Source organism: Streptomyces sp. NPDC087859, assembly GCF_044742595.1.
Taxonomy (GTDB): Bacteria; Actinomycetota; Actinomycetes; order Streptomycetales; family Streptomycetaceae; genus Streptomyces; species Streptomyces canus_F.
In genome coordinates this window covers 1-56651 of sequence record NZ_JBIUUU010000036.1, presented here as the reverse complement: position 1 = coordinate 56651, position 56651 = coordinate 1, and the positions used below count along the sequence as shown (strand labels likewise).

General features: G+C 70.3%; 48 protein-coding genes, 2 tRNA genes and 1 pseudogene (1 of these 51 running past the window's edge). 30 read left to right on the top strand and 21 right to left on the bottom strand.

Annotated features, from left to right (window positions below):
• On the bottom strand, positions 1-251 hold the start of the coding sequence (locus ACIOHP_RS48830; protein WP_361478328.1) for a folylpolyglutamate synthase/dihydrofolate synthase family protein. It extends 1234 nt beyond the left edge of the window; 251 of the gene's 1485 nt are visible here — the first part of the coding sequence; its start codon is at positions 249-251; the stop codon falls past the left edge of the window.
• A 170-nt stretch (positions 252-421) separates the two neighbouring features.
• Positions 422-3046, bottom strand: a complete 2625-nt coding sequence (locus ACIOHP_RS48825) for a valine--tRNA ligase (RefSeq protein ID WP_401898163.1) — start codon at positions 3044-3046, stop codon at positions 422-424.
• A gap of 136 nt (positions 3047-3182) precedes the next feature.
• Here ACIOHP_RS48825 and ACIOHP_RS48820 point away from each other — a divergent pair, with 136 nt between their 5' ends.
• Together ACIOHP_RS48820 and ACIOHP_RS48815 are read left to right on the top strand one after the other, a co-directional pair.
• Positions 3183-4106, top strand: a complete 924-nt coding sequence (locus ACIOHP_RS48820; protein ID WP_401898161.1) for a hypothetical protein — start codon at positions 3183-3185, stop codon at positions 4104-4106.
• A gap of 166 nt (positions 4107-4272) precedes the next feature.
• The gene (locus tag ACIOHP_RS48815; RefSeq protein ID WP_401898158.1) at positions 4273-4668 is read left to right on the top strand and encodes a hypothetical protein; all 396 of its coding nucleotides are present in this window, start codon (positions 4273-4275) and stop codon (positions 4666-4668) included.
• Between the two features lie 81 nt (positions 4669-4749).
• Here the strand turns inward: ACIOHP_RS48815 and clpX are convergent, their stop codons facing one another.
• The 5 genes from clpX to ACIOHP_RS48790 form a co-directional block, all read right to left on the bottom strand.
• A complete protein-coding gene (gene clpX / locus ACIOHP_RS48810) occupies positions 4750-6039 on the bottom strand; it encodes an ATP-dependent Clp protease ATP-binding subunit ClpX (protein WP_307030666.1) in 1290 nt (429 codons plus the stop codon).
• 178 nt (positions 6040-6217) lie between these two features.
• The gene (locus ACIOHP_RS48805; RefSeq protein WP_361540809.1) at positions 6218-6898 is read right to left on the bottom strand and encodes an ATP-dependent Clp protease proteolytic subunit; all 681 of its coding nucleotides are present in this window, start codon (positions 6896-6898) and stop codon (positions 6218-6220) included.
• 51 nt (positions 6899-6949) lie between these two features.
• The gene (locus tag ACIOHP_RS48800; RefSeq protein WP_327722488.1) at positions 6950-7555 is read right to left on the bottom strand and encodes an ATP-dependent Clp protease proteolytic subunit; all 606 of its coding nucleotides are present in this window, start codon (positions 7553-7555) and stop codon (positions 6950-6952) included.
• A 363-nt stretch (positions 7556-7918) separates the two neighbouring features.
• Complete coding sequence (gene tig, locus ACIOHP_RS48795) at positions 7919-9319, bottom strand: trigger factor (RefSeq protein WP_361540812.1); 1401 nt, start codon at positions 9317-9319, stop codon at positions 7919-7921.
• Positions 9320-9511: 192 nt separating this feature from the next.
• A tRNA-Pro gene (locus ACIOHP_RS48790) sits at positions 9512-9588 on the bottom strand.
• A gap of 130 nt (positions 9589-9718) precedes the next feature.
• On the opposite strand from ACIOHP_RS48790, the gene ACIOHP_RS48785 reads away from it, so the two are divergent.
• Positions 9719-9789, top strand: a tRNA-Gly gene (locus ACIOHP_RS48785).
• 53 nt (positions 9790-9842) lie between these two features.
• Here ACIOHP_RS48785 and ACIOHP_RS48780 read toward each other — a convergent pair.
• Positions 9843-12005, bottom strand: a complete 2163-nt coding sequence (locus ACIOHP_RS48780; protein WP_401898155.1) for a PQQ-binding-like beta-propeller repeat protein — start codon at positions 12003-12005, stop codon at positions 9843-9845.
• A gap of 75 nt (positions 12006-12080) precedes the next feature.
• Positions 12081-12275: a hypothetical protein gene (locus ACIOHP_RS48775; protein ID WP_030044846.1), complete on the bottom strand. Its 195-nt coding sequence runs from the start codon at positions 12273-12275 to the stop codon at positions 12081-12083.
• 583 nt (positions 12276-12858) lie between these two features.
• On the opposite strand from ACIOHP_RS48775, the gene ACIOHP_RS48770 reads away from it, so the two are divergent.
• Complete coding sequence (locus ACIOHP_RS48770; RefSeq protein WP_401898153.1) at positions 12859-13971, top strand: acyltransferase family protein; 1113 nt, start codon at positions 12859-12861, stop codon at positions 13969-13971.
• Positions 13972-13988: 17 nt separating this feature from the next.
• Here the strand turns inward: ACIOHP_RS48770 and ACIOHP_RS48765 are convergent, their stop codons facing one another.
• From ACIOHP_RS48765 to ACIOHP_RS48750, 4 genes are all read right to left on the bottom strand, one after another.
• On the bottom strand, positions 13989-14444 hold the full coding sequence (locus ACIOHP_RS48765; RefSeq protein ID WP_401898151.1) for an HD domain-containing protein: 456 nt from the start codon (positions 14442-14444) through the stop codon (positions 13989-13991).
• Positions 14441-16870 carry an ABC transporter permease gene (locus ACIOHP_RS48760; RefSeq protein ID WP_401898148.1) on the bottom strand — a complete coding sequence of 810 codons (2430 nt, stop codon included), beginning with the start codon at positions 16868-16870 and terminating at the stop codon, positions 14441-14443. The genes ACIOHP_RS48765 and ACIOHP_RS48760 overlap by 4 nt, the downstream gene beginning before the upstream one ends.
• Positions 16870-17622: an ABC transporter ATP-binding protein gene (locus tag ACIOHP_RS48755; protein WP_361478356.1), complete on the bottom strand. Its 753-nt coding sequence runs from the start codon at positions 17620-17622 to the stop codon at positions 16870-16872. The genes ACIOHP_RS48760 and ACIOHP_RS48755 overlap by 1 nt, the downstream gene beginning before the upstream one ends.
• 123 nt (positions 17623-17745) lie before the next feature.
• Positions 17746-18927 (bottom strand): PP2C family protein-serine/threonine phosphatase, encoded by a 1182-nt coding sequence (locus ACIOHP_RS48750; RefSeq protein ID WP_361540827.1) that lies wholly within the window; start codon positions 18925-18927, stop codon positions 17746-17748.
• 162 nt (positions 18928-19089) lie between these two features.
• Between ACIOHP_RS48750 and ACIOHP_RS48745 the strand changes: the two genes are divergently transcribed.
• Positions 19090-20331, top strand: a complete 1242-nt coding sequence (locus tag ACIOHP_RS48745) for a GNAT family N-acetyltransferase (protein WP_401898146.1) — start codon at positions 19090-19092, stop codon at positions 20329-20331.
• Between the two features lie 7 nt (positions 20332-20338).
• Here ACIOHP_RS48745 and ACIOHP_RS48740 read toward each other — a convergent pair whose 3' ends face one another.
• Together ACIOHP_RS48740 and ACIOHP_RS48735 are read right to left on the bottom strand one after the other, a co-directional pair.
• Positions 20339-21148 carry a DNA-formamidopyrimidine glycosylase family protein gene (locus tag ACIOHP_RS48740; protein WP_361540833.1) on the bottom strand — a complete coding sequence of 270 codons (810 nt, stop codon included), beginning with the start codon at positions 21146-21148 and terminating at the stop codon, positions 20339-20341.
• Between the two features lie 531 nt (positions 21149-21679).
• Positions 21680-22165: a ribose-5-phosphate isomerase gene (locus tag ACIOHP_RS48735; protein WP_307030645.1), complete on the bottom strand. Its 486-nt coding sequence runs from the start codon at positions 22163-22165 to the stop codon at positions 21680-21682.
• 205 nt (positions 22166-22370) lie between these two features.
• On the opposite strand from ACIOHP_RS48735, the gene ACIOHP_RS48730 reads away from it, so the two are divergent.
• Positions 22371-23837, top strand: coding sequence for an amino acid permease (locus tag ACIOHP_RS48730; protein ID WP_361540839.1), 1467 nt, complete (start codon positions 22371-22373; stop codon positions 23835-23837).
• Between the two features lie 63 nt (positions 23838-23900).
• Here the strand turns inward: ACIOHP_RS48730 and ACIOHP_RS48725 are convergent, their stop codons facing one another.
• Entirely contained in the window at positions 23901-26627 is a 2727-nt protein-coding gene (locus ACIOHP_RS48725; RefSeq protein ID WP_401898191.1) for a protein kinase, read from the bottom strand.
• Positions 26628-26868: 241 nt separating this feature from the next.
• Between ACIOHP_RS48725 and ACIOHP_RS48720 the strand changes: the two genes are divergently transcribed.
• Positions 26869-27582, top strand: coding sequence for an LPXTG cell wall anchor domain-containing protein (locus ACIOHP_RS48720; protein WP_401898143.1), 714 nt, complete (start codon positions 26869-26871; stop codon positions 27580-27582).
• Positions 27583-27632: 50 nt separating this feature from the next.
• Positions 27633-28925 carry an FAD-binding oxidoreductase gene (locus tag ACIOHP_RS48715; RefSeq protein WP_401898141.1) on the top strand — a complete coding sequence of 431 codons (1293 nt, stop codon included), beginning with the start codon at positions 27633-27635 and terminating at the stop codon, positions 28923-28925.
• On the opposite strand, the gene ACIOHP_RS48710 is transcribed toward ACIOHP_RS48715, so the two are convergent.
• A complete protein-coding gene (locus ACIOHP_RS48710; RefSeq protein ID WP_046259603.1) occupies positions 28915-29493 on the bottom strand; it encodes a biotin transporter BioY in 579 nt (192 codons plus the stop codon). The genes ACIOHP_RS48715 and ACIOHP_RS48710 overlap by 11 nt on opposite strands.
• A 271-nt stretch (positions 29494-29764) precedes the next feature.
• On the opposite strand from ACIOHP_RS48710, the gene ACIOHP_RS48705 reads away from it, so the two are divergent.
• The 9 genes from ACIOHP_RS48705 to ACIOHP_RS48665 all read left to right on the top strand — a co-directional run bounded on the left by ACIOHP_RS48705 (position 29765) and on the right by ACIOHP_RS48665 (position 38573).
• Positions 29765-29851: a putative leader peptide gene (locus ACIOHP_RS48705; protein ID WP_353694792.1), complete on the top strand. Its 87-nt coding sequence runs from the start codon at positions 29765-29767 to the stop codon at positions 29849-29851.
• 58 nt (positions 29852-29909) lie between these two features.
• On the top strand, positions 29910-31109 hold the full coding sequence (locus ACIOHP_RS48700) for an ROK family protein (protein WP_401898140.1): 1200 nt from the start codon (positions 29910-29912) through the stop codon (positions 31107-31109).
• A gap of 180 nt (positions 31110-31289) precedes the next feature.
• A complete protein-coding gene (locus tag ACIOHP_RS48695) occupies positions 31290-32357 on the top strand; it encodes an ABC transporter substrate-binding protein (protein ID WP_361540854.1) in 1068 nt (355 codons plus the stop codon).
• Entirely contained in the window at positions 32354-33205 is an 852-nt protein-coding gene (locus ACIOHP_RS48690) for an ABC transporter permease (protein ID WP_401898138.1), read from the top strand. The genes ACIOHP_RS48695 and ACIOHP_RS48690 overlap by 4 nt, the downstream gene beginning before the upstream one ends.
• Positions 33181-33906: an ABC transporter ATP-binding protein gene (locus ACIOHP_RS48685; protein ID WP_361540860.1), complete on the top strand. Its 726-nt coding sequence runs from the start codon at positions 33181-33183 to the stop codon at positions 33904-33906. The genes ACIOHP_RS48690 and ACIOHP_RS48685 overlap by 25 nt, the downstream gene beginning before the upstream one ends.
• Positions 33907-34088: 182 nt before the next feature.
• Positions 34089-35420 carry an LLM class flavin-dependent oxidoreductase gene (locus ACIOHP_RS48680; protein ID WP_401898136.1) on the top strand — a complete coding sequence of 444 codons (1332 nt, stop codon included), beginning with the start codon at positions 34089-34091 and terminating at the stop codon, positions 35418-35420.
• Between the two features lie 11 nt (positions 35421-35431).
• Positions 35432-36322, top strand: a complete 891-nt coding sequence (locus ACIOHP_RS48675; RefSeq protein WP_401898134.1) for a TauD/TfdA dioxygenase family protein — start codon at positions 35432-35434, stop codon at positions 36320-36322.
• Positions 36323-36434: 112 nt separating this feature from the next.
• Positions 36435-37817 carry an amino acid permease gene (locus tag ACIOHP_RS48670; protein WP_401898132.1) on the top strand — a complete coding sequence of 461 codons (1383 nt, stop codon included), beginning with the start codon at positions 36435-36437 and terminating at the stop codon, positions 37815-37817.
• Positions 37818-37931: 114 nt separating this feature from the next.
• Positions 37932-38573: a superoxide dismutase gene (locus tag ACIOHP_RS48665; RefSeq protein WP_401898130.1), complete on the top strand. Its 642-nt coding sequence runs from the start codon at positions 37932-37934 to the stop codon at positions 38571-38573.
• Between the two features lie 115 nt (positions 38574-38688).
• On the opposite strand, the gene ACIOHP_RS48660 is transcribed toward ACIOHP_RS48665, so the two are convergent.
• The 3 genes from ACIOHP_RS48660 to ACIOHP_RS48650 are packed head-to-tail and all read right to left on the bottom strand — an operon-like array spanning position 38689 to position 41531.
• The gene (locus ACIOHP_RS48660) at positions 38689-39465 is read right to left on the bottom strand and encodes an SAM-dependent methyltransferase (RefSeq protein WP_401898127.1); all 777 of its coding nucleotides are present in this window, start codon (positions 39463-39465) and stop codon (positions 38689-38691) included.
• Between the two features lie 12 nt (positions 39466-39477).
• Positions 39478-40101, bottom strand: a complete 624-nt coding sequence (locus ACIOHP_RS48655; RefSeq protein ID WP_401898125.1) for a histidine phosphatase family protein — start codon at positions 40099-40101, stop codon at positions 39478-39480.
• Complete coding sequence (locus ACIOHP_RS48650) at positions 40098-41531, bottom strand: FGGY-family carbohydrate kinase (RefSeq protein WP_401898188.1); 1434 nt, start codon at positions 41529-41531, stop codon at positions 40098-40100. Before ACIOHP_RS48650 ends, ACIOHP_RS48655 begins: the two co-directional genes overlap by 4 nt.
• 164 nt (positions 41532-41695) lie before the next feature.
• Between ACIOHP_RS48650 and ACIOHP_RS48645 the strand changes: the two genes are divergently transcribed.
• From ACIOHP_RS48645 to ACIOHP_RS48595, 11 genes are all read left to right on the top strand, one after another.
• Positions 41696-43117 (top strand): ABC transporter substrate-binding protein, encoded by a 1422-nt coding sequence (locus ACIOHP_RS48645; protein WP_401898124.1) that lies wholly within the window; start codon positions 41696-41698, stop codon positions 43115-43117.
• A 2-nt stretch (positions 43118-43119) separates the two neighbouring features.
• Positions 43120-44001: a carbohydrate ABC transporter permease gene (locus ACIOHP_RS48640; RefSeq protein ID WP_401898122.1), complete on the top strand. Its 882-nt coding sequence runs from the start codon at positions 43120-43122 to the stop codon at positions 43999-44001.
• Complete coding sequence (locus ACIOHP_RS48635; protein WP_401898119.1) at positions 43998-44828, top strand: carbohydrate ABC transporter permease; 831 nt, start codon at positions 43998-44000, stop codon at positions 44826-44828. The genes ACIOHP_RS48640 and ACIOHP_RS48635 overlap by 4 nt, the downstream gene beginning before the upstream one ends.
• On the top strand, positions 44825-45910 hold the full coding sequence (locus tag ACIOHP_RS48630) for an ABC transporter ATP-binding protein (protein ID WP_401898118.1): 1086 nt from the start codon (positions 44825-44827) through the stop codon (positions 45908-45910). The genes ACIOHP_RS48635 and ACIOHP_RS48630 overlap by 4 nt, the downstream gene beginning before the upstream one ends.
• The gene (locus tag ACIOHP_RS48625; protein WP_361478410.1) at positions 45907-46743 is read left to right on the top strand and encodes a DeoR/GlpR family DNA-binding transcription regulator; all 837 of its coding nucleotides are present in this window, start codon (positions 45907-45909) and stop codon (positions 46741-46743) included. The genes ACIOHP_RS48630 and ACIOHP_RS48625 overlap by 4 nt, the downstream gene beginning before the upstream one ends.
• A complete protein-coding gene (locus ACIOHP_RS48620; protein WP_401898116.1) occupies positions 46721-47794 on the top strand; it encodes an ABC transporter ATP-binding protein in 1074 nt (357 codons plus the stop codon). Before ACIOHP_RS48625 ends, ACIOHP_RS48620 begins: the two co-directional genes overlap by 23 nt.
• Positions 47791-48822 carry a 2-hydroxyacid dehydrogenase gene (locus tag ACIOHP_RS48615; protein ID WP_401898115.1) on the top strand — a complete coding sequence of 344 codons (1032 nt, stop codon included), beginning with the start codon at positions 47791-47793 and terminating at the stop codon, positions 48820-48822. Before ACIOHP_RS48620 ends, ACIOHP_RS48615 begins: the two co-directional genes overlap by 4 nt.
• 17 nt (positions 48823-48839) lie before the next feature.
• Positions 48840-50267, top strand: coding sequence for an FGGY family carbohydrate kinase (locus tag ACIOHP_RS48610; protein ID WP_401898113.1), 1428 nt, complete (start codon positions 48840-48842; stop codon positions 50265-50267).
• 26 nt (positions 50268-50293) lie between these two features.
• Complete coding sequence (locus ACIOHP_RS48605) at positions 50294-51340, top strand: glycerophosphodiester phosphodiesterase family protein (protein WP_401898112.1); 1047 nt, start codon at positions 50294-50296, stop codon at positions 51338-51340.
• Positions 51340-51570 carry a hypothetical protein gene (locus ACIOHP_RS48600; protein ID WP_361540906.1) on the top strand — a complete coding sequence of 77 codons (231 nt, stop codon included), beginning with the start codon at positions 51340-51342 and terminating at the stop codon, positions 51568-51570. The genes ACIOHP_RS48605 and ACIOHP_RS48600 overlap by 1 nt, the downstream gene beginning before the upstream one ends.
• Before the next feature lie 68 nt (positions 51571-51638).
• Complete coding sequence (locus tag ACIOHP_RS48595) at positions 51639-51860, top strand: hypothetical protein (RefSeq protein WP_401898109.1); 222 nt, start codon at positions 51639-51641, stop codon at positions 51858-51860.
• 9 nt (positions 51861-51869) lie between these two features.
• Here the strand turns inward: ACIOHP_RS48595 and ACIOHP_RS48590 are convergent, their stop codons facing one another.
• A complete protein-coding gene (locus tag ACIOHP_RS48590) occupies positions 51870-52526 on the bottom strand; it encodes a DsbA family protein (protein ID WP_361540912.1) in 657 nt (218 codons plus the stop codon).
• Between the two features lie 159 nt (positions 52527-52685).
• Between ACIOHP_RS48590 and pepN the strand changes: the two genes are divergently transcribed.
• On the top strand, positions 52686-55259 hold the full coding sequence (gene pepN, locus ACIOHP_RS48585) for an aminopeptidase N (RefSeq protein ID WP_401898106.1): 2574 nt from the start codon (positions 52686-52688) through the stop codon (positions 55257-55259).
• Between the two features lie 234 nt (positions 55260-55493).
• A pseudogene (locus ACIOHP_RS48580) lies at positions 55494-56525 on the top strand (hypothetical protein); the annotation flags it as partial.
• Positions 56526-56651: the final 126 nt, after the last annotated feature.

Below are 56651 nucleotides of genomic sequence, written 5' to 3'. Positions count from 1 at the left end.
ACGTCCATGAGCGCGGCGATACGGCTGACGGAGGGCTCGAGCTTGGTCTCGCCCCAGCGCGTGGCGAGTTCCGCCTCGACCTCGCGCAGCGCCTTGTCGACCTCGGGGTCCTGGGGGCGCGTCGGCACGTCTGCCTCCGGCGGGCCTCCCTGGGTGCGCAGGGTGCGGCTGCCGGCCTCGATGACCGCGAGGTCGGGGTCGCGGTCTGTCTCGGCGTCGATGATCTCGTCGAAGGGGTCGCTGTCACTCACGGGGCCAGTCTACGGAGGGGGCGGTAGAGAGTGCCTATGGAGTGGGGTGGCTGGTCGTTGACGGCGGCTGCGGTCCGTATGTGGCCGGTCGCGCGGTTCCCCGCGCCCCTGGGTAGCTGAAGGCGCCCGGAGCTCGAAAGCTCCGGGCGCCTTCATCGACGTACAACCGCTCAGGCCTGCGGCAGCCTGTCCAGCTGGGACTGGATGCGGGCGATGTCCTCGTCGGCCTTCGCCAGGCGGCCGCGGATCTTGTCCACCACGTTGTCCGGGGCCTTGGCCAGGAACGCCTCGTTGCCGAGCTTGGCGGTGGCCTGGGCCTTTTCCTTCTCGGCGGCCGCGAGGTCCTTGGCGAGGCGCTTGCGCTCCGCCGCGACGTCGATGGTGCCGGAGAGGTCGAGGGCGACCTCGGCGCCGGAGACCGGGAGGGTCGCCGTGGCCGTGAAGGCGTCGCCCTCGGGCTGGAGGCGCAGCAGCTGACGGATGGCGGCCTCGTGGGGCGCCAGGGCCGTGCCGTCGAGGGTCAGGCGGGCCGGGACGCGCTGGCCGGGCTGGAGGCCCTGGTCGGCGCGGAAGCGGCGGACCTCGGTGATGACGGACTGGAGGGTCTCGATCTCCTTCTCGGCGGCCGTGTCACGGAAGCCGCTGTCCTTGGGCCAGTCCGCGATGACGACCGACTCGCCGCCCGTGAGGGTGGTCCAGAGGGTCTCCGTGACGAACGGGACCACCGGGTGCAGCAGCCTGAGGGTGACGTCGAGGACCTCGCCCAGGACGCGCTTGCTGACCTCGGCCGGCTCGCCGCCCGCCTGGAACGTCGTCTTGGAGAGCTCGACGTACCAGTCGAAGACCTCGTCCCACGCGAAGTGGAAGAGGGCGTCGGAGAGCTTCGCGAACTGGTAGTCCTCGTAGAGCGCGTCGACTTCGGCGACGACGGAGTTGAGGCGGGAGAGGATCCAGCGGTCCGTCGCCGACATCGCCGACTCGTCCGGCAGGGGCCCGTCCACCGTCGCGCCGTTCATCAGCGCGAAGCGCGTGGCGTTCCAGATCTTGTTGGCGAAGTTGCGGGAGCCCTGGACCCAGTCCTCGCCGATCGGGACGTCGACGCCGGGGTTGGCGCCGCGGGCGAGGGTGAAGCGCAGGGCGTCGCTGCCGTACTTGTCCATCCAGTCCAGCGGGTTGACCGCGTTGCCGAAGGACTTCGACATCTTCTTGCCGAACTGGTCGCGGACCATGCCGTGCAGGGCGATGGTGTGGAACGGCGGGGTGCCGTCCATCGCGTACAGGCCGAACATCATCATCCGGGCGACCCAGAAGAAGAGGATGTCGTAGCCGGTGACCAGGACGGAGTTCGGGTAGAACTTCGCGAGCGACTCGGTCTGTTCGGGCCAGCCGAGGGTCGAGAAGGGCCACAGGCCGGAGGAGAACCAGGTGTCGAGGACGTCGGTGTCCTGACGCCAGCCGTCACCGGTGGGGGCCTCGTCGTCGGGGCCGACGCAGACGACCTCACCGTCCGGGCCGTACCAGACCGGGATGCGGTGGCCCCACCACAACTGCCGTGAGATGCACCAGTCGTGGAGGTTGTCGACCCAGTCGAAGTACCGCTTCTCCATCTCCTGCGGGTGGATCTTGACACGGCCGTCACGGACCGCGTCACCGGCGGCCTTCGCGAGCGGGCCGACCTTGACCCACCACTGCATGGACAGACGCGGCTCGATGGTGGTCTTGCAGCGCGAGCAGTGGCCGACGGAGTGGACGTAGGGCCGCTTCTCGGCGACGATCCGGCCCTCGGCGCGCAGGGCGGCGACGATGGCGGAACGGGCCTCCAGGCGGTCCTGGCCCTGGAAGGGGCCGTGGGCCGTGATCACGGCGTGCTCGTCCATGATCGTGATGGCCGGCAGGTCGTGGCGCTGGCCGATCTCGAAGTCGTTCGGGTCGTGGGCCGGGGTGACCTTGACCGCGCCGGTGCCGAACTCGGGGTCGACGTGGGTGTCGGCGACGACGGGGATGGAGCGCTCGGTGAGCGGCAGCTTGATGAGCTTGCCGACCAGGTGCTTGTACCGCTCGTCGTCCGGGTGAACGGCGACGGCCGTGTCACCGAGCATGGTCTCGGCGCGGGTGGTGGCGACGACGAGCGTCTCGTCCCCCTCGCCGTACTTGATGGAGACGAGCTCGCCGTCGTCGTCCTGGTACTCGACCTCGATGTCGGAGATCGCCGTCAGACAGCGCGGACACCAGTTGATGATGCGCTCGGCGCGGTAGATCAGCTCGTCGTCGTAGAGCCGCTTGAAGATGGTCTGGACGGCCTGGGAGAGACCCTCGTCCATGGTGAAACGCTCGCGGGACCAGGCGACGCCGTCGCCGAGGCGACGCATCTGCCCGGAGATCTGCCCGCCGGACTCGCCCTTCCACTGCCAGACCCGCTCGACGAAGGCCTCACGGCCGAGGTCGTGCCGGGACTTGCCTTCCTTCCCCAGCTCACGCTCGACGACGTTCTGGGTGGCGATGCCGGCGTGGTCCATGCCGGGCTGCCACAGCGTCTCGAAGCCCTGCATGCGCTTGCGGCGCGTGAGGGCGTCGATGAGCGTGTGCTCGAAGGCGTGCCCGAGGTGCAGGCTGCCGGTGACGTTCGGCGGCGGGATGACGATGGTGTACGGCGGCTTGTCGCTCTTCTCGTCCGCCTCGAAGTAACCCCGCTCCACCCAGCGCTCGTACAGCGGGCCCTCTACGTCGGCCGGCGCGTACTGGGTCGGCAGTTCGGTGTCGGGCGCTGATGGCTGCTGCTGAGCGTTCTCGGTCACGGGGTCAGTTTAGGGGTGTCGCGGGCGTGTCCCGAAACGGCTTTGTTCTGTAACGGTGAGGCCCCCGATGCAATGCATCGCCGGTGCCTGCGCCAGGATGTTCGGAACGCATAAGCATCTGGAGGGGAACCCAGTAATGAGTCACAACCAGCCGGGCCCGTACGGCGGGCAGCCCCAGCAGCCCGGTCCGTACGGTCAGCCGGGCCCGTACGGCCAGCAGCCGCCGCAGGCCCCCCAGCCCGGCTACGGCTACCCCCAGCAGCCCGCTCAGCCCCAGCAGCCGGGGTACGGCTACCCGCAGCAGCAGGGCGGCGTCCCGCCGCAGACCCCGCCGTACGGTCAGCAGCCGTACGGCCAGCAGCCCTACACGACCCCGATGCCGCCGGTGCCGGGCGGGGGCGGCAAGAAGAAGGTCGGCATCATCATCGGCGCGGTGGCGGTCGTGGCCGCGATCGCCGTGGGCGCGGCCTTCGCCCTCGGCGGCGGGGGCGGCGGCGGGTCGGACATCGCGGACGACGGGACGTTCAAGCTGACGGCGCCGGCGACGGTCATCGGCGGCGAGTACAAGAAGGGCGACGACGCCGAGTCCGACACACTGACCGAGAGCGACATCAAGGACGCGGAGTCGTGGGGCGTCAAGGACCCCAAGGACGTCAGCGCGGGCTACTCCGCGGGGACGGACGCCGCACCGAAGCAGGTGATGTTCGCGGGCGTGTACGGCACCATCGAAGACCCCGAGAAGGTCGTCGACGCGATGTTCGCCAACATGAAGAAGGAAGCCGCGAAGGACAAGGACTCCGGCCAGAAGCTCGTGGGCTCTCCCACCGAGCAGACGCCCTCCGGCTTCAAGAACGGCGTCATGAAGTGCCAGGAGATCGAGTCCAGCGAATCCGGCATGACCGTGAAGATGCCCTTCTGCATCTGGGGTGACCACAGCACGGTCGCCTACGTGCTCTCGTACGACGTGGCCGGCTTGATCGCGGGCAAGAGCAAGACGATGGCGGAGGCGGCCGAACTGACCGCCAAGCTCCGCGACGACGTGCGCGTACCGCTCAAGTAGCGCAATCAAGCTTGCGTGATCTGTAACACATCAGACCATTACTGATCACACGGAGTTTGCTCGTGCGTCAACCTGCTGACGTCTCTCCGAGTCTGAGCAGGAAGGCGCCATGCGCAGAAAACTGACCCTAGGTCTTGTCACGGGTCTCGCAGCTCTCGCTGTCCCGATGGCGGCCACCCCAGCGGCGGCCGCCGAGTACTCCAACTCGTGCAACGTTGTGCGAGCGACGTCGGGCGGCGGTCTCGCAAATGTCGCCTACGCCCACGTCGACGCCGACTGGAGCACCAGGTACAAGATGGATCCTGTGGTGCTGCTGGCCCGCGACAACGAGGCGGACGGCCATCATGTGGCCGTCCGGCTGGTCACCTGGCAGGCCGACGGGGAAGTCAAGTACTGGACCTGGCGTCACTACTACGGAGGCAACGGGGGCCAGGACTACTGGACCACGAGCGCCAGCGACAGCCAGGGCATCAAGTACGCGGCAGTCCAAGGCGGGTTGTTCGAGGGCGACAGTCTGCTGCAGTCGTGCTTCAGCTCGAAAACGGCGAATCCTGTCTGGTAGATCCGCGACAACTCGCCCTCGGCAGTAGAAAAAGAGGGGCGGCCCGGTGGATGCCACCGGGCCGCCCCTCTCGCGTCTGAGCTACGCCGTCTTCGCCTCTCCCGGTCCCCGTCCGTTGCGTGCGTCGCGCGGGATGAGGGTCGGGTTGACGTTGGAGTGGACGACATCCGCCGTGATGACGACGCGGGCCACGTCCTTGCGGGACGGGATCTCGTACATGACGCCCTGGAGGACTTCCTCCATGATGGCGCGCAGGCCTCGCGCGCCGGTCTGGCGGAGGATCGCCTGGTCGGCGATGGCTTCCAGCGCCTCGCGCTCGAAGTCCAGCTCCACACCGTCGAGTTCGAAGAGGCGCTGGTACTGCTTGACCAGGGCGTTGCGGGGCTCGACCAGGATCTGGAGCAGGGCCTCGCGGTCCAGGTTGTGGACCGAGGTGATCACCGGAAGGCGGCCGATGAACTCGGGGATCATGCCGAACTTGACCAGGTCCTCGGGCATGACGTCCTCGAACTGGTCCTTGGCCTCCAGCTCGCGCTTCGAGCGGATCGTCGCGCCGAAGCCGATGCCCTTGGCGCCGGCACGGGACTCGATGAGCTTCTCCAGGCCCGCGAAGGCACCGCCCACGATGAACAGGACGTTCGTCGTGTCGATCTGGATGAACTCCTGGTGCGGGTGCTTGCGGCCGCCCTGGGGCGGGACCGAGGCCGTCGTGCCCTCGAGGATCTTGAGCAGCGCCTGCTGGACGCCCTCGCCGCTCACGTCCCGGGTGATCGAGGGGTTTTCACTCTTCCTCGCGACCTTGTCGATCTCATCGATGTAGATGATCCCGGTCTCGGCCTTCTTGACGTCGTAGTCCGCCGCCTGAATGAGCTTCAGGAGGATGTTCTCGACGTCCTCGCCGACGTACCCCGCCTCCGTGAGCGCCGTGGCGTCGGCGATCGCGAACGGGACGTTCAGCATGCGGGCGAGGGTCTGGGCCAGCAGCGTCTTGCCGGAGCCCGTCGGGCCCAGCAGGAGGATGTTGGACTTCGCCAACTCGATCGCGTCGTCACGGCCGCTGCCGCCGCCGTTCTCGCCGGCCTGGACGCGCTTGTAGTGGTTGTATACCGCCACGGAGAGCGCCTTCTTGGCCTGCTCCTGGCCCACCACATAGCCCTCGAGGAACTCGTAGATCTCACGAGGCTTGGGGAGTTCCTCCCAGCGCACCTCGCTCGTCTCCGCGAGCTCTTCCTCGATGATCTCGTTGCAGAGATCGATGCACTCGTCGCAGATGTACACACCAGGCCCTGCGATGAGCTTCTTGACCTGCTTCTGGCTCTTGCCGCAGAACGAGCACTTGAGCAGATCGCCGCCGTCACCGATGCGTGCCACGGTGTGCTTCCCCTTCGCCTGGGAGACGCCTAGGTCCAGCGGCTCCTGGTGCTGCCTTATTCCGACGGTACCTTGCCGGGCCCCCCGTTCGGGCCCCCCTTGGCGCGGTTCACTTTGACGTGCAGCGTGTCAAAGCACACGAACCGGACCAAGGGGCGGCAGACAATACAGCCTCCGACTAGCGGACGGCTGCGTTGTTCATCTTCCGAGTGGAGATGATCTGGTCGATCAGACCGTAGGAGAGTGCCTCCTCGGCCGTCAGGATCTTGTCGCGCTCGATGTCCTCGCGGATCTTCTCGATCGGCGTGGTCGAGTGCTTGGCCAGCATCTCCTCCAGCTGCGCGCGCATCCGGAGGATTTCGTTGGCGGCGATCTCCAGGTCGGAGACCTGACCGCGACCGGTCTCGCTGTAGGGCTGGTGGATCAGCACACGGGCGTTCGGCAGCGCCATGCGCTTGCCCGGCGTACCGGCGGCCAGCAGGATGGCCGCGGCGGAGGCCGCCTGACCCATGCAGACCGTCTGGACGTCCGGCTTCACGAACTGCATCGTGTCGTAGATCGCCGTCAGCGCGGTGAAGGAGCCGCCGGGGCTGTTGATGTAGACCGAGATGTCACGGTCCGGGTCCATCGACTCCAGGCACAGCAGCTGCGCCATGACGTCGTTGGCGGAGGCGTCGTCGATCTGGACGCCGAGGAAGATCACGCGCTCCTCGAACAGCTTCGCGTACGGGTCGTACTCACGGACGCCCTGCGAGGTGCGCTCGACGAAGCGCGGGATGACGTAGCGGGACTCCGCGGAGGGGCCCGTGTACTCGGCGCGCGTGCGGTCGTACAGGCCGCTGCCGGGGTAGTCGTTCACTTTCTGTCTCCTAGAGGCTGAGGCGGTCGGCTGGGGGCTTGCAAAGGGGCCTCAGGCCCCGGTGCCGCCGCCGCCCGGCATGTTGGCGGCCGTGGTGATGACCTCGTCGATGAGGCCGTACTCCTTGGCCTCCTCGGCGTCGAACCAGCGGTCGCGGTCGGAGGCGCGGGTGATCTCCTCGAACGACTGACCGGTGTGCTGGGAGGTCAGCTCCGCCATGCGCTTCTTGGTGTGCAGCAGCCGCTCGGCGTGGATCTTGATGTCCGAGGCCGAGCCGGCGAGGCCGGCGGACGGCTGGTGGATCAGGATCTCGGCGTTCGGCAGCGCGAAGCGCTTGCCGGGGGTGCCGGCGCTGAGCAGGAACTGGCCCATGGAGGCGGCGAGGCCCATGGCGATCGTCACCACGTCGTTCTTGATGTACTGCATGGTGTCGTAGATCGCCATGCCGGCCGTGATCGAACCGCCCGGGCTGTTGATGTAGAGGTAGATGTCCTTGTCCGGGTCCGCGGCAAGGAGCAGCAGCTGTGCGGTGATCTTGTTCGCGATGTCGTCGTCGACCGGCTGGCCGAGGAAGATGATCCGCTCGCCAAGCAGCCGGTTGTAGACCTGGTCGCCGAGGCCACCACCGATGGAAGGCTCGCCGGCGGCGGAGGGCATCAGATTCGTCACGTATCCACCTGCTCGTCTTACGACGGCGCCGGGCCGTCTTCACGTGTTCCCTGCGTGTTCCCTGCGGGGCTGGAGCCGCTCGGGACTCCACTCCCCTCGTATTCATGGACCCTAACGCGCTGGTCCCTTCAGGGAATCCCGCAAAGGGGGCTGTTCGCCGGGGGCGTAGCGCGGGGTCCCTCCGGCGGGTGGGCCGCCGCCTGCTCGCCGTGGCTGTGCCGCGCGTGGGCGGCCGCGGGTCGTACGGGGCTTGTCGTGCGGTTCCCCGCACCCCCGGGGTAGGAAAACGGGCCCCGGGTCATGAGTGACCCGGAGCCCGCCCTACAGCCTGCTCGGCGCCGTGGGCGTCGATCAGCCCTCGGTCTTCTCCGCGTCGGCGTCCGTGGCGTCCGCCTCCGTGGCCTCGGCGGCGACGTCGGCGGCCGTCTCGACCTCGTCCTCGTCGTCCAGGTCGATGACCTCGCCGTTGGTGTCCTTCACCGTGGCGGCCTCGACCACGACGGCCAGGGCCTTGCCGCGGGCGACCTCGCCGACCAGGAGCGGAACCTGGCCGCCCTCGACGACCGCCTGGGCGAACTGGTCGGGGGACATGCCCGAGGAAGCGGCGCGACGCATGAGGTGCTCGGTGAGCTCCTCCTGGTTGACGTTCAGCTTCTCGCGCTTGACCAGCTCGTCGAGGACGAACTGGGTCTTGATGCCCTTGACCGCGGCGTCCTTGGTCTCGGTCTCGAACTCCTCGACCGTCTTGCCCTGGATCTCGAGGTACTTCTCGAGGTCGAGGCCCATCTGGCCGAGCTGGTGGTGCTCGAGGTTGTGCTTACGGGTGTTGACCTCGTCCTCGAGCAGCTTCTCGGGGACGGGGACCTCGACCAGCTCGAGCAGCTTCTCCAGGACGCGCTCCTGGGCCTGCGTGGCCTGGTCGTACTGCTTCATGTTCTCGAGGCGCTTGCGGCTGTCGGCCCTGAGCTCCTCGAGGGTGTCGAACTCGGAGGCGAGCTGCGCGAACTCGTCGTCCAGCTCGGGCAGTTCGCGGGCGGCGACCTGGGTGACCTTGACGGTGACCTCGGACTCCTTGCCGGCCGCGGAGCCGCCCTTGAGCTCGGAGGTGAAGGTGGCCTCGCCACCGGCCTCCAGGCCCTTCACGGCGTCGTCGATGCCCTCGAGGAGCTCGCCGGAGCCGATGGTGTAGGAGACACCGCTGGCGATGCCGTCCTCGAGCACCTCTCCGTCGACCTTGGCCTCCAGGTCGATCGTGACGACGTCCCCGTCCTCGGCGGCGCGCTCGACCGGGGAGGTGGAGGCGAAGCGCTCACGGAGCTGCTCCACCGACTTCTCGATGTCCTCGTCGCTCACCTCGACGGCGTCGACCTCGACCTCGATGGAGGAGAAGTCCTCGGGGAGCTCCAGGGACGGGCGGATGTCGACCTCGGCGGTGAAGTTCAGCGTGTCGCCGTCCTTCAGCTCGGTGATGTCGACCTCGGGCTGGCCCAGGACATCCAGCTCCGCCTCGTTGACCGCTTCGGTGTAGAACTTCGGAAGCGCGTCGTTGACGGCCTCCTCCAGCACTGCACCACGACCGAACCGCTGGTCGATGACACGGGCCGGGATCTTGCCCTTACGGAAGCCCTTCACCGTGACCTGCTGGTTGATCTTCTTGTACGCCGCGTCGAGGCTGTCCTTGAGCTCCTCGAAGGGCACCTCGACAGTGAGCCGAACCCGAGTCGGGTTCAGGGTCTCCACGGCGCTCTTCACGGTTCGGTCTCCTTGTGGCTGACTTCTTGGATTCTGCCGGGGCCAGAACGGCTCCGGCGGATTAGCCGCCCTGAGGACCATCAGACGAGAGACACACGGGCGCGCAGCTTGCATAGTAACCGCAGCGGCTACACGTCCCAAAAGGCGATCAAGCCAGGTGATCGCGAAGATGGCCGCCAATGGCCGGTCACATGGTCGGGGTGGCGGGATTTGAACCCACGGCCTTCCGCTCCCAAAGCGGACGCGCTACCAAGCTGCGCCACACCCCGTCTGGTGCGACACGTAGGGTACATGCCCGCAGGCAGTGGGGCCGCCGCATTTACGGGGTGTGCGGCGAGGGGTCTCGACCCGCTACGATGCCTTCTGTGCCGCGGTCATCTGACCTGCGGCGCGTCCTGTGCGGGCGTAGCTCAATGGTAGAGCCCTAGTCTTCCAAACTAGCTACGCGGGTTCGATTCCCGTCGCCCGCTCTGTACGGCAAAGGGCCCGGTTCCTGCGAACCGGGCCCTTTCGTGTGTCCCGGTCAGAGGGTGCGTACGTCGACGGTGTAGGCCGAGCGGATGCCGTACGCGACGTAGAGGGCGTCGCCGACGAGGACCGGTGGGGCGACCATGTCGGGGAAGTCGACGGTGCCGCTGTCGTCGCGGCCCCCGAGGGTGGCTTCGACGTCGCCGGTGGCCAGGTCGAGGACGGCCAGGCGGCCGCTGATGGACGAGAGGTAGAGGCGGGTGGCCGAGGCGGTGGGCGGGCCTGCCTGCTCCACTCCGGAGTCGCTCGCCCAGAGCTGTCTCCCGCTCTGCGGGTCGACCGCGCGGACACCGCCGCTGGTGAGCGTGAAGTAGAGCCTGCCGCGCAGCAGGGTGGGGGTCGAGCCCTCCGGCTGGGCCTCGGACAGCCGTACGGTCGTCAGGACGTGGGACGCGGTGTTGACCAGGGTCAGCGTGCGGTGCTCTCCGGTCGTGCCGAGCACGATCAGGCGTCCGTCGGCCTGTCCGACGATGTCCTTGTCCCCCGCGAGCTCGATCGTCCAGCGGGCCCGGCCGGTGGCCGGGTCGAGCTGCGCGATGCTCGTGTCGCCGGCGGCGCCGTCGTCGTTCCACTTCTGGCAGACCAGGTACCCCTGCCGGGCCGCGCTGCGCAGCAGGCAGATCTGTTCGTTCGGCTGGGGGATCTTCCGCTTCCAGCGGACCGTGCCGTCGTCGGCGTCGAGCAGGGCGAACTGCTCCCCCCGCTTGCCGTAGGTGGTGATCACGCCTTCGGGTACGGCGACGGAGGCGCCCTGGTCGCGAGAGGGCTCCGAGGCCTCCTCGCCGTCGCCGGTGACCGTCTTCCAGATCACCTTGCCGGTCCCGGCGTCCAGGGACTGGATCGTGTAGCGGGTCGCGGTGGACCCGTCGTCGGTGCTGACGGCCCGGTCGTCGGCGCCGTAGGCGTACACACGGCCGTCGCGGGTGCCGATGATCGTGCCCCCGCCGGAGCTGCTGCTGCTGCCGATGTCGTCCGCTGTCGCGTCGATGGGCAGGCTCCAGGTGTTGCGGCCGTCCGCCAGGTCGAAGCGGGTGGCGAGGATCTCGTCGCCCGCGCACACCAGGGATGTGCCGCCGACGGCGACGCAGCGGTTGAAGGAGCCGCCGGCGCCTATCGGGTCCTTGTCGACGCTCGGCTCCTTCGCCTGCTCGCGCCATTCCACCCAGCCGGCCGGCAGGTTGCCCGGTGCCGGGTCGTCACCGGTGAGGGCGACGGTCGTGGTGGCCGCCGCCGCGAGGGCCAGGGCGCCTGCCGCGGCGGCCAGCCAGAGGCGTTTGCGGCGGGGGCGGCGGGGCTTGCCCATGTCGGTCACGGTCGGGGTGCCGTCCGCGGGGCCGGGGGCCGGCCAGTCGCCGTTCTTCAGCAGCCGCAGCAACTCGTCCGCCGTGGGGCGGGACTTGGGCTCCTTCTCCAGGCAGAGGCGGATGAAGGGGAGCAACTCGGCCGGGACGTCGTCGAGTTCGGGGTCGCCCTCGACCACGCGGATCGCCGTCTCGTAGGGGCTCGGGCTGTCGAAGGGGCCGCGGCCCGACGCGGCGAACGCGACCACCGCGCCCAGCGAGAAGATGTCGGCCGCCGGGCCCACGTCCTGGGGAGCGGAGAACTGTTCCGGGGACATGAAGGGCGGGGTGCCCATCACGCGGCCGGTCTGGGTGAGGACGTCGGAGGCGGCGAACTCGGTGGCGCGGGAGATGCCGAAGTCGATGACGCGGGGGCCGTCGTCGGCGAGCATCACATTGGCCGGTTTCAGGTCGCGGTGGACCACACCCGCACGGTGGATGTCGCGGATCGCCTCCGCCAGGCCCGCGGCGAGTTCACGGAGCCGGGCAGGCGGCAGTGGGCCGTGGTCGCGTATGTGCCTGCCGAGGTCCGCACCCGGTATGTAGAGCGTGGCCATCCAGGGGCGCGGCGCGTCGGCGTCCGCGTCCACGACAGGAGCCGTGAAGGCGCCGCTGACCTGACGGGCGGCGGCCACCTCACGGCGGAACCGGGCGCGGAACTCGTCGTCGTCCGCGTACTGACCGTGCACCACTTTGACCGCGAGTCGGCGGCCGGAGGCGGAGCGGGCGAGGTAGACCACGCCCATTCCACCGCTGCCCAGACGGTCCTCGATGCGGTAACCGCCCGCCTCCGCCGGGTCCGAGTCGCGCAGCACCATCCCCGTACGTCCCCCTGTAGCCCTCTCCGGCCCCCGTGACCGGACGGATCAGCCTAGCTTCACGGGTCAACGGGGTCAGAACTGGATCGAGTTGATGGTCTCCGCTATCGAGTTGAGGAAACGCTGGATGTCGTCGGCCATGCCCGTCGAGGCGAGGAAGAAGCCGAACAGCACGGCCACGACGGCAGGTCCGGCCTTGAGCGATCCGCCACGGATCAACACCACCAAGATGATCGCCAACAGCAGCACCACTGACAGCGAAATGGCCACAACTGATCACACCCTCGGTCGGTCCGCTCTCCCGGCCCGGGGGTGCCAGCCCCGCGCACCCCCGCCAGAACCATCGTGCCACCAACCAGGCCGCTCTATGCGGCGGGTGATGCATCGTTGACCACACCTGTGCCTGAACTGTGGGGCGCCGTCCGGCCGCCCGACCGGACTCCCGTACCCCGCACAACAATTCGAGCGTGCATCCGCACAGGGAATTCGACGGGATCGTTTCCCTCTCCACACATCCTGTTCGCAGGTAATTCGAATAATCGCCGCCCCCACAGGAAGCGGACATTCCGCCGGAGTCGCCTGCTGGTCTTATGCCCTATTTAGTCGGGATGAATCACACCAAGTTGGCGCTTGCTGTGACCACAATCCTTACCCACCAGGTGTGTTGGCCGTCACGTTCACCGGACGTCAACTGCTCGATTTTCTGGGCACCCGAAGCGAATAACCAGGAATGACCTGGCGGGTTTTACGAAATCCCACAGACAACGCTAGGGTGCCTCAGATGTTCCACGCTGCCTCGTCCCCCGCACGCGGCAGAGCGCCGCTCCCCCCTGCCCAGCCGTCGGCATCAGGAGTGCCGAGTCCGCGCTCGCCCCTCAAACAGCAGAACGAACAGCCGGCCAAGCCCGCCGGCAAGCAGCGCGACGCCTTCTTCGACAACGCCAAGTACCTGGCGATCGTGCTGGTGGCCGTCGGTCACGCCTGGGAACCGCTCAAGGGCGACAGCCGCATCCTGGAAGCCGCGTACACCGTCGTGTACTCGTTCCACATGCCGGCGTTCATCATCATCTCCGGCTTCTTCTCGCGCAGCTTCGACATGCGCCCGGACCGGCTGCGGCGGCTGATCACCGGCGTCGCGGTGCCCTACATCCTCTTCGAGACCTCCTACGTCCTGTTCGAGCGCATGGCGGGCGACGACCCCGGCAAGGACATCAGCCTGCTCGACCCCTGGTATCTGACCTGGTTCCTGTGCGCGCTGTTCGTCTGGCGGATGATCACCCCCATCCTGAAGGCGGTCCGCTGGCCGCTCCCCTTCGCGCTCGGCCTCGCGATGCTGGCGTCCGTCGCGCCGTCGATCGGTGACGACCTGGACCTGCAACGGATCCTGCAGTTCCTGCCGTACTTCGTGCTGGGCCTGTGCATGAAGCCCGAGCACTTCCACCGGGTGCGCACCCGCACGGTGCGGATCGTGGCGGTGCCCGTGTTCGCGGCCGCGCTCGCCGTCGGCTGGTGGGCGGTGCCGCGCATGAACACCGCGTGGTTCTACCACCGGGACTCCGCGCAGGAGCTGGGCGCCCCGTGGTGGGCCGGGCCCGTCATGGTGCTCGCGATGTTCGGCTGCTCGCTGCTGCTGACCGCCTGCTTCTTCGCCTGGGTGCCGCGCCGGAACATGTGGTTCACGGCCCTCGGCGCGGGCACGCTGTACGGCTACCTCCTGCACGGCTTCCTGGTGAAGGCCGGCGACTACCAGGGCTGGTTCGACCACCCCTGGCTGCACCGCCCGCTCGGCGAGATCGCCGTGAGCGTCCTCGCGGCCGCCGTCGTCACCGTGCTGTGCACGAAGCCCGTACAGCGGGTCTTCCGGTTCGCGATGGAGCCGAAGATGGCGTGGGCCTTCAAGGAGGACCCCGCCGAACTGGCCCGGGAACGCCAGAAGCAGGAGCGCCGCGAGAAGGTTCTCGCCTAGCCGCTACGGCCCCTGCCTCACCTCAGACCGAGAAGTGCGCGCATCCGCGCGTACTTCTCGGTCAGTCGTTCACGGGTCTCCTCGTCGAGGACCGCGAGGCGCTCCGGATCGGCGTTGTGCGCCAGGTCCGACTCCTTCACCAGCAGCGCGCCGGGAGTGGCGAGGATCCGCCCCGCGTACGCCTCGGGCGGCTCCCCCGCCCGCTTGGTGACCGCGAGCACGATGTCCTTCGTACGACGGCTCAGCGCGGCCTCCTCCAGCCAGTGCGCGGAGAGCGCGTCGTCCTCGACCGCGTCGTGCAGCCAGGCGGCCGCGATCTGCTCGGCGTCGCCGCCCCGCGCCCGCACCCCCTCGGCCACCGCCCGGAGATGTTCGGCGTAGGGCCGGCCCGCCTTGTCGGTCTGGCCCTCGTGGGCGGTGCGGGCGAGGGCTTCGACCTCGGTCAGGGTCAGGGTGCGCGGTGCGTCGGTCACGGCTCCAGTGTCTCCCCGCGCAGCGCAGCGCGGGCCGGAAGTCCGGCCGCGGTCAGGCCCAGGGCGACGATCGCCGCGACGAGTGAGCCGTACACCAGGGGAGGGATGTACGGGCCCTGCCCCGTCAGTCCGTTCATCATCGGGACGAGTGTGGCGAGCGCGATGGCCGTGCCGAGGACGATGCCCGCGAGGGCGACCAGGAGGGCCTCCCAGCGGATCATGCTGAGCACCTGGCGGCGGGTGGAGCCGATGAGGCGCAGGGTGCCGAGTTCGCGGCGGCGGTCGAGGACCGTCATCACCAGGGTGTTGCCGGCGGCGACGGCCGCGAAGCCGCCGAGGACGGCCGCCATGACGTTGTTCGCCCAGGCGTTGAGCTTGCGGTCCACGGACTGGGCGGTGGTGTAGTCGGCGCGGGCCAGGACCGTGCCGAACTCCTTCAGACCGGCTGCCGTACCGCCCCTGGTCCACAGTTCCGCGTCGAAGGCGGAGGTGACGTGACCGGCGAGGTCGGTGCGGGCCATCGTCACCTGCGACAGTCCCATGCCCCGGCCGTACGTCGCCACGATCCGCGGCGCGGCCTTCGTGCCGTCGGGCAGCCGGATCGGGAGGCGGTCGCCGACCTCGGCGTCCGCGTTGGCGGCCAGGGAGGCGTCCACGGCGATCTCGCTGGGTTCCAGGGAGAGCCGGCCGTCCTTGACGTCCAGATCCTGTACGGCCGCCAGATCGCGTGCGGAGCCCGTGACGCCCTGTGCGGTGGCCTCCTCCAGCACACCGCCGGAGGCCGGGACGAGCACGGCGGTCCTCAACAGGCCGACGGCGGAGGTGACTTCGGGAGCGCGTTCGGCCCGTCGTACGGCGTCGGGGGCCAGGCCCGCGCCCTCGGCGGTGACGATGTGGTCGGCCGTGATCCCGTCGCGCTGCTGCTCGGCGGTGACATGGTCCTCGCTGGTGTGCAGGAAGAGCAGCACCGAGGAGAACGCCATCGCGAGCACGATCGGGGTGATCGCCGAGGCCAGCCGGCGGGCGTTCGTACGGGAGTTGGCGGCGGCGAGCACGGCGGAGGCGGAGGCGCCCCGCAGTGGGAGGCCGAACAGGGCCGCGCAGGCGCGGGCGATCAGCGGTCCGAGCAGGGCCACCGCCAGCATGAACAGCATGACGATGCCGAGCGCGGCGTTGGCCGCGTCCTCGCCGGTCGTCGAGGCGGCCAGGCCGGCGCAGACACAGCCACCGGCCGCCGCGGCGACACCGAGCGGGGTGCGGATCCAGCCGAAGCGCAGACGCTCCACGGACGCCTCGCTGAGCGCCTGGCCCGGCTTGATGCGGGAACTGCGGTGGGCCGCCATGTATCCGGCGAGCAGGGCGGCGAGGAGCACGGCGCCGACCGCGGAGACCAACGGGATCCAGGAGACGGACAGTTCGACGGCCCGGGGCACCCCTCCCCTGTCCCGCAGCTGGCCCAGCCACCAGGCGGCCAGGGCGACTCCGGGCACACAGCCGGCCACGCCCGCGAGCGGGGCGACCAGGAGGGCCTCCGTGGCGATGGTGCGGCGGATCTGGCGCGGGCTGGTGCCGATGGCACGCAACAGGGCGAACTGCCGGGCGCGTTGGCCGACGGCGAGGGCGACGGTGCCGGCCGCGGTGAACATGGCGACCATCGTGGCGGTGCCGCCGAAGGAGGCGCCGAGGGCGATGAGGATCTCCTTCCCCTCGGCGAGGCCGGGGTCCTGCACAGCGCCCCGGCCGGCACCGGTGTGGATCTTGGCCTTGCCGCCGAGGACATGGGCCACCTGGGCGGCAAGGACGTCGGTGGGGACGCCCGGCTTCGGGAGCACGGCGATGGCGTCTATCCGGCCCGGGTGTCCTGAAAGGCGTACGGCTTCCGTGTCCGCGAACCAGGCCTGCGCGGAGTCCGTGGTGCCGGAGACACGGTAGGTGCGGGTTCCGGCGGGGGTGGTCAGGGTGACCCGGTCGCCTATGTCGGCCTGGTTCAGGACGACTTCGCCGGGGGCCGGGGCGCGGCCCGCCTTCAGGTGTTCGCCGGTGAAGGCGGTGGAGGACCAGTTGTGGGCGGTGAGGGCGGTGCCCCGGGGCCCGGTCACCGGGAAGGTGACGTCCGCCACGGCGGTGCGGGCGCCGGGCGCCTCGGCCGCCTTCGCGACCAGGGCGGCGTCGAGGCGGGCGCGGTCCGGGACCGGTTCGCTGTCGGCGCTGTCGCCCTCGCCGTAGTGGGCCCGCTGGTCGGCGGCGGCCACCACCGGGGCGTTCGCGTAGCGGCCGGGCGGGACCTCGGCCCGGATGCCCGTCTCCAGCAGGATGCCGCAGGCCGACACGATCAGCGCGGCCATCGCGAGGGCGACGAACGTGCCGACGAACGCGGAGGGCCGGAAGCGGACGGCGGCGCGGGCGAGGCCGTTGGGGGTGAACATCAGGCTGCCGCTCCCTCGTAGGGCCTGGTGAGGGACGTCATGCGGGCGGCGATCCGGTCGGCGGTGCCGCGCTCCAAGTGGTCGACGAGCTCGCCGTCGGCCAGGAACAGGACGCGGTCGGCCCAGGCGGCCGCGGCGGGGTCGTGGGTGACCATCACGACAGTCGCGCCCTGGTCGTCGACCGCGCGGCGCAGGAGGCCGAGGATCTCGGCGGCCGTGGTGGTGTCCAGGGCGCCCGTCGGTTCGTCCGCGAAGACGACGTCGGGGCGGGTGACCAGGGCCCGGGCGATGGCGACGCGCTGCTGCTGGCCGCCGGAGAGGTGGCCGGGGCGGCGGCGGGCCTTGTCGGTCAGGCCGACCTGGGCGAGGACGTCCGCGGTGCGGCGGCGGTCGGGGCGGTGGCCGGCGAGACGCGTCGGGAGGGCCACGTTCTGCTCGACCGTGAGGGACGGGAGCAGGTTGAAGGCCTGGAAGACGAAGCCGAGGCGGGTGCGGCGCAGTGCGGTGAGCTTGTTCTCCTTCATACCGGTGATCTCCGTGCCGCCGAGGCGGACGGTCCCGGAGGTGGGGCGGTCGAGGCCGGCCGCGCACTGGAGGAAGGTGGACTTGCCGGAGCCGGAGGGGCCCATGACCGCGGTGAAGGTGCGGGGCGGGAGGGTCAGGTCGATGCCGCGCAGGGCGTGGACGGCGGTCCGGCCCCGGCCGTAGCGGCGGTGCACTCCGTGGAGCTCTACGGCCCAGTCGGCTGACATGGGTGTCCTTCCGTTCGTTCGAGGGGTGGTGTCTCGAACGTACGGATTCGGGGGGTACGGCGACCATGTGGGCGGCTGGCGGATCGAGGCGGGGGTAAACCCCACCGCGGGAGGGGGATGCCCTCAGAGGTTCGCCGCCTGGGCCGTCGGGCCCTCTCGGCAGATCAACAGGAGTGCCCTGTCGTCGTTGACGTCCTTCGCCACCGCTTCGATCAGATGCCAGGCCGCGCCGTGGAACCCGCCGGCCACATAGCGGTCGGCCTCGCCGGTGAGGCGGTCGATGCCCTCGACGATGTCGCGTTCGGAGGTCTCGACGAGGCCGTCGGTGAAGAGCATCAGGACGTCGCCGGGGCGGAGCGAGCCCTTGACCGGATCGAACTGGGCGCCGTCGTAGACACCGAGGAGGGGGCCCTCGGCCGCCTTCTCCTCCCAGCGGCCGCTGCCCGCGCTCAGTTGGAGGCCCGGGGGGTGGCCGGCGGAGTAGAGCTCGTAGTCACCGGAGTCCAGGTCCAGGACCAGGTGGATCGAGGTCGCGAAGCCCTCGTCCCAGTCCTGGCGCAGCAGGTAGCCGTTCGCCGCGGGGAGGAACGCGTGCGGCGGCAGACTGCCCAGGAGGCCGCCGAAGGCGCCGGAGAGGAGCAGGGCGCGGCTGCCCGCGTCCATGCCCTTGCCCGACACGTCCGTCAGGACGACCTCCATCGTGCGGCCGCCGTTGGTGCGGGCCGCGACCACGAAGTCGCCCGAGAAGGACTGGCCGCCCGCCGGGCGCAGGGCCATCTCGCGGTGCCAGCCCTGCGGCAGCGTCGGGAGCTTGCTCTGGACCCGGATGCGTTCGCGGAGGTCGAAGAGCATGGTGCCGCCGCGTCGCCAGGGCACCCCGACCCGGCTGCGGAACTGGGCGATCAGCAGACCGAAGAACCCGCAGGCCGCCACCACGAGCACGATGCCCGGGGTCACCCGGGACGGGCCCTCCGTGTACGGGCCCAGCTGCACGGACTCCACGATCAGTGCCGTCGCCGCCGCCGCGTACAGGCCGAGCAGGCTCGCCGGGCGCAGCAGCAGGCCGCCCGCGACGATCGGGAGGACCAGCGCGGCCGGGGAGACCCAGACCGAGTTGGCGAGTGTCGTGGCCGCGATCAGCGGGATCGTGATGAGCAGACCGGCCAGGGCGACCCAGTCCGAACCGTCCCCGCGGAAGTAGTCCACAGCGCTTCTGCGCAGGCCGACGCGGGCCCGGTGCCACTGCATCTTCAACCGGGCCGTGAACGTCTCGGCTTCCGCGCGCCGCTCTCGTCCTGCTGCCATTAGTTCGGGACCCTATCCATCGGACCAGCCGCTTGGCACGCGAGGTCCCACTTGTCCCCCGTCCGAGGTTCAACTTCACAGTGAACTTCACAGGAAGCCGTCGCGCCGCCGTGATGGAGAAATTCCCTGGCTCGTCCCGCAATGCCCTGGTAGGCATGGTCCATGGCTTCTGACTTGGCGACCGAACTGCGGGTGCTGCGGCGGCAGGACTGGGACGAGTGGTACGACAACCTGATCCGCGCCTTCGGCGGGGTCCCGGAGTCGGCCGAGGAACGCGAGCTGTGGGACACCCTCACCGAGACCGACCGTTCCATCGGCGTGTGGGACGGTGACGCGTGTGTCGGTACGGCGGGTGCGTTCAGCTTCCGGCTGACCGTGCCCGGCGGCGCCTCGGTACGGGCCGCCGGCGTCACCATGGTCAGTGTGGCCGCGACCCATCGCCGCCGTGGTGTCCTCACGGCGATGATGCGGCGACAGCTGGACGACGTACGGGAGTGGGGGTGGCCGCTGGCCGTGCTGACCGCCTCCGAGCCCGCCATCTACGGGCGGTTCGGGTACGGCGTCGGTACGTATGCGGTGACCGGGGAGATCGACACCAAGCAGGTGCGGCTGTCCGTCCCGCCGGGGACGGACGACGTACGCCTGCGGTACGCCAAGCCCGCCGAGTCGCTGGGCGCGTGCGAGGCGGTGTACGCGCGCGTGGTGCCGTCGCGGCCGGGGATGGTGGCGCGCACGCCCGGCTGGGAGCGGCTGATGCTGCTGGACCCGGAGAACGAGCGCGAGGGTGCGTCGCCGTTGCAGTGCGTGGTCGCGGAGCGGGACGGGGAGGTCGTGGGGTACGCGCGCTTCCAGGTCAAGCCGGACTGGGAGCCGACCGGGCCGCAGGGCAAGGTGCTGGTCCGTGATGTCGAGGCGCCCGACCCCGCGGTGTACGCGGCGCTGTGGCGGTTCCTTTTCGACGTCGACCTGACCTCGAAGCTGGTGACCCGGGGGCGGCCGGTGGACGACGCGTGGCAGTACCTCGTGTCCGACATCCGGCGGTGTTCGCTGCGGGTGCGGGACTCGTTGCACGTGCGGCTGGTGGATGTGGGGGCCGCGCTCGAGGCGCGAACCTATCAGGCGCCGGTGGACGTGGTGTTCGAGGTCGCGGACGACTTCTGCCCGTGGAACGCGGGGCGTTGGCGGCTGAGCGGGGACGCGAAGGGGGCGTCCTGCGAGCGGACCACCGACCCGGCGGATCTGGCTCTGTCCGTACGGGAGTTGGGGGCGGCGTATCTCGGTGGGGTGAGCCTGGCCTCGCTGGGGGCCGCCGGGCGGGTGCGGGAGCTTCGGCGCGGGGCCCTGGGGGAGGCCGCGGTCGGGTTCGGCTCCGCCGTGGCGCCGTGGCTGCCGCACGGGTTCTAGGCCGGGTTCAGGCTTTCTGGCAGGTCGGGCACCAGAAGAGGTTGCGGGCGGCGAGATCGGCGGTGCGGATCTCGCCGCCACAGATGTGGCAGGGCAGGTTGGCCCTGCGGTAGACGTACACCTCGCCGCCGTGGTCGTCGACACGGGGCGGGCGGCCCATCGCCTCGGGGGTGTGTTCGGGGCGGACGGTGTCGATGCGGTTGTGCTTCACGCCCTCGCGCATGAGGTCCACGAGGTCGTGCCAGATCGCGTCCCATTCCGGTGGGGTGAGCGTGTTTCCGGTGCGGTACGGGTCGATCCGGTGCCGGAAGAGGACCTCGGCGCGGTAGACGTTGCCTACGCCGGCGATGACCTTCTGGTCCATCAGCAGGGCGGCGATCGTCGTACGGCTGCGGGAGATCCGGCGGTACGCGGTCTCGGGGGTGGCGTCGTCGCGGAGCGGGTCGGGGCCGAGGCGGTCGTGTATCGACTGCTTCTCGGTGGGGGTGATCAGGGCGCAGGTCGTGGGGCCGCGGAGGTCCACGTACGACGTGGGGTTCGCGAGGCGGAGGCGGACCGTGTCGGTGGGTGGGGGTGCGGGGGTCGGGCCGAAGGTGACCTTGCCGAAGAGGCCGAGGTGGATGTGGATCCAGTCGGTGCCCCGGAAGCCGAGGAAGAGGTGTTTGCCGTGGGCCTCGGTGTGGGTGAGTTCCGCGCCGTCGAGGAGGTCCGCGGCGTCGGTGAACTTGCCCTGGGGGCTGGTGACCTGGGTTTTTCTGCCGCGGAATGCTGCGGCGTAGTCCTTGGCCAGGCGGTGGATCGTGTGCCCCTCAGGCACGGTGGCTCCTCTTCGTCCGGGGGGCGTTTCTCGCCCCCGCCGCCCCTACCCGTCCCATCCTCCAGGGGCCCCGCCCCTTCGACCCCGGCCCCCGGGGGCTCCGCCCCCAGACCCCCGTCGGCCCCTAAGGGCCTCGTCCTCAAACGCCGGACGAGCTGAAAGACACGAGAGGCAGGAGCCCTCGTCCTCAGGCGCCGGATGAACTGAAAGACACGCGTGGGGGGATCGGGATGGCAGGCCCCCGTCCTCAGGCGCCGGACAGGCTGAGAGACCTGGGCCGGCGTCTAGAGGCGTAGGCACCCGCGGGTGGGTGGGGGATCGGGATGGCAGGTCCCCGTCCTCAGGTGCCGGACAGGCTGAGAGACCTGGGGCGGCGTATAGAGGCGTAGGCACCCGCGGGTGGGTGGGGGATCGGGATGGCGGGTCCCCGTCCTCGGGCGTCGGACGGGCTGGGATACCCGGGCGGCGGCTGGAGGTGTGGCCACCCGCGGGAGGTGTGGTGGCTTGTGCGGGTGGTTGGGGTGTCCTCGGCTACTGCTGGGGGTGGTGGGGCGGGATCGGAGGGAGGTCGCCGGTCGTCTCGTAGGTCGCCAGCATGTCGATGCGGCGGATGTGGCGGGCGTCCTCGGAGAACGGGGTGGCGAGGAAGGTCTCCACAAACTTCGTGGCCTCGTCCTGGGTGTGCATGCGTGCGCCCACCGCCACGACGTTGGCGTTGTTGTGCTGGCGGCCCAGCGACGCGGTCTCCTCGCTCCAGGCCAGCGCCGCGCGGACGCCCTTGACCTTGTTCGCGGCGATCTGCTCGCCGTTGCCGGAGCCGCCGATCACGATGCCGAGGGAGTCCGGGTCAGCCGCCGTGCGCTCCGCGGCGCGGAGGCAGAACGGGGGGTAGTCGTCCTGGGCGTCGTAGATGTGGGGACCGCAGTCCACCGGGTCGTGACCGGCCGCCTTGAGCCAGTCGACGAGGTGGTTCTTGAGTTCGAAGCCCGCATGGTCGGAGCCGAGATACACGCGCATGGGATGAGTGTGACACGACTGTTTCGGGGCAGCAGCCCTGGGTGTCGTCCAGGAAAAATGCGCCCCTGACCATTGAAGCTCATGAAAACCTCAAGTAACGATCCGGAATCAAAGGTTCACGAATTCCTTTGCCTCCGATTCACTGGACCGATCCGTACGCCGCTCGTACGGGACACTGCTCGCCCGGCGCAAAGGAATTCCCCGCATGACTTCGCAGCCGACCCCGGCCAAGGCCACCGGAGACCCCGGTAACGGCCTTCAGGCCGGGCTCAAGAACCGTCACCTGTCGATGATCGCCATCGGGGGTGTGATCGGTGCCGGCCTCTTCGTCGGATCCAGCTCCGGTATCGCCACCGCAGGACCCGGCATCCTCCTGTCGTACGCACTCGTCGGCACGCTCGTGGTGCTGGTGATGCGGATGCTCGGTGAGATGTCCGCCGCCAACCCGACCTCCGGGTCGTTCTCGGCGCACGCCGACCGCGCGCTCGGGCGCTGGGCCGGGTTCTCCATCGGCTGGCTGTACTGGTTCTTCTGGGTCGTGGTGCTGGCCGTCGAGGCCACCGCCGGTGCCGTGATCCTGGAGGGCTGGATACCGGCCGTGCCCCAGTGGGCCTGGGCCCTCATCGTGATGATCGTGCTGACCGCGACCAACCTGGTCTCCGTCGGGTCCTACGGCGAGTTCGAGTTCTGGTTCGCCGGTATCAAGGTCGTCGCGATCGCCGCGTTCATCGTCATCGGCGGGCTCGCCGTCTTCGGGGTGCTGCCCGGCGTCGACAGCGACAAGGCCGGCCTCGGCAACCTCACCGACCACGGCGGCTTCCTCCCCCACGGCGCCGGCGCGATCCTGACCGGTGTGCTGCTCGTCGTCTTCTCCTTCATGGGCAGCGAGATCGCCACCCTGGCCGCCGGCGAGTCCGAGAACCCCCAGCAGGCCGTCACCAAGGCCACCAACAGCATCATCTGGCGGGTCGGCGTCTTCTACCTCGGTTCGATCTTCGTCGTGGTCTCCCTCCTGCCCTGGAACGACCCGTCCATCAAGAAGGACGGCTCCTACGTCGCCGCCCTGGACTCCCTGGGCATCGCGCACGCCGGTCAGATCATGAACTTCATCGTGCTGACCTCGGTGCTGTCCTGTCTCAACTCCGGCCTCTACACGGCCTCCCGCATGGCGTTCTCGCTCGGCCAGCGGGGCGACGCGCCGAAGGGGTTCGCCCGGACCAACAGCCGGGGCGTGCCGATGACGGCGATTCTCGCCTCGGTCGTGTTCGGCTTCGTCGCCGTCTTCTTCAACTACCTGTCCCCGAAGACGGTCTTCCTCTTCCTCGTCAACTCCTCCGGCGCGGTCGCCCTGTTCGTCTGGCTGGTGATCTGCTTCTCGCAGCTGCGGATGCGGAAGATCATCCAGGCCGAGGAGCCGGAGAAGCTGGTCGTGAAGATGTGGCTGTACCCGTATCTCACTTGGGCGACGGCCGGGCTGATCGTGTTCGTGCTCGGTTACATGCTGACCGACACCGAGGGTGCGAGCAGCGGTCGTACGACCGTGCTTCTCTCGCTGCTCGTCGCGGCGTTCGTGCTCGCCATCGCCTTCGTGAAGGAGAAGGTCGGGGCCGGACGGGCCGCCGCGGTCTCCCCCGAGGTGCACGACGAGGTCGACGAGGTCAAGGTCGGCTGACGCGGCAGGCTTGAGGATCATGAGAAAAGGGGCCCCTCGCGAGGGGCCCCTTTTCTCATGCCGTCAAAGGATCGTGAAGCTGTCCGTGACCTTGTCGTACGTCTTCACCGCCTGGTTCTCGATGTCGGGCTGGTACCAGGTGTTGATCTGGTACGACTTGCCGTCCGCGTTGAAGCCCAGCAGCCGGGCGTGCCACTTGGTGCCCTTGAGGGTGAAGGTGTACTCCCAGACGACCGCCGGGTAGTCGCGGAACTTCGTCTCCTCCAGCCGGATCTTCTGGTAGTCCTCGCCCTGGTGGGCGTTCTGCTCCGAGGTCTGCCAGGTCTCCATCAGATCGCCGCGGGCCAGCGAGGACTTGGCGACGAGTTCCTGTCTGCCGTCCGGTGACGTGTAGTGGACCTCGGCGCCCGTCTTCACGTCCCTGCGCCAGCCCTCCGGTGTCGCCCAGGCGAACCCGCCAGCCTCCCGGTGCGCGCCCGGCGGCAGGCTCTGCGGGCGGGATGTGCCCTCGACGGTGGGCGACGGTGTCTCGGACACGGTCGAGGAGGGGGCCCGTGAGCTGTCCGCCTGATTCCCGCCGGGTGAGCCGGAGTTCATCAGGAGCACGACGGCGACGACCGCACCGGCGGTGACCACGGCCGCGGCGGCGAGGAGTCCGGTACGGCGGTGCGGGTGCGGGTGCGGCGGGCCGCTCGGACGGGCGGGTCCCGGCAGTTCGCCGGGCTCCGTCCCGAGCGGCGGCTCGTGCACCGGCCGCCTCTCGGTGACCGCCTCGGACCGGTTGAGCGACACACCGCGTACGGCTCCCGCCGGGCTGCCGACGGGGGTTTCGGAACGGACCTCGGAACTGGTGGACGCGGCCGCTTCCGTGGAGGCGTTGCCGTGATCGAGGGCGGGTGAGGGTGTGGGGCGGCCGGGAGAGGGCGCTTGAGTGGCGGGGCGCTGGGTCTGCGCGGGTGCGGTGCGCCCCTGCGGGATCGCGTCATGGACGGAATCGGGTTCCGGCTCGGGGCGCCGGGGGTCGGGAGCCATGGGGACGCGAGAGACGTCCACGTAGGCGGGCGTGGGTGATTCGTGGGGGGCCCACGGGAGTCGGGGGGTCGCACGGTCGGGCGCCGGCGTCCGCGGAGTGGCCGCCGAGGGCACCGACGACGGTGCGCGGCCGGAGGCGGACTCACCCGCCGATTCGGACTCCGGCGCGTGAGGACCACCCGTCGCTTCCGGCCCGACCTCACCCGGGCGATCCCGCCCAGGCTCGGCCAAGTCCCCCGGCCCCGGCACGTATTCCGGCCCAGCGGGCCAACCCGCCGACTCCAGCGCGTGAAGACCACCCCCCGCTTCCGCCCCGGCCTCACCCGGGCGCCCTTGCCCGAACCCGGCCGAGTCCCCCGGCCCAGCCCCGGGCCCGCGCGCGTATTCCGGCCCAGCGGACCAACCCGCCGACTCCGGCGCGTGAGGACCACCCGTCGCTTCCGGCCCGGCCTCGGCCAGGCGGTCCCGCCCAGACTCGGCCAAGTCCCCCGGTCCGGCCGCGCGCTCCGGCCCAGCAGCGGACCAAACTGCCGATTCCGGCGCCTGAGGACCACCCGTCGCTTCCGGCTCGGCCTCGGCCAGGCGGTCCCGCCCAGACTCGGCCAAGTCCCCCGGTCCGGCCGCGTATTCCGGCCCAGCAGCGGACCAAACCGCCGACTCCGGCGCGTGAGGACCGCCCGTCGCTTGCGGTCCGGCCTTGGCCAGGCGGTCCCGCCCAGAGTCGGCCAAGTCCCCCGGTCCGGCCGCGTGTTCCGGCCCAGTGGCGGGCCAGACCGTCGGCTCCGGCGCGTGGGGACCGTCCGTCGGTTCGTGGCCGGTCGCGGCCGAGTGGTCGTGGCCGGGCTCGGGCGGGTTCCCGGGCCTGGTCGTCGGCAGGTGTTCCGGGGCGTCGGGCTTCGGATCCGTTGTTCGGGGTTGGTTCGCGGGCGGTGGGTTTCCGGGGGACGGGGGGCGTTGCGGCTCGTGGGGTTGTGGTGCTCTGGTTACCGCCACTGTCGGGGTGGGCGGGGGGAAGGCCACCGGTCGGAGGGCGGTCTCCAGGTCCTCCAGTCCGGGGCGGACATCGGGGTCCTTCTCCAGGAGGGCGTCGAGGATGTCGCGCAACGGGCCCGCCGCGGCGGGGAGTTCGGGCTCCTCGTAGAGGACCGCGTGGAGCGTGGCGAGTGTGGTGTCGCGGGAGAACGGGGAGTGGCCGCCCATGGCCGCGCAGAGTGTCGCGCCGAGGGACCAGATGTCGGACGGCGGGCCCTGGGGGCGGCCGGAGATGCGCTCGGGGGCCATGTAGTCGGGTGAGCCGACCAGCATGCCGACCATCGTCAGCGCCTTCGCGTCCTGGATCGCCGCGATGCCGAAGTCCGTGAGGACCACGCGCTGTCCGTTCCGCTCCACCAGGACGTTGCCCGGCTTGATGTCCCGGTGCAGGACGCCACGGGCGTGCACCTGACGCAGTGCCGTCACCAGGCCGACGCCGATACGGGCCGCCTCCAGGGGACCGAGCGGGCCGTCCTCCGCGATCATGCGTTCCAGGGAGCGGCCGGCGACCAACTCCATGACGATCCACAGACGTTCGCCCTCGTCGACGACGTCATAGATCCGTACGACATTGGGGTGGTCGATCCGCGCCGTGGCCCGGGCCTCGCGCAGCGTGCGTTCCCGGCGGGTGCGCGCGTCCTCCGCGTCGAGGCCGTCTATGCGCATCTCCTTGACCGCGACCTCCCGGTCGAGCATCTCATCGGCGGCTCGCCACACCCGCCCCATTCCCCCCTGGCCGATACTCTCGACCAGGCGATAACGTCCCGTCACCAATATCCCGGGAGCCCCACCGCTCCTCGTGTTTCCCGTATTCCCCGGCAATCCGTCACACCCCCCTCAACCACGCACCGGCCAACGCCTACTTCAACACAATGGTCACACTTCGCGCCGTACCAGCATAGTGCGGAGAAATCTTGTGGTAGCTCTTCAAGTACTGCGAATTCAGGCGCAGCCAAGGGGGACGAACATGAGTTCTCGTCGTATGACGACCATCGCGGGATCGCTGGTCACGGCATCTTTTTCGGCCGTGCTGATCCTCTCCACCGCCGCCGGCGCGGACGAGGGACCCGGAAGCAGCAAGGGGGGAAAGGCCGTCGACGAGGCACCGGCGGGCGTGAAGCTGACCACGCTGCTGCCCGAACAGATCTCGGTCGACAACAGTTCCGAAAAGACCGACCTCACCGCCACGGTGAAGAACGAAGGGACCAAGGACAGCGGAAAGATCCGGCTTTTGGTCGTCGGCTTCGACGGCCTGACGGTCAATAACGTTCAAGGGTGCTCCTCGATTGCCGAAAGTGATCTGCCGGAGGGCTCGAACAGCGGTTTCGCCTGCCCGATCGACAATCTCGCGGCCGGTAAGTCGAAGTCGTACGTCGTGGACGCGACATTCGATCTCGGAAAGACCGGCAAGATCTGTCTGCCGGTACAGACCGGCGACGGGAAGAAGACGTTCTGGCAGCAGGGCCCGGTTCCTTTCGGTACGACGAACCCGTCACCGAACGCCCCGGCCACCCCGCTGCTGCTCGGCACCGACAACCAGCCCGTGGGGCCGGGCGGCGACAAGGAACTGCCCAAGACCGGTCCCGCCCGTGACCTGCTCCCGCTGGGGGCGGGCGGCGCGGCACTGCTGACGGCCGGTGCGGCCGGGATGTGGTGGTCGACGCGGCGCCGGGAGGCCTGACCGACGACGGAGGCATAACCTGACGGAAACTGTCAGGTTATGCCTCCAGCATGCGGTGCATGAACAGCCACACAGCAGAGGAACTCAGCGGATTCCAGACCGGATTCACCGTGCGTCCCGCACATGTCATCGCCGCCGCCTCGGCCGACGACGTCATCGCCGCCGTGCGCCACGCCGCCGCCGAGCGGCTGCCGGTGACCGTCCAGGCCACGGGGCACGGACTGCGGGGCCCGGTGGAGGGCGGCGCACTCGTCTCGACGCGGCGCATGGACCGGGTGAGCGTCGACCCGGTCGAACGCACCGCCCGCGTCCAGGCCGGGGTCCGCTGGAGCCAGGTCGTCGAGGCCGCCGCGCCTCACGGGCTCGCGCCGCTCAACGGCTCGGCGCCGGGGGTCGGCGCCGTGTCGTACACGCTGGGCGGCGGACTCGGCATCCTGGCGCGGGAGTTCGGGTACGCGGCCGATCACGTCCGTTCACTCGACGTCGTCACCGCGGACGGTCGGCTGCGGCGGGTGACCCGGGAGTCGGCGCCCGATCTGTACTGGGCGCTGCTCGGTGCCGGGCACGGCTTCGGTGTCGTCACCGAGCTGGAGATCGGTCTCGTCCCGGTGCGGAGGCTGTACGGCGGCTCGCTCGCCTTCGACGGGCGTCAGGTCGATCCGGCGGCCGCGCTGCGGGCGTACGAGGCATGGACGCGGACCGTACCGGACAGGCTGACCTCGTCCTTCGCGGCCGTACCGTATCCGGACCTGCCGGCGCTGCCGCCGCACCTGCGCGGGCGGTACGTCCTGTCGGTACGGGTCGCGTACACGGGCGCCGACGGGGAGCGGCTCGTCGCCCCGCTGCGGGAGATCGGGCCGGTGCTCTCCGACTCGCTGCGGGAGATGCCGTACACCGAGAGCCACACCATCCACAGCGACCCGGACTTCCCGCACACGTACTACGGGGACAGTGCGGTGCTGGGTGAGTTCGATCCCGCGGCAGCAGGTGAGGTCCTCCGACGTACCGGGCCGGGCTCCGGCGCCATGACCGTCGTACAGATCAATCATCTCGGTGGGGCGCTCGCCGAGGCCGCGCCGAACTCCGTGCCGTGGCGCGAAGGGCGGTTCCTGGTGAGGCTGTTGGCCGTGGGGGAACGGGCGAAAGCCCGGGAGGTCCTCGATCCGGCCTTCGCGTCGCTCGCGCCCGTGACGCTCGGGCGAGCGGTCAACTTCGCGTTCGGGGCCGGGGACCGGAACGCGGGCTTCTACGACGACGTGACGCGCAAGAGGCTCGCCGGGCTGAAGTCGCAGTACGACCCGGCGAGCCTCTTCCCTGACCACGTCAGGGGTTTCAGCGGTTGACGAACTTCCAGGTCGTGGGCAGCAGGCCCATCGCCAGGGCCGCCTTGAGGGCGTCGCCGATCAGGAACGGGGTGAGGCCGGCCGCGATGGCGGCGGAGGCGGACATGCCGGTGGCGAGGGCCAGGTACGGGACGCCGACGGCGTAGATGATCGCCTCGCCGAGCAGCATCGCGCCCGCCGTGCGCCACACGGAGCGGTCGGCGCCGCGGCGGGCCAGGGCGCCGACGACGGTGGAGGCGAGGATCATGCCGAGGATGTAACCGAAGGAGGGGGCCGAGCCACCGGAGGTGGCGCCCGCGAACCACGGCACGCCCGCGATGCCCGCGAGCGCGTACAGCGCGAGGGAGAGGAAGCCTCGGCCCGCGCCCAGCGTCGTGCCGACGAGCAGCGCGGCGAAGGTCTGGCCGGTCACCGGCACCGGGGAGCCCGGCACGGGCACCGAGAGCTGGGCGGCGAGGCCGGTGAGCGCGGCGCCGCCGAGCACGAGCGCGACGTCCCGGACACGGGAGGCCGGGAGCAGGTCGGCGAGGACCTGGCCAGGGCGGACGGGGGCGACGGCGGTGCTCATGGGGACTCCGCGAGGGTATGAACGGCGAGGGACATCGCGACGCTATCCCGGCACCCGCACGCCGATCACCGTCAGCGCTCGACAAAGGCGGGAGCCGCGACTTGGTGGGCTCCAGACAAAGGGTGGTGGTTACACCGGGTAGGACGTGACACCGGTCACTCAGGCCGGGACGTTTCACTCACGTGTCGAGTGTGAACGGCGTCTGTAGGGTCCCACCAAACAGGGCGTCGCACTCTGGCCGGATCCGGCCGACACACCTACTCTTCGAGCCATGGTTGCCCAGGCCCTCACCCTCACGTCGCGTCGCCACGTCGACCTGCGACGAGTGAGCGCGGCCGCCTGTCGCCGCCCCGGGTGAGGCGGCTCCGGCGCGCCTTCCCCTCCGAGACGGCGCAGTGTCGGAACCGCTCCCGAGGATGATCGCCATGCCCACCGCCCTTGCCTCCCCCATCTCGCGCGCCGCCGACGCCAACCGGCGGCGCACCAGCGCCAGCGTCGTGCTGCGGTCCGTGCTGGAGCACGGGCCGGTGGCGCGCTCCACCATCGCCCGGCTCACCGGGCTCTCCCCCGCCTCGGTCACCGACTACTGTGCCCGGTTCGCCGGGCTCGGACTGATCCGGGACGCGGCCGTGCCCCGGCGGTCGAACGGTGTGGGGCGACCCCATGTGCCGGTCGACCTGGACTCCTCGGCGTTCGTCATGGGCGGCGTCCATGTGGCGGTGCCCCACACCACCGTCGCGCTGCTCGATCTGCGGGGACGCGTGGTGGCCTCGCGGGAGCTCAAGCACGAGGGCGTCACCGAGCCGGGGCGGGTGCTGGCGCGGGCCGCCGACGGGCTGGGCGCACTGCTGGCCGAGGCGCCGGGGCGTCGGCCACTCGGCGTCGGCTTCGCGGCCGGCGGCTGGGTGGACCAGGAGGCCGGGACCGTCGTCGAGCACCAGCTGCTGGGCTGGCGGGACGTGCCGGTGCGGGAGCTGATCGGGGCGCGCACCGGGCTGCCGGTCCATGTGGACGGGCACGCGCGGGCGTTGGTCAACGCGGAGCGGCTGTTCGGGCGGGCACGCGGCAGCCGGAGCGTGCTGCACCTGTTCGTCGGCAACGTCGTCGACGCCGCGTTCGCCACCAACGACGAGGTGCACCACGGGCCGCGTTCGCAGGCCGGCGCGATCGCCCATCTGCCGCTCGACGGCGGCACGCAGAGGTGCGGGTGCGGGCGGGTCGGCTGCCTTCAGGTCGAGCTCAGCGAGCGGACGCTGTGCGAGCGGGCGCGGGAGGCGGGCGTCATGGCCGGGGTGAACCCGATGCGTCTCGTGAAGGGGGCGGCGGGCGGAGACGCGGTGGCCGCGCGGCTGCTGGTGGAGCGCTCGCGGATGACGGGGCGGGCGGCCGGGCTGCTGCTCGACATCCTCAACCCGGAGACCGTCGTCGTCACCGAGGTCGGCGCGATCCATCGGGAGGACTGCCTCTCCGCGCTGCGCGAGGAGGTGGGACCCGAGCGGGCGGCGGCCGTGATCCCGACGAGTTTCCCGGATTCCGTACTGGCGGTGGCAGGCGGTTCGGTGGCCCTCGACATGCTCTACCGGGATCCACTGGCCGTGTCACCTGAGCGGAATTAATTCAGAAACTCCGAATATTGACACGGGTTCCGCACAACCGGGAGCATCTTGTTCATGAGCCCTCACCTGCACTGTCGCGCCTTCTGTTGCTGACACGTTGCCCCGTGTGACGCGCTCATTTCTGCCGCGTGAATTTATTTCTCCGCGCTTTTCTCATGCACCAGTTCAGGGAGTCCTCCCATGTCCTTTTCCCGTACGTCCGGCATAGACCGGCGACTGTTCCTGACCTCACTCGTGGGCGCCGCGGCCGGTGTCGCGGGCCTCAGCGGCTGCGCCGAGTCCAGCGCCGCCACCGGCGGCAAGGGCGCCTCGACCGCCCCGCTCGCCGCCAAGGTCCCGGCCGGCACCAGCCTGAAGGTGTCCTCCTTCTCGAACACCCAGCAACTCCAGTTCAAGCTCGCCAAGTTGGGCGAGCTGCCTTTCAAGGTGTCGAGCTGGGTGAATGTCGCCGCCGGCCCCGATGTCATCAACGCCTTTCGCGCCGAGTCCCTGGATCTCGCCAACAATGCGGGAATTCCGCCGATCCAGGCGCACTACCAGGGCTTCGACGCGAAGATCGTCGCGATCAACATCACCCGGAAGCCGAATTACGTCTTCGCCACCAAGCCCGGCAGCGACATCCGCACCGTCGAGGACTTCCGGGGGAAGAAACTCGCCTTCTCGCAGGGCCAGGCCCAGGGTGTCGTGCTGCTGCGGGCGTTGAAGAAGGCCGGCCTGAAGTACGACGAGGTGAAGCTGGTCCCGCTGACCAGCAACCAGTTCCTCACCGCCCTGCAGTCCGGCCAGGTGGACATCGCCCCACTGGGCAACACCCAGTCGCCCGCCTACCTCTCGCAGTACGGGTCCAAGGGCGCCCGGGTCGTCAGGACGGACGTCGTCGACCTGCTCAACCTGCTGTGGGCACCGACCGCCGTGCTGAACGACGAGGCGAAGGCCGCCGCGGTCGCCGCCTACATCCCGTTCTGGGCCAAGGGTCAGGTCTGGGCGTACGAGAACCCCGACATCTGGAACGAGGAGTTCTACGTCAAGACGCAGAACCTGACCCTCGCACAGGCGCAGAGCATCAGCGCTCTCGCCAACAAGCCGCTGTTCTCGCCGAGTTGGGACGAGGCGATCCGCTGGGAGCAGGAGACCGCCGATCTGCTGGCGGAAGGCGGGTTCGTGAAGAAGTTCGACGTGTCCTCGCTCTTCGACCACCGCTTCGAGGGCATCGCCGCGAAGTCCGTATCAGAGGAGTACCGGAAATGAGTGCTGTGACCACGACGGCGACGCCGACGGCACCGGCCGTCGCGGAACCCTCGAAAGCGGTACGGCGGAAGCGGCGGGGCCTCTCCCCCGGCCGCCGCCTGCCGGCCAGCCGGCTCATCGGCCCCGCCCTCCTGCTCGCCCTGTGGGCCGCCGCCTCCGCCGCGGGACGGCTGGACCCGGCCGCGATCCCGGCGCCCTGGACGGTGGTGGAGACCGGCGCACATCTGTGGACGGACGGCACCCTGCGGGGCGACATCCTCACCTCGCTCCAGCGCGCGGCCTCCGGGTTCGCGATCGGTCTCGTCGCTGGCGTCGCCCTCGCGCTGGCGGCCGGGCTGAGCCGGGTCGGGGAGGCGCTCATCGACGGGTCGGTGAACCTCAACCGGGCGATCCCGACCCTCGGTCTGATCCCGCTGTTCATCCTCTGGCTGGGCATCGGCGAGACCTTCAAGATCGCCATCATCGCGATCGTCGTCTACATCCCGATCTATCTGAACACCCACGCCGCGCTGTCCGGCATCGACAGCCGGTTCGTCGAACTCGCCGAGGTGCAGGGACTCAACCGGTACCAGTTCATACGCCAGATCGTCATCCCCGGCGCACTGCCCGGATTCTTCGTGGGACTCCGGCTCGGTGTCACCGGCTCCTGGCTCGGCCTCGTCGTCCTCGAGCAGATCAACGCCACCAGCGGACTCGGCTACATGATGTTCCAGGCCCAGAACTACGGCCAGTCGGACGTCATCCTCGTCGGACTCGTCGTCTACGGCATCTTCGGACTCGCCTCCGACAGCACGGTCCGCTTCATCGAACGGAGGGTGCTGTCATGGCGACGCACACTGAGCAACTGACCCGGCCGGCCGTCCGGCTCCGGGGGCTGACCCGGTCGTTCGACGGGCGGGTCGTCCTCGACGGGATCGACCTCGACATTCCCGCCGGGCAGTTCGTCGCCCTGCTCGGGCACAGCGGGTCCGGCAAGAGCACGCTGCTGCGGGCGATCGCGGGGCTCGACCACGAGGTCGTCGGGAGCGGTCGACTCGCCGCGCCCGAGCGGGTGTCGGTGGTCTTCCAGGACTCGCGGCTGCTGCCGTGGCGCCGGGTCCTGGACAACGTACTGCTGGGGACGGACGGCGAGGACAAGGGGCGGGCCGCTCTCGAGGAAGTCGGGCTGAAGGGGCGGGAGCGGGCCTGGCCCAATGAGTTGTCCGGGGGTGAGGCCCAGCGGGCGGCGCTCGCGCGGTCGTTGGTGCGGGAGCCGGAGCTGTTGCTGGCCGATGAGCCGTTCGGGGCGTTGGACGCGCTGACGCGGATCAAGATGCACGCGCTGCTGCGGGAGTTGTGGGAGCGGCATCGGCCGTCGGTACTGCTGGTCACGCATGACGTGGATGAGGCGATCGTGCTGGCGGATCGGGTGCTGGTGCTGGAGGAGGGGCGGGTCGGGGTCGATCTGGCGATCGAGCGGCCTCATCCGCGGTCGTATCGGGATCCGTTGCTCGGGGAGTACCGGGAGCGGTTGCTCGCGGCGCTGGGGGTGACCGAGGACGTGGGGTGAGCGGCGGCCCGCGGCGAAGCCGCTGATGGATGCAGCCTCGCCCCCGCCGCCCCTGCCCGTCCCATCCCCAGGGGCGCTGCCCCTTCGACCCCGCTGGGGCTCCGCCCCAGACCCCGATCGGCCCGAAGGGCCTCGTCCTCAAACGCCGGACGGGTTGAAACGCCACACGCAAAGGACCTCGTATGACCCGCCAGCTCCACCTCAACGCCTTTCTCATGAACACCGGGCACCACGAAGCCTCCTGGAGGCTGCCGGAAAGTGATCCGTATGCCCATGTCGAGCTGGATCACTACGTCAGGCTCGCCAGGAGTGCCGAGCGGGGCACGTTCGACTCGCTGTTTCTCGCCGATGGTCCGCAGTTGTGGGGGAACATCGCGCAGCGGCCCGCGGGTGCTCTGGAGCCGCTCACGTTGCTCACCGCGCTGGCGACGGCCACCGAGCACATCGGGCTGATCGCCACGGCGTCCACGTCGTACAACTCGCCCTACAACCTGGCCCGTAAGTTCGCCTCGCTGGACATCATCAGCGGTGGCCGGGCGGGCTGGAACATCGTCACCACCGCCGGGGCGGAGGCGGCCCGCAACTTCGGGCTCGACGCCGAGCCGGCCCACGCCGAGCGGTACGCGCGTGCCGCGGAGTTCCTGGACGTCGCCCTCAAGCTCTGGGACAGCTGGGAGGACGACGCGATCGTCGGCGACAAGTCGGCCGGGGTGTGGGGTGATGACGGCAAGATCCATCCGCCCCGGCACCAGGGGACGTACTTCAGTGTCGAGGGCGCCCTGAACGTGCCGCGCTCGCCCCAGGGTTACCCGCTGCTCGTGCAGGCGGGGTCGAGCGAGGACGGGAAGCGGTTCGCGGCCCGGTACGCGGAGGCGGTGTTCACCGCGCAGCAGACCCTGAAGGACGCGCAGGACTTCTACTCCGACCTCAAGGCCCGTACCGCGGCGGCCGGCCGGGATCCCGAGCACATCAAGGTGCTGCCCGGGATCGTGCCCGTCATCGGGTCCACGGAGGCCGAGGCGCGGGCGGCCGAGCAGATCCTCGAGGACCACATCGTGTACTCGCACGGTCTCGACCGGCTGGAGCGGCTGCTGCAACTGGAGCCCGGCCGACTGGAGTTGGACGCGCGGCTGCCTGCCGATCTGCCCTCCGAGGATGCCGTCGAAGGGGCCAAGAGCCGGTACACCCTCATCGTCGAGCTCGCCCGGCGGGAATCCCTCACCGTGCGGCAGCTCATCGGGCGGCTCGGTGGCGGACGCGGGCACCTCACCTTCGCGGGGACGCCCGAGCAGGTCGCCGACGCGATCGAGCGGTGGTTCACGCTCGGTGCCGCCGACGGCTTCAACATCATGCCGGCCGTACTGCCGTCCGGCCTCGACCTCTTCGTCGACCACGTCGTCCCGATCCTGCGCGCCCGCGGCCTGCTCCGCGAGGAGTACGGACCGCGCCGGACCCTGCGGGAGCGCTACGGCCTCCCCCGCCCCGCCAACCAGTACACCGCCACCCTGGTCTGAGAGGACATCCCATGAGCATCGAGATCACCAAGGTCACCGCCCACATCGGCGCCCGGATCGCCGGCGTCGACATCGCCAAGCCGCTCGACGAGGAGACGGTCACCGCTCTGCGCGAGGCGCTCAACGTCCACAAGGCGCTCGTCTTCGACGAGGTGAACCTGGACGACGAGGGCCAGCAGGCCTTCGCCCGCCACTTCGGCGACCTCACCACCGCCCACCCGACCGTGCCCGCCGTCGACGGCGTCCCGAACGTACTGCCCGTCGACAGCGAGCAGGGCAGCGCCAACCACTGGCACACGGACGTCACCTTCGTCCTCAACCCGCCGCAGGCCAGCACCCTGCGCAGCATCACGCTCCCGCCGTACGGCGGCGAGACCCTGATCGCCAGCTCGGCGGCCGCCTACCGCAGCCTGCCGGAGCCGCTGCGGCAACTGGCCGACACCCTGTGGGCCGAGCACACCAACGACTACGACTACGCGGTGCCCACGGAGGAGATCGACGAGGAGCGGGCCGCCCAGCGCGCCCGGTTCACCTCGATCAAGTACCGCACCGCCCACCCCGTGGTCCGCGTCCACCCGCTGACCGGCGAACGCGGGCTGTTCATCGGCGGGTTCGCCCAGCGGATCGTGGGCCTGTCGGTGGGTGAGTCCCGCACGCTGCTCGACCTGCTCCAGTCGTACGTGATCAGGCCGGAGCACATCCTGCGCCACCGCTGGTCCCCGAACCAGCTGGTGCTCTTCGACAACCGCATCACCCAGCACTACGCCGTCGACAACTACGACCGGCAGGCGCGCCGTCTGCACCGGGTGACCGTCGCCGGTGACGTGCCCGTCGGCGTCGAGGGCAAGGAGAGCTACTCGGTGGAGGGCGACGCGTCGCACTACACCAGCGTGGCGGCGTAGTCACGATCCGTACCGGACGCGTCCGGATACTGGGCAGCCTCCCCTTCCGACCGGGGAGGCTGCCCAGACTGTGGGCGTTTTTGCCCTCTCACGCACTGGACGAATCGCGCCCATGCCCAGCACCACCTCCGTCGAGGCTCCACAAGAGCCGGACGTCTCCCTCTCCCACGGCCTCAAGCAGCGCCATCTGTCGATGATCGCCCTCGGCGGTGTCATCGGCGCGGGTCTGTTCGTGGGTTCCGGCGCGGGTATCGCCGCCGCCGGTCCCTCGATCGTCGTCGCCTACGTCCTGTCCGGCCTCCTCGTGATGCTGGTGATGCGGATGCTCGGCGAGATGTCGGCCGCGTACCCCTCCTCGGGCTCCTTCTCCGCGCACGCCGAGCGCGCGATCGGGCCCTGGGCCGGCTTCACCGCCGGATGGTCCTTCTGGATCCTGCTCTGCACGGCCGTGGGCCTGGAGGGCATCGGCGCCGCGAAGATCGTGACGGGCTGGCTGCCGGGGACGCCGGAGTGGGCCTGGGTGGCCCTCTTCATGGTGGTCTTCTGCGCGGCCAACCTCGCCGCGGTGAAGAACTTCGGTGAGTTCGAGTTCTGGTTCGCGGCGCTGAAGGTGGGCGCGATCGGTCTGTTCCTGGTGCTGGGCGTCCTGGCGATCGCGGGCGTGCTTCCGGGCAGGGACTCGCCGGGTGCGTCGAACCTCTCCGACTTCCTGCCGAACGGCAGCGAGGGGCTGGTCATCGGCATCCTCGCCTCCGTCTTCGCGTACGGGGGTCTGGAGACGGTCACCATCGCGGCGGCGGAGTCCGAGAACCCGGTCAAGGGTGTGGCGAGCGCGGTCCGTACGGCGATGTGGCGCATCGCGCTCTTCTACATCGGCTCGATGGCGGTCATCGTCACGCTGGTCCCGTGGGACTCGGCCGCGGTCGTCGAGAAGGGCCCGTACGTCGCCGCGCTCGACTCGCTCGGTATCTCCGGTGCCGGCGAGCTGATGAACGTGGTCGTCCTCGTGGCGCTGCTCTCCGCGATGAACGCCAACATCTACGGCTCCTCGCGCATCGCCTACTCCCTGGTCGCGCGCGGCCAGGGCCCGAAGGCGCTGGGCAGGGTGTCGTCCGGGGTCCCCCGTGTCGCGGTCCTGGTCTCCTGCGTCTTCGGGTTCGTCTGCGTGCTGCTCAGCTACTGGCGTCCGGACGACGTCTTCTCCTGGCTCCTCAACATGATCGGCGCGGTGATCCTGGTCGTCTGGGGCTTCATCGCGGTCTCCCAGCTGCGGCTGCGCAGGCAGCTGGAGCGCGCGGCACCGGAGCGGCTGACCGTGCGGATGTGGGCGTTCCCGGTGCTGACGTGGGTCGCCATGGCGGGGATGGCGGCGATCTTCGTGCTGATGGCCCGGGAGGCGGACACGCGGGTGCAGCTGTACTTCACGGGCGGGATGACGGTGGTGCTGGCGGCGGTCGGTTACGCCTGGCAGCGCAGGCGCGCCAAGGCGACCTGACCGGCACGACCGGCCCGACCGGCCGAAAGCCCCCGTGTGGATCACACCGGGGGCTTTTTGCTGTTAGCTTGTTATTGCAAGCTAGTTGCAACAAGCTTTTGAGGGGACCCCTTCATGCCCGTCTACACGCTTCCCGAACTGCCCTACGACTACGCCGCGCTCGCCCCCGTGATCAGCCCCGAGATCATCGAGCTGCACCACGACAAGCACCACGCGGCGTATGTGAAGGGCGCGAACGACACGCTGGAGCAGCTGGCGGAGGCGCGGGACAAGGAGACATGGGGGGCGATCAACGGGCTGGAGAAAAACCTGGCCTTCCATCTGTCCGGGCACATCCTGCACTCGATCTACTGGCACAACATGACCGGTGACGGCGGCGGTGAGCCGCTGGCCGTGGACGGGGTGGGCGAGCTCGCGGACGCCATCACCGAGTCGTTCGGGTCGTTCGCGAACTTCAAGGCCCAGCTGACCAAGGCGTCGGCCACGACCCAGGGTTCGGGCTGGGGCGTCCTGGCCTACGAGCCGCTCAGCGGTCGCCTGATCGTCGAGCAGGTCTACGACCACCAGGGCAACGTCGGGCAGGGCTCGGTGCCGATCCTCGTCTTCGACGCCTGGGAGCACGCCTTCTATCTGCAGTACAAGAACCAGAAGGTCGACTTCATCGAGGCGATGTGGGCCGTCGTCAACTGGCAGGACGTGGCCCGGCGTCACGAGGCCGCGAAGTCCCGGGCGGATGTGCTGCTCCTGGCGCCGTGAGGCGCGTACGGGTCGTCCTGCCTCGTGATCGTCTTCTCAACCTTCACCGGCGGGCGGAATGACGGAAGCCCCCGCGAGGACGTGACTCGCGGGGGCTTCCTGGTGCGCCTCGGGATCAGGGCTTGCGGCCCACACCGCCGTGCTGGCCGATCGGCGTGGGAGTCGCGTCCGTGTCCGGGCGCCACAGGGGAACGGACACGATGCCCGGGTCCACCAGCTCCAGACCCTCGAAGTACCCGGTGATCTGCTCGATCGGGCGCAGGAAGTACGGAACGGCACCGGTCTCGTTGTAGGCGTCCTGGGCGTGTTCGTAGTCCGGGTCGGTGCCCCGTGACCCTTCGTTGAGCGAGAGGTAACTGCCCGAGGGGAGGCCGGCCAGGAGGCGGGTGACGAGCTCGCGGGCCTGGTCGTAGTCGGCGACGTGGCCGAGGATGCCACTCATGATCAGGGCCGTCGGCCGGGTGAGGTCGAGGGTCTTGGCCGCCGCCTGAAGGATGCGCTCGGGGTCGTACAGGCTCAGGTCCTCGTACGACGTCACACCCTCCGGCGTCGAGGTGAGCAGGGCGCGGGCGTGGGCGAGGACGAGCGGGTCGTTGTCGACGTAGACGATCTTCGACTCGGGGGCGCCGCGCTGCGCGACCTCATGGGTGTTGTCGACGGTGGGGAGCCCGGTGCCGACGTCCAGGAACTGGCGTACGCCCGCCTCCTCCACGAGGTACCGGATGCTGCGGCCGAGGAAGGCACGGCTGCTGCGGGCGATGGTGACGATGCCGGGGAAGACGGCGGTGTAGGCGTCGCCGGCGGCCTCGTCCACGGGGTAGTTGTCCTTGCCGCCCAGCCAGTAGTTCCAGATGCGGGCCGAGTGGGGCACCGAGGTGTCGATCTCCGTCATGGGGCCATGGTGCTACGACTCGCCCTGCTCACAGGGCACATTGAGGGAGAGAAGTGCGTAGGAATCGTCGCTGGTCACACGGAGTTCGGTGACCGCCGCGTTGTGTAGCCGAGGGAACACCCGCCGGTAGTCGCGCAGGGGGATGTGCAGCAGTTCGCACAGCACCAGACGGAACAGGGTGTTGTGCGCGACGACCAGGACACGCCCGGAGGGGTGGGCGGCCGCGATGCGGCGCAGGGCGGCCGCGCCCCGTGCGGCGGCTGCGACCGGGTCCTCGGCGCCGGGGAACGGGTGCGCCACCGGGTCGGCGCGGAAGGCCTCCGCCGCCCCGGGGTCCTCGGCCTCGAACTCGGCGAGGGTACGGCCCTCCACCACCCCGAAGTCGCATTCGCGCAGGTCGGGTTCGCGGTACGGGGTGAGGGCGAGGGCCTCGCAGGCGGGCTGTGCCGTGATGACGGCCCGGGAGACCGGGGACGTCCAGATCGCGTCGACCGGGTGCGCGGCGGCCCACCGTCCCAGCGCCGCGGCCTGCGCCCGGCCCTCGTCGGTGAGGGCCACGTCGCTCACCCCCGCGTAGCGGTTCTCGGCGTGCCAGACGGTCTGGCCATGGCGGGCCAGCAGCAGGATCGTGCTCATGAGTCCGCAGTATCCGGGGTGAGGCGGCTGTACGCGTGTGCCGCGACGGGTTCCGGCAGCCAGCCGCGGGTGGTCAGCTCGGTCACGAGCCTGGCGTACGGCTCCGCGAACAGAGCCGTACGGCCGGGGCGCGGTGCCACGACCGTACGGATGCGGACCATGCCCTCGGCGATGTCCGGCAGCGCCTCGCCGGTGACGCCGTGGGCCGCCAGCACCGCCATGCCCAGAGCCGGTTCGGTCTGTTCCGGGATCCGGGCGGGGCGGCCCAGGACGTCGGCGCGGAGCTGGTTCCAGTACGGGCTGCGGGCGCCGCCGCCGGTGAAGGCGAGGGGGCCGTCGAGGGGGGCGCCGAGGTGGTGGAGGTAGTCCAGGCAGAGGCGTTCCGCGAAGGCGACGCCCTGGAGGAGGGCCGCCCAGAGGTCGGCGTCGCCCGCGGGTTCGCCGAGGACCAGAGCGGTGGCCTGCGGGGCGAGGAAGGGGAAGCGCTCGCCCGGGGAGACGAGGGGGTAGGCGATCGCGCCGGCCGGCTCGTGCGCCGCGGCCCGCTCGTCCATCGCCGCCGGATCCGCCCCCGCGAACGCCGCCGTGAGCACCCCGGCGCCCACGCTGGAGGCGCCGCCGGGCAGCCAACTCCCGTCCGGTGCACGGTGGTTGTAGACGACGCCGGTGGGATCGTGGACGGGGACGGGGGAAGCGCCCTTGAGGACGAGGGTGGTGCCGAGCACGGAGTTCCAGGAGCCCTCGCGCAGGGCGCCGGACGCGATCTGGGCCGCGCAGCCGTCGGTCATGCCGGCGATCACGGGGGTGCCGGCGGGGATGCCGGTGGCCTCCGCGGCGGCCGGGCAGACCTCGCCGAGCAGGGTGCCGGGGCGGACGACGTCCGGCAGCCCGAGAGCGCCGGGGACGTCGGGCCACACGTCGGCCGCGACGTCGTAGGCCGTCTTGAGGGCGTGACTGGAGTCGGTGGGGACGGGCCGGCCGATCAGGCGGGCGGTGATGAGGTCGGGCTGGTGGGTGACGGTTCCCCGTCCATGGGTGCGGGCCAGCCACAGCGCCTTCGGCAGCCCCCAGGTGTGCTGCACCGCGAGGCCCGCCGAACGCAGCCGCTCCGCCTCGGCCCAGGCCCGGCCGTCGTCGTACATCAGCGCGGGGGTCACGGGCCGTCCGGCGGGGTCCGTCAGCAGTACGGTCCCGGAGGTGCCGCACACCGCGAGGCCCGCGATACGCCGGGAGCCGTCCCCGAGCGCCGCACCGGACGCCGTGCACACCGCCGTCCACCACTCCCCCGGATCCTGCTCGTGCCGCGGCCCGTCGCGCCGCCCGTCCAGCGGGGCCGTACCGCTGCCCAGGACCGCTCCGTCGGCGCCGACGACCAGGACCCGCACGCTCTGCGTACCGAGGTCGATCCCGAGCCATGCCTCCTGCGACATCCCGGCCTCCCGCACATCCCACACCGTGAACTTCTCACTCTGCACTGAGATTTACCCGTGCGCGAGGGATTGACGGCCCTCTTCCGCCGTTACACCCTCTGTTATCGAGTCGACTCGACGTGTGAGCAGAGCACACCGGACCCAGCCCCACCTGGAGGTCACGGATGGACACGCACGCGCACGACCGCCGGCGTTTCCTCGCGCTCGGCGCCGCCCTGGCAGCCGCCCCCGTCCTGTCCGCCTGCGGTGCCGGATTCGGCGGGGACGACGACAAGGGGGACGGCTCGGCCGCGGACGACGTCACCGGCGCCTTCGACTGGAAGCGCGAGCAGGGCACGACCGTCAAGGCGCTGCTCAACAAGCACCCCTACACGGACGCGCTCATCGCCGACCTCAAGGCCTTCACCGAGCGGACCGGCATCAAGGTCGAGTACGACGTCTTCCCCGAGGACAACTACTTCGACAAGCTCACCGTGGACCTGGCCGGCGGACGCGCCTCCTACGACGTCTTCATGCTCGGCGCGTACATGGTGTGGCAGTACGGGCCACCGGGCTGGCTGGAGGATCTCGGGCCCTGGATGCGCAACTCCGCGGCCACCGGCGCCGAATGGGACCAGGCCGACTTCTTCCCCAACCTGCTCCAGGCCGACCAGTGGTCGCTGAAGGCCGGTGCCCCGCTCGGGCAGGGCGGGCAGTACGCGCTGCCGTGGGGGTGGGAGACGAACGTCGTCGCCTACAACACCGAGGTGTTCAAGAAGCTCGGCCTCCGACCGGCCGAGACCTTCGACGAGTTACGCGAGATCGCCGGGGTCATCAAGGACAAGGCACCCGGCGCCGGGTTCGACGGCATGTACGGGATCGCCGTCCGCGGCTCCCGCAGCTGGGCCACCATCCATCCCGGCTTCATGACCATGTACGCCCGCAACGGCCTGCACGACTTCACGGTCAGCGGTGACAGGCTCACGCCCGCCATGAACACCCCCGAGGCGATCGCGTTCACCGAGGACTGGGCCGGCATGGTCAAGCAGGGCGGTCCGCCGTCCTGGACGTCGTACACCTGGTACCAGTGCTCCAGCGACCTCGGCGCGAAGAAGGCCGGGATGCTGTTCGACGCGGACACGGCCGCGTACTTCCAGGCGGTGAAGGGCGCCAGCCCGGCCTCCGGGAAGATCGCCTTCCACCCGGGGCCGAAGGGGCCCGACGGCTCGCTCGCCACCAACATGTGGATCTGGTCGCTCGGCATGAACGCCAAGAGCAAGAAGAAGAGCGCCAGTTGGCTCTTCCTCCAGTGGGCCACCGGCAAGGAACACCTGCGCCGGAGCGCGATCACCCACAACCACATCGACCCGGTACGGAAGTCGGTCGCCGACGACGCCGCTTACCAGGACAAGATGAAGAGCCTGCCCGGCTTCATCGAGACCTTCGAGACCGTCGTCGACCAGACGAAGATCCAGTTCACTCCGCAGGCGCAGTTCTTCGACGCCACCACCAGCTGGGCCGCGGCCCTCCAGGAGATCTACGGCGGCAAGAACGCCGAGTCGGTGCTCAACGGTCTGGCGGGCGACCTCGCCGACAAGGTGGACTAGCCATGCGGCTCGCCCTGCGCCCGTACGTTCTGATCGTCCCCGCCCTGCTGTTGACCTGCGGGATCCTCTATCCCTTCGGACTCGGGCTGTACTACACGCTCTTCGACTTCTCGGCGAGCAAACCCCAGCCCGACATGGTGCGGTTCGAGAACTACCAGACCGTCTTCACCCAGGACGCCTTCTGGAACTCGGCCTGGGTGACGGTGCTGTACGCGGTCGGCGCGGCCGCCGCCGAGACGTTTCTCGGGGTCGCCGTCGCCCTGCTGCTGCACCGCTCGTCGATCGTCGGCCGGGTGCTGGAGAAGATCCTGATCCTGCCCCTGATGATCGCCCCCGTGATCGCGGCGATCATCTGGAAGCTGATGCTGCAACCGTCGGTGGGGGTGGTCAACTACCTGCTGAAGCCGGTGGGCTTGGGCGGAGTGCAGTGGACGGACACCCCGAGCGGGGCGCTGCTGTCGTCGATCGCCGTGGACGTGTGGGTCTACACACCGTTCGTCGCGATCCTCGCTCTCGCCGGACTGCGGTCGCTGCCGACCTCCCCCTTCGAGGCGGCGGCCGTCGACGGGGCGAGCTGGTGGTACACCTTCCGCCGGCTCACCCTGCCGATGCTGTGGCCGTACGTCCTGGTCGCGGTGATCTTCCGGTTCATGGACTCGCTGAAGGTGTTCGACATCATCTACGCCCTCACCGAGGGCGGCCCGGGCGACTCGACCGTCGTCCTCCAGATCCGGGCGTACCTGGAGGCGATCCGCTTCCAGCGGTACTCCTTCGGGATCAGCTACACGATCGTGCTGTGGGCCGTGGTGTACCTGGCCGCGATGGTGCTCGTACGCCATCTCGGGAAGATCCAGCGGAAGGCGGCGGAGGTGGCCCCCGAATGAGCCTGCGCAAGCGCCTGTCGGGCTGGCTGGCGGATGCCGCCCTCATCGTCTACTTCGTCTTCGCGCTCTTCCCGATCGCCTGGATGCTGATCCTGTCCCTGAAGCCCACGAACGAGCTCTTCAGCACCTACTTCTCCTTCTCCCCCACCCTCGACGGCTACCGCACGGTCCTCGGCGACAGCGAGGGCATCCCCTTCGTGCGGTTCTTCGTCAACAGCCTGGTGGTGTCGCTGGGGGCGGTGCTGCTGTCGCTGCTGGTCGGACTGCCGGCGGCGTACGCGTCGGCGCGATGGCGGTTCAAGGGCTCGGAGAACCTGATGTTCACCCTGCTGTCGTTCCGGTTCGCACCCGAACTGACCGTGATCATCCCGCTGTTCGTGCTGTACCAGAAGCTCGGCCTGTTCGACACGTACGTCGGCATGATCTGGGTGCTCCAGCTGGTCACCCTGCCGCTGATCGTGTGGATCATGCGGTCCTACTTCGCCGATCTGACCCCGGAGCTGGAGCAGGCGGCCCTGCTGGACGGCTACACCCGCAAACAGGCCTTCTTCAAGGTGGCCCTCCCCCTGGTCAAGCCGGGAGTGGCGGCCGTGTCGCTGCTCGCCTTCATCTTCGCCTGGAACAACTTCGTCTTCCCGCTCATCCTCACCTCCAACGAGGCCCAGACGGTGACCGTCGGCGCGCTGTCCTTCCTCGGCGGCGACCGCCCCAAGTACAACCTCACGGCGGCGGCGGCCCTGGTCTCCGTCGTACCGCCGCTGCTGCTCGCCCTGACCATCCAGCGGTATCTGGTGCGGGGGCTGTCGTTCGGGGCGGTGAAGTCGTGATCGGGCTGCGGGGGGTCAGCAAGACGTACGGCAAGGTCACGGCCCTCGACGGGCTCGAACTGGAGGTCCGAGAGGGCGAGTTCTTCTGTCTGCTCGGTCCCTCGGGGGCCGGCAAGACCACGACGTTGAAGACCGTCGCGGGGCTGGAGCTCCCCGACGCCGGGACGGTCGAGATCGACGGCAGGGACATGCGGGACATCGAGCCGTACGACCGTGGCGTCGCGATGTGCTTCGAGAGCTACGCCCTGTATCCGCACCGGTCCGCGTACGACAATCTGGCCTCGCCGTTGCGCTCGCCGCGCTATCGGCTGCCTGCCACCGAGGCCCGGGAGCGGATCGGCGCGATCGCCGAACTCCTCGGGATCAGTGGCTTATTGGATCGGCCAGTCGGTCAGTTGTCCAATGGTCAGCGGCAGCGCGTCGCCCTCGGCCGTGTGCTGGTCCGGCCCGCACGCGCCTTCCTGTTGGATGAGCCACTCAGCCACCTCGACGCCAAGCTCCGCCAGCAGATGCGGGCCGAGCTGAAGGCGATCGGGGCGGTACGGCGCACGACGACCCTGTACGTCACCCACGACTCCGTGGAGGCACTGGCGCTCGGCGACCGGATCGGGGTCATCCGTGAGGGGCGGATCGTGCAGACGGGGACGCGGGAGGAGATCTGGTACCGGCCCCACGACACGGAGGTGGCGCGGGCGTTCGGGCGGCCGCGGATCAATCTGCTGCCGGGGACCGTGACCGAGGACGGGGGTTTCCGGTCGGCGGACGGGAAGGTCGAGCTGCCGCTGTCGGTGAAGGCCGCGCCGGGGACGGACGTCCTCGTCGGGGTCCGCCCCAGGGACATCGCCCTGAACGGCCAGGGCCTCGAACTCACCGGCACCGTCTACGTAACCGAGGTCCTCGGCCGGGCCGTCGAGGTCACCGTCCGCCTCGGCGAGCAGCACGTGTCCTTGGTGGCGCCCCGGGCCGACACCACCGGGCTGCGTCCCGACGATCCGGTACGGCTGACGGTCCGGCCTGAGAACCTGCTGCTGTTCGAGGCCGACCGGCCGGAGCGCCCAGGACGACGGATCGGGAAACGATGAGCAACAGCGCACAGCAGGGTCCCGCGGCCCGCCAGTCCGCCATGGCGGAGCAGGTCCTCGCCGACGGCTCGGCGACCGCGGCCGAGCTCGCCGAGCGGTTCGGGGTGAGCCTGATGACGATCCACCGGGACCTCGACGAGCTCGAACGGCAGGGGATCGTCAGGAAGTTCAGGGGCGGCGTGACCGCTCAGCCGTCCGGGGTCTTCGAGTCCAACGTGCAGTACCGCCTGAAGACCATGCGGGCGGAGAAGGCCGCCGTCGCCGACCACGCGCTCAAGCTGATCGAACCCGGCATGGCGATCATGCTGGACGACTCCACCTCCACCCTGGAGATAGCCCGCGGACTCCGCCTGGGCGAGATCACCCCGCTGACGGTCGTCACCAACTTCCTGGAGGCGCTCAACCTCCTGTCCGACCAGCGCGGCATCCATCTGATGGCCCTCGGCGGCGACTACGACCCCCTGCACTCCTCCTTCCTCGGCGTCTCCTGCGTCGAGGCGGTCCAGTCGCTGCGCGTGGACGTCTGCTTCGCGTCCACGTCGGCCGTGCACGGCGGATACGCCTACCACCAGGAGCAGCACATCGTGTCGGTGAAACGGGCGATGCTCGACTCGGCCGCCCGCAACGTCCTGCTGATCGACCACACCAAGCTCTCCCGGACCGCCCTGCACCGCGTCGCCCCCCTGTCCCGCTTCGACCTGGTGCTGGTCGACGACGGGGCGCCGGCGGACGCGCTGCGGGACCTGGACGAGCACAAGGTCCGGTACGAGGTCTGTGCCACGAACGCGACGAACGCGACGAGGGGCGGCGATGACCCAGCTGGAGTTACGTGAGCTGCGCAAGACGTACCGTGCACGGGGACGCCCGGCCGTGGACGCCGTACGGGGCCTCGATCTCGCCCTGCGATCGGGGGAGTTGCTCGGGCTGCTGGGCCCGTCCGGGTGCGGCAAGTCCACCACGCTGCGGATGATCGCCGGTCTGGAGACGGTCACCGGCGGGGACATCCTGGTGGACGGGCGGTCGGTGATCCAGAGCCCCGCGCAGGCCCGCAACATGGGCGTCGCCTTCGAGAACTACGCGCTGTATCCGCCGCTGACGGTGGCGGAGAACCTGGCGTTCGGGCTGAGGGCGCGGCGCCGCGCCGCCCGCGGGGACGTCTCCCGGAAGGTGGCGGACATCGCCGAACGGGTCGGCCTGACCGACCTCCTCGACGCCCGCCCGGCGGGCCTGTCCAGCGGTCAGAAGCAGCGCGTGTCCCTCGCCCGCGCCCTGATCCGCGAACCGGACGTGCTGCTCCTGGACGAGCCGCTCTCCCATCTGGACGCGGCCCAGCGCGACACCACGCGCCGTGAACTCAAGCGCATCCAGCGGGATCTGGGCCATACGACCATCCTCGTCACCCATGACCAGGAGGAGGCCCTCTCCCTCGCCGACCGGATCGCCGTGATGAGGGACGGGGTGATCCAGCAGCTGGGCACGCCGTACGAGATCTACGACAGCCCCGCCAATGTCTTCGTGGCCGACTTCGTCGGCGAACCCGCGATCAACCTGCTGAAGGGCGTCGCGACCGACGACGGCCGGGCCCGTCTCTCGGAGTCGGTGCGGCTCGCGCTCCCGGTGCCGGTGGCGGCGGGCCGGGAGGTGGTGGTCGGGATCCGCCCGGAGGATCTGCGGCTGTCCGGGGGCGAGGGCCTGCCCGCGCGGGTCGTGGCGCACGAGCCCCTGCTGGAGTCGGGCATCGCCACGCTGGCCCTTCAGGGCGTCGAGTTGGTCGTCCTCACCGACCCGGAGGTGCGGCTGGCCCACGGCGACGACGTCCGTGTGACCGCCGACCCGGACCTCACCCATGTCTTCGACGCCGAGACGGGAGACACCCTGCGATGAGCGAGATCCTGCGGATCACGGCAGCCGGCGACCACTTCGTCCTGCCGGGCCTGATCGCCCGCGCGGTGGCCGACGAGGTCGGCGAACAGTCCGTGGAGATAAGTGAGTTGACGCTCGGCTGGCCCCTGGAGCCGTTCGGGCCGGTCGCGGAGGTCATGGAGGCGAGCGACGCCGAGGAGGAGCTGATCGGGGCGCTGTCCGGTGCGGAGGTGCTGGTCACACAGATGGGCCCGGTCACCGAACGGGTCCTGGCCGCCTCACCCTCACTGCGCCTGGTGGTCGTCTGCCGGGGCGGTCCGGTCAACGTCAACCTGGAGGCGGCCAAGGCGCACGACGTCCGTGTCTGCTTCACCCCCGGGCGCAACGCCGCCGCCACCGCCGAGTTCACCGTGGGCCTGCTGCTGGCCGCTCTCCGCCGTATCCCCCAGGCCCACCACCTCCTCGCCGGGCAGGGAAGTTGGGAGGGGGCGGCGTACTACACCTACGAGAACAGCGGGCTGGAGCTGGAGGACCTCCCGGTCGGGCTCGTCGGCTACGGCGCGGTGGGCAGCCGGGTCGCCCGGGTGCTCTGCGCCTTCGGCGCGCAGGTCATGGTCCACGACCCCTACGTCCGCGGCGAGATCCACGGTCTGCGGGTGCCGTCCCTCGACGAACTCCTGCGCAGGTCCCGCGTGATCACCCTGCACGCCCGTCTGACCGAGGAGACCCGGGGCCTGATCGGCGCCCGTGAACTGGCGCTGCTCCCGCCGGGCGCGGTCGTGGTCAACGCGGCCCGCGGCCCCCTCCTGGACGAGGAGGCGCTGTGCGACGCCCTGGAGAGCGGGCGGCTGTCGGCGGCGGCGCTGGACACGTACGCGAGGGAGCCGGTGCCGGCGGACTCACGGCTGCTGGGGCTGGCGGAACGGGTGGTGATGACCCCGCATCTGGGCGGGGCGTCGCGCGCGGTGGCGGAGAAGGCGGCACGGATCGCGGCGGAGGAAGTGGGCCGCTGGCTGCGCGGGGAACCCCCGGCGCACTGTCTGACCTGAGGCACGAGGAGGCGCTCATGTACGTGGGGATCGATGTGGGCACGTCCACGGTCAAGGCCGCCGCCTTCGACGGCTCGGGGCGTGAACTGGCCGTCGCCGCCCGCCCGGTGGGCCTCGCCCTGCACGGCGGTTTCGTCGAGCAGGACATGGACGAGGTGTACGGGGCGGTCGTCGCCGTCCTGGAGGAGGTGACCTCGCGCGTGCCCGGGCCCGTGGAGCTGGCCGGGCTCACGGGGCAGGGCGACGGGGTGTGGCTGGTCGACGCGCAGGGCCGTCCGGTGCGTTCGGCGGCGTCCTGGATGGACGGCCGGGCGCACGAGCTGGTCGACCGGTGGCTGGCGGACGGCACGTTCGAGACGGTGTTCCGGCGGACGGGCAGTGCCATGTTCCCGGGCTGTCCGGGGCCGCTGCTGGCCTGGCTGGACAGTCACGACCCGAAGTCGCTGGACGCGGCGTCGGCGGCCGTCTACTGCAAGGACATGGTGTTCCAGCGGCTGACGGGGGCCGCCCGGGCGACGACGGACGTGTCGGACGCGTCGATGCCGTTCCTGGACCCGCGCTCGCGCACCTACGACAACCGGGTCGTCGAGCTGCTGGGCCTGACCCACCGGCGCGGTCTGCTGGCCCCGGTCAGCGACCCGGTCGCCACGGCCGAGGCGCGCGGCGAGGGCCTGCCGGCCGGCACCCGTGTCGCCGACGGCCCCTACGACCTGCCCGCCTGCGCACTGGGCGCCGGCGTGACCGCGCCCGGCGACGGTCTGCTGATCGTCGGCACCTGTCTGGCCAGCCTCGTCGCCACCGGCGACGTGGACCTGACCGGTGAGCCGGCCGGCCTGTACATCTGCACCGATCGCCCGGGCCACTGGCTGCGCGCCATGCCGGCGATGGTCGGCACGGCGGCCCTGGACTGGGTGCTGTCGACGACGGGCGTCCGGCACGAGGAGGTCGACGGCCTGCTCGCGAAGACCCCGCCGGGCGCGAACGGGGTCCGTGTCCTGCCGTACTTCGCTCCTTCGGGCGAGCGCGCGCCCTTCGTCGAACCCCGGCTGCGCGCCGAACTCACCGGCGTCTCCCTGGAGTCGACACGGGCCGACCTGGTCCGGGCCACCTGCGAGGGCATCGGGTACGCGGCCCGGCACTGCCTGGAGGCGGCGGGCCTGACCGGTTCCCTCGCCGTGTGCGGCGGCGGCACCCGCAGCCCCGCCTGGATGCGGCTGCTGTCCGACGTGCTCGGCCGTCCGCTGCGGGTCGTCGAGGGCGAGGTGGGGGCGCGGGGCGCGGTGCTCGCGGCGGCCGAGCGGTACGGGGTGGAGCTGGACGCCGAGGCGTGGACGCGGCCGACGTCGGTGGTGGAGCCGGACGCCGAGCGGGTGGCGTACTACGCGAAGGGGCACGAGGAGCATCTGGCGCGGCTGACGGCGGCCCGCGACCGGGCGCGCGACTGAATCGCCGTACGGGAATGGGGAGTCGCATGACTGACATAAGACGTCGATCCGTCCTGCTCGCGGCCGCGGCCACCCCGGTGACCGCGGCCGTGCCCGCCCACGCGGCGGATCCCGGAAGGGGGCGGCCCCTGGTGATCGGACACCGGGGAGCCGCCGGCTGGCGCCCGGAACACACCGCCGCCTCCTACACGTACGCCGTCCAGGTCGGCGCCGACTGGATCGAACCGGACCTGGTGCCGACGAAGGACCACGTGCTGGTGGTCCGGCACGAGAACGAGATCTCGCAGACGACGGACGTGGCGTCGCACCCGGAGTTCGGGGACCGTCGTACGACGAAGACGGTGGACGGGCGGTCGGTGACCGGCTGGTTCACCGAGGACTTCACGCTGGCGGAGCTGAAGACGCTGTGGGCGGTGGAACGTCTGCCGCTGGTCCGCAACCGCAACACGGTCTTCGACGGCCGGGAGCGGATCCTCACCTTCCAGGAGGTGGTGGATCTGGCGCGGAGGCTGTCGCGGTCGTCGGGCCGCACGATCGCCGTCTTCCCCGAGACCAAGCACCCGACGTACTTCCGCTCGATCGGCCTGGAGCTGGAGCCGCGGCTGACCGCCCTGATCCGCCGCAACCGCCTCGGGCCGCGCGAGTGCGTCGTGCAGTCGTTCGAGCCGACGAGCCTGCGGCGGATGACGGGGCTCGGCGTGCCGCTGTGGCAGGCGCTGGGGACGACGGGAGGGCCGTACGACCTGGCCTCGGCGGGTGATCCGACGACGTACGCGGACATGATGACCCCGGCGGGGCTGGCGCGGATCGCGCGGTATGCGGCGTGGATCGGGCCGGACAAGTCGTCGGTCGCCGCGTCGACCCTGCTGGCGGACGCGCACGCGGCGGGGCTGAGAGTGGGGCCGTACACCTTCCGCGCGGAGAACCAGTTCCTGCCCGCGGCCTTCCGGCGCGGAAGCGGAGCGAACGATTTCGGGGACGCGTTCGCCGAATACGCGCTGTACTACGGGCTGGGAGTCGACGCGGTGGTGACGGACTTCCCGGATCTGGCGGTGATCGCGAGGAGGGGCTGATGGGGACGCGCAAGCTGGCCTGCCCGACCTGCGGGACCATGGAGGACTTCCGGCTTCTCACCGAGGCGGAGAAGACGGCGGTGCGCGAGGACAAGGGCGCCGGGTACCGGGTGGACAACCTGTGGCGCTGCACCGCCGAGGGCTGTCTCTCGTACTACCGCCACCTCAACAAGAACGACGGCGGCCGCCTCCCCGACAAGTTCCGCGAGGAGAAGGCCGCCGAGAACTGACGGATTCCGGGCTCACGTCACCCGGGGCGGCGGGCCTACGCTCCCCTTCCGACCAGGGGGAGGTCCGTATGTCCGACTACATCCACTGCCCCACATGCCCCAAGGGCAGGGCGTATGCGTTCCGCAAGGTCAACAAGGCGGAGGAGACGTACATCGAGTCACTGCGCGGGAAGAAGGAGGCCCCCGGGTACTTCAGGTGTCAGGGCGGCACCGCGGCGGGGCAGTGCCTGTGGGTCCAGCCGCGCTGGAACCAGTCGAAGGGCTTCAGTCTTCCCGCGAGTTTCGGCTGACCGCGCCGGTCACAGGTTGCTGAAGTCCGGGCCCTTGGTGCGGGTGCGCTTGATCTCGTAGAAGCCCGGCACCGACGCGACCGCGAGCGTGCCGTCCCAGAGCCTTGCCGCGTCGTCGCCCTTGGGGGCCGGGGTGACGACCGGGCCGAAGAAGGCGATCTGCTCGCCGTCGGGGCCCGGGACGGCGATGACCGGGGTGCCGACCTCCTGGCCGACCTTCTCGATGCCCTCCTTGTGGGAGGCGCGCAGCTCGGCGTCGAACTCGAAGTCCTTCTGGTCGAAGTACTCGATCAGGTCGGCGGGCAGGCCGACGTCCGCCAGAGCGCCTTCGACGGCCTCGCGCGTCGGGCCCTGGCCTTCGTTGTGGATACGGGTGCCGAGTGCGGTGTAGAGCGGGCCGAGAATGTCGGAGCCGTGCTTCTGCCAGGCCGCGGTGACCACCCGGATCGGCTGCCAGGCCTTGGTCTCCAGCAGCTCGCGGTACTCCTCGGGCAGCTCGTCGATCTTCGGCTCGTTGAGGACGGCCAGGCTCATGATGTGCCAGCGCACCTCGATGTCCCGGACCTTCTCCACTTCGAGGACCCAGCGGGAGGTCATCCAGGCCCAGGGGCACAGCGGGTCGAACCAGAAGTCGACGGGCGTCTTGGTGGAGCCGGTCTCGGACATGCGTCTCCTAAGGAAAGTGTTCGATTGAAAGAGGGAACACCGACCGCACCCCGCGCCATTCCCCGCTCCCGCCCCTCATTCCCTGCTGCCGCGCGTCAGGGGCACATGGCAGGATCGGTGCTGTCCACATACCGAACACCCCCCGAGGGAGTGCCGCCCGTGCCCGGTGAGAATCTGTCCCGCGACGAGGCCCGGGAGCGGGCCGCCCTGCTGTCCGTCGACGGGTACGACGTGTCCCTCGACGTCCGCTCCGCCGTGGGCGGCGGGGACGAGGCGCCGCGCACCTTCCGGTCCGTGACCACGATCCGCTTCCGGTGCGGCGAGCCCGGCGCGTCCAGCTTCGCGGATCTGATCGCGCCGAGTGTGACGGCCGTCTCACTCAACGGCAAGGATCTGGACCCGAGCGAGGTCTTCGACGGCTCCCGGATCCTCCTGGAGGACCTGGCCGCCGACAACGAGCTGGTCGTGGACGCCCAGTGCGCCTACTCCCGCACCGGCGAGGGCCTGCACCGCTTCGTCGACCCCGAGGACGGCGAGGTCTACCTCTACACGCAGTACGAGCCGGCCGACTCCCGCCGCGTCTTCGCCAACTTCGAGCAGCCGGACCTCAAGGCCCCGTTCCGCTTCGAGGTGCGGGCGCCGGAGGCCTGGACGGTGTGGAGCAACGGCGTCGGGGAACGGTCCGAGGGCGTGTGGCGCTTCGCGGAGACGAAGCCGATCTCGACGTACATCACCTGTGTCGTGGCGGGCCCGTACCACTACGTGACGGACTCCTACTCCCGCGATCTGGGCGACGGTACGACGCTGGAGATCCCCCTCGGCGCCCTGTGCCGCAAGGGCCTGGCGAAGCACTTCGACGCCGACGACGTCTTCCTGATCACCAAGCAGGGCCTGGACTTCTTCCACGAGCACTTCGACTACCCGTACCCCTTCGGGAAGTACGACCAGGCGTTCGTGCCCGAGTACAACCTGGGCGCGATGGAGAACCCGGGCCTGGTGACCTTCCGCGAGGAGTACATCTTCCGTGGCAAGGTGACGCAGGCGTCCTACGAGGCGCGGGCCAACGTCATCCTGCACGAGATGGCCCACATGTGGTTCGGCGACCTCGTCACCATGGTGTGGTGGGACGACCTGTGGCTGAAGGAGTCCTTCGCGGACTTCATGGGCACGTTCGCCAACGTCGGCGCGACCCGCTTCGAGAACGCCTGGATCACCTTCGCCAACCGCCGCAAGGCCTGGGCGTACCGCGCCGACCAGCTGCCGTCGACGCATCCGATCACGGCGGACATCCGCGACCTCCAGGACGCCAAGCTCAACTTCGACGGCATCACGTACGCCAAGGGCGCCTCCGTGCTGAAGCAGCTCGTGGCGTACGTCGGGCAGGACGCGTTCCTCGAGGGCGCGCGGCGCTACTTCAAGCGGCACGCGTACGGCAACACCCGCCTCGGTGACCTGCTGTCGGTGCTGGAGGAGACCAGCGGCCGGGACATGGCGGCCTGGTCGCGGTCGTGGCTCCAGACGGCCGGGGTGAACTCCCTGACCCCGCAGGTGCTGTTGAACCCCGAGGGCCGGGTGGACGAACTCGCCGTGATCCAGGAGGCCGCCGAGTCCCACCCCGAACTGCGGCCGCACCGGGTGGCGGTGGGCCTGTACCGCAAGGGCGCGGACGGGTCGGTCGAGCGGTACGCGCGCGTGGAGGTGGACGTCGAGGGGCCGCGGACGGTCGTGCCGGAGCTGGCGGGTGCGCCGGCGCCGGAGCTCGTCCTGGTCAACGACGACGACCTGACGTACTGCAAGACGCGGTTCGACACGGGCTCCCTGGAGACCCTCAAGGGGCATCTGGGGGACCTCACCGATCCTCTCGCCCGCGCCCTGTGCTGGTCGGCGCTGTGGAACATGACGCGGGACGCGCTGCTGCCCGCCCGGGACTTCGTGGACCTGGTGCTGCGGTTCGCGGGCCGGGAGTCGGACATCGGCGTGCTGCAGATGCTGCACGCGTGGGCGAACTCCTCGCTGGTCAACTACGTGACCCCGGAGTGGGCTCCGACCGGCGAGCGGCTGCTGGCCGAGGGCGCGCTGAAGGAGCTGCGGCTGGCGGAGCCGGGCAGCGAGCACCAGCTGGCGTGGGCGCGGTTCTTCGCGACGGTGGCGTCGGGTGCGGCCGATCTCCAGCTGCTTCAGGGTCTGCTGGAGGGAACGGCGAGGATCGACGGTCTGGAGGTGGACCAGGAGCTGCGCTGGGCGTTCCTGGAGCCGCTGGCCGCGCACGGGGTGGCGGACGAGTCGGCGCTCGCGGCCGAACTGGCCCGCGACGACACCGCGTCGGGCAAGCGCCACCAGGTCCGCTGTCTGGCGGCCCGTCCGTCGGCGGCGGTGAAGGCGCAGGCGTGGGCGCAGGTGGTGGAGTCCGACGCTCTCTCGAACGCGCTGGTCGGGGCGACGATCTCGGGCTGGAACCAGTCCTCGCAGCGGGAGTTGCTGGCGCCGTACGCGGCGAAGTACTTCGAGGTGATCGAGCGGGTGTGGACGGACCGCTCGATCCAGATCGGCATGGACGTGGTCGGCGGCCTGTTCCCCTCGCTCCAGCAGTCGCGGGCGACGGTGGAGGCGACGGACGGGTGGCTGGCGGCGCACGAGGACGCCGCGCCGGCCCTTCGCCGTCTGGTGCTGGAGGCGCGGGACGACCTGGCAAGGGCGTTGCGTGGACAGGAGTGCGACGCGACGGCGGGCTGAACCGCCGGCCGCCGCCGATCTCCACCGATCTCTGCCCTGAGCTTGGGCTCTTGGTAGCCGTTACGAAATTCAGGCAATAGCGGCCGTAACCCCTGGTCCACCCCATTCGGACCAGGGGTTTTCGCCGCCTACTCGGCATCCGAACACCCGTCCTTTAGTACCGCCTTGTCCGCATTCGTCGACAGGCACGTAACAGGGGTTAGGAATCAGATCAACGGCGGGAATCTCCGCTGCATGAACCACAACACCCCGGTCCCCCCGCTCTCCCCCCGCCCGGTCCGCCACCTCTCGGAGGTGCACCGCCGGGTGATGACGGCCGCGCAGTTGAGGTCGCACGGCGTCTCCTCCTCGGAGGCGAACGAGCAGTGCCGCCCCGGCGGCCCCTGGCAGCAGCTCCTGCCGGGCGTGATCCTGCTCCACCCGGGCCCGCCGACCAGCGAGGAGCGCCTGCACGCGGTCCTGATGTACACGGCGAAGGAGCGCCCGGCGGGGGTCCCGGCCCAGCCCGGAGCCGAGCAGCCGCACGCCCCGACGTACGCGGAGGCGATGCTCACCGGCCTGGCGGCCCTGACGCTGCACGGCTTCACGTCGGCGCCCCCGCTGATGTCGCAGGACAAGCTGGACGTCCTGGTCCCGCGTCTGCGCCGGCTGCGCTCGACGGGCTGCGCCCGCATCGTCCGTACGACGTCCATGCCGGCCGCGCAGCAGGTCACGGGGCTCCCGGTGGCCCCGGTGCCCCGCGCCCTGGCCGACGCGGTGGCGGAACTGTCGGACGCGGGAGTGGTACGCCGGCTGCTCACCGAGGCGGTCCGGGGCGGCCACTGCGAACCGGCCGCGGTGGTCCGTGAGTTGAACAACGCGAAGCTGCTGAACCGCCCGCACGTGGTGGACGCGGTGGACTCCCTGCTCGCGGAAGGCCGGTCGATCGCGGAGGACCGCCTGTACCGCATGGTCCGCGAGCACGGCCTGCCGGACCCGGTGTGGAACGTCGACCTCCGCCTCCCCGGCGGCCCCCACCTGGGCGGCCTGGACGCGTACTGGCCGGAGCAGGCGGTGGCCGTGGAACTGGACACCCGGGCCCCCCGCCAGGACGAGGACGCCCTGTGGTCCGAGTACGCCCGCAAGCGCGAACACCTGGAGCGCCTCGGCATCACGGTCGTCCACATCACCCCGAAGAAGCTCCGCGAGGCGTCGGAACAGCAGGCGGCCGTGGTCCGCACGGCACTCATGGCGTCGGGCGACCGCGACCCGGCGGCGTATGTCGTGGGGGGGGGCCCCGGGGGGGGGGGCCCCCCCCCCCCCCCCCCGGGGGGGGGGGGGGCCGCCGGGGGAGGTGGTTGTGGGGGCCCACGCGTGCGGTGGCGCACCCGTGGTGTTTATGTTACCCACGGG

Excerpts from the sequence above, each read along its gene's own strand:
- ACIOHP_RS48820 (WP_401898161.1), top strand. The coding sequence starts at position 3,183 with ATGAGTCACAACCAGCCGGGCCCGTACGGCGGGCAGCCCCAGCAGCCC.
- ACIOHP_RS48815 (WP_401898158.1), top strand. The coding sequence starts at position 4,273 with ATGGCGGCCACCCCAGCGGCGGCCGCCGAGTACTCCAACTCGTGCAAC.
- ACIOHP_RS48800 (WP_327722488.1), bottom strand. The coding sequence starts at position 7,555 with ATGCCCTCCGCCGCCGGCGAGCCTTCCATCGGTGGTGGCCTCGGCGAC.
- ACIOHP_RS48780 (WP_401898155.1), bottom strand. The coding sequence starts at position 12,005 with ATGGTGCTGCGCGACTCGGACCCGGCGGAGGCGGGCGGTTACCGCATC.
- ACIOHP_RS48760 (WP_401898148.1), bottom strand. The coding sequence starts at position 16,870 with ATGTTCACCCCCAACGGCCTCGCCCGCGCCGCCGTCCGCTTCCGGCCC.
- ACIOHP_RS48755 (WP_361478356.1), bottom strand. The coding sequence starts at position 17,622 with ATGTCAGCCGACTGGGCCGTAGAGCTCCACGGAGTGCACCGCCGCTAC.
- ACIOHP_RS48750 (WP_361540827.1), bottom strand. The coding sequence starts at position 18,927 with ATGGCAGCAGGACGAGAGCGGCGCGCGGAAGCCGAGACGTTCACGGCC.
- ACIOHP_RS48745 (WP_401898146.1), top strand. The coding sequence starts at position 19,090 with ATGGCTTCTGACTTGGCGACCGAACTGCGGGTGCTGCGGCGGCAGGAC.
- ACIOHP_RS48735 (WP_307030645.1), bottom strand. The coding sequence starts at position 22,165 with ATGCGCGTGTATCTCGGCTCCGACCATGCGGGCTTCGAACTCAAGAAC.
- ACIOHP_RS48730 (WP_361540839.1), top strand. The coding sequence starts at position 22,371 with ATGACTTCGCAGCCGACCCCGGCCAAGGCCACCGGAGACCCCGGTAAC.
- ACIOHP_RS48725 (WP_401898191.1), bottom strand. The coding sequence starts at position 26,627 with ATGGGGCGGGTGTGGCGAGCCGCCGATGAGATGCTCGACCGGGAGGTC.
- ACIOHP_RS48720 (WP_401898143.1), top strand. The coding sequence starts at position 26,869 with ATGAGTTCTCGTCGTATGACGACCATCGCGGGATCGCTGGTCACGGCA.
- ACIOHP_RS48715 (WP_401898141.1), top strand. The coding sequence starts at position 27,633 with ATGCGGTGCATGAACAGCCACACAGCAGAGGAACTCAGCGGATTCCAG.
- ACIOHP_RS48710 (WP_046259603.1), bottom strand. The coding sequence starts at position 29,493 with ATGAGCACCGCCGTCGCCCCCGTCCGCCCTGGCCAGGTCCTCGCCGAC.
- ACIOHP_RS48705 (WP_353694792.1), top strand. The coding sequence starts at position 29,765 with ATGGTTGCCCAGGCCCTCACCCTCACGTCGCGTCGCCACGTCGACCTG.
- ACIOHP_RS48700 (WP_401898140.1), top strand. The coding sequence starts at position 29,910 with ATGATCGCCATGCCCACCGCCCTTGCCTCCCCCATCTCGCGCGCCGCC.
- ACIOHP_RS48695 (WP_361540854.1), top strand. The coding sequence starts at position 31,290 with ATGTCCTTTTCCCGTACGTCCGGCATAGACCGGCGACTGTTCCTGACC.
- ACIOHP_RS48690 (WP_401898138.1), top strand. The coding sequence starts at position 32,354 with ATGAGTGCTGTGACCACGACGGCGACGCCGACGGCACCGGCCGTCGCG.
- ACIOHP_RS48685 (WP_361540860.1), top strand. The coding sequence starts at position 33,181 with ATGGCGACGCACACTGAGCAACTGACCCGGCCGGCCGTCCGGCTCCGG.
- ACIOHP_RS48680 (WP_401898136.1), top strand. The coding sequence starts at position 34,089 with ATGACCCGCCAGCTCCACCTCAACGCCTTTCTCATGAACACCGGGCAC.
- ACIOHP_RS48675 (WP_401898134.1), top strand. The coding sequence starts at position 35,432 with ATGAGCATCGAGATCACCAAGGTCACCGCCCACATCGGCGCCCGGATC.
- ACIOHP_RS48670 (WP_401898132.1), top strand. The coding sequence starts at position 36,435 with ATGCCCAGCACCACCTCCGTCGAGGCTCCACAAGAGCCGGACGTCTCC.
- ACIOHP_RS48665 (WP_401898130.1), top strand. The coding sequence starts at position 37,932 with ATGCCCGTCTACACGCTTCCCGAACTGCCCTACGACTACGCCGCGCTC.
- ACIOHP_RS48660 (WP_401898127.1), bottom strand. The coding sequence starts at position 39,465 with ATGACGGAGATCGACACCTCGGTGCCCCACTCGGCCCGCATCTGGAAC.
- ACIOHP_RS48655 (WP_401898125.1), bottom strand. The coding sequence starts at position 40,101 with ATGAGCACGATCCTGCTGCTGGCCCGCCATGGCCAGACCGTCTGGCAC.
- ACIOHP_RS48650 (WP_401898188.1), bottom strand. The coding sequence starts at position 41,531 with ATGTCGCAGGAGGCATGGCTCGGGATCGACCTCGGTACGCAGAGCGTG.
- ACIOHP_RS48645 (WP_401898124.1), top strand. The coding sequence starts at position 41,696 with ATGGACACGCACGCGCACGACCGCCGGCGTTTCCTCGCGCTCGGCGCC.
- ACIOHP_RS48640 (WP_401898122.1), top strand. The coding sequence starts at position 43,120 with ATGCGGCTCGCCCTGCGCCCGTACGTTCTGATCGTCCCCGCCCTGCTG.
- ACIOHP_RS48635 (WP_401898119.1), top strand. The coding sequence starts at position 43,998 with ATGAGCCTGCGCAAGCGCCTGTCGGGCTGGCTGGCGGATGCCGCCCTC.
- ACIOHP_RS48625 (WP_361478410.1), top strand. The coding sequence starts at position 45,907 with ATGAGCAACAGCGCACAGCAGGGTCCCGCGGCCCGCCAGTCCGCCATG.
- ACIOHP_RS48620 (WP_401898116.1), top strand. The coding sequence starts at position 46,721 with ATGACCCAGCTGGAGTTACGTGAGCTGCGCAAGACGTACCGTGCACGG.
- ACIOHP_RS48615 (WP_401898115.1), top strand. The coding sequence starts at position 47,791 with ATGAGCGAGATCCTGCGGATCACGGCAGCCGGCGACCACTTCGTCCTG.
- ACIOHP_RS48610 (WP_401898113.1), top strand. The coding sequence starts at position 48,840 with ATGTACGTGGGGATCGATGTGGGCACGTCCACGGTCAAGGCCGCCGCC.
- ACIOHP_RS48605 (WP_401898112.1), top strand. The coding sequence starts at position 50,294 with ATGACTGACATAAGACGTCGATCCGTCCTGCTCGCGGCCGCGGCCACC.
- ACIOHP_RS48600 (WP_361540906.1), top strand. The coding sequence starts at position 51,340 with ATGGGGACGCGCAAGCTGGCCTGCCCGACCTGCGGGACCATGGAGGAC.
- ACIOHP_RS48595 (WP_401898109.1), top strand. The coding sequence starts at position 51,639 with ATGTCCGACTACATCCACTGCCCCACATGCCCCAAGGGCAGGGCGTAT.
- ACIOHP_RS48590 (WP_361540912.1), bottom strand. The coding sequence starts at position 52,526 with ATGTCCGAGACCGGCTCCACCAAGACGCCCGTCGACTTCTGGTTCGAC.